This window comes from Bacillus sp. TH30 (assembly GCF_016650875.1).
In the GTDB taxonomy this organism is placed as follows: Bacteria; Bacillota; Bacilli; order Bacillales; family Bacillaceae_G; genus Bacillus_A; species Bacillus_A mycoides.
On sequence record NZ_JAEKEY010000002.1, the window covers coordinates 1,557,131 to 1,612,864 of the forward strand.

Annotated in this window: 65 protein-coding genes and 9 pseudogenes (2 of these 74 only partly in view); 25 read left to right on the top strand and 49 right to left on the bottom strand. The window is 34.6% G+C overall.

Annotation, left to right across the window (positions count from 1 at the left end; translation table 11 throughout):
• Window positions 1–1,734, bottom strand: partial view of a dihydroxyacetone kinase subunit DhaK gene (gene dhaK / locus JFU20_RS10195; RefSeq protein WP_002011034.1) — the 5' portion only. Its footprint begins 18 nt before the window's first position; the window shows 1,734 of its 1,752 coding nt (coding positions 1–1,734); it begins with the start codon at window positions 1,732–1,734; its stop codon lies beyond the left edge, outside the window.
• Between the two features lie 178 nt (window positions 1,735–1,912).
• On the opposite strand from dhaK, the gene dhaS reads away from it, so the two are divergent.
• From dhaS to JFU20_RS10210, 3 genes are all read left to right on the top strand, one after another.
• Window positions 1,913–2,479: a dihydroxyacetone kinase transcriptional activator DhaS gene (gene dhaS, locus JFU20_RS10200; protein ID WP_002166228.1), complete on the top strand. Its 567-nt coding sequence runs from the start codon at window positions 1,913–1,915 to the stop codon at window positions 2,477–2,479.
• A gap of 19 nt (window positions 2,480–2,498) precedes the next feature.
• Window positions 2,499–3,497, top strand: a complete 999-nt coding sequence (dhaQ, locus tag JFU20_RS10205) for a DhaKLM operon coactivator DhaQ (RefSeq protein WP_201038588.1) — start codon at window positions 2,499–2,501, stop codon at window positions 3,495–3,497.
• Window positions 3,498–3,790: 293 nt separating this feature from the next.
• Entirely contained in the window at window positions 3,791–3,898 is a 108-nt protein-coding gene (locus JFU20_RS10210; RefSeq protein ID WP_000505673.1) for a YjcZ family sporulation protein, read from the top strand.
• Between the two features lie 328 nt (window positions 3,899–4,226).
• Here the strand turns inward: JFU20_RS10210 and JFU20_RS10220 are convergent, their stop codons facing one another.
• On the bottom strand, window positions 4,227–4,862 hold the full coding sequence (locus JFU20_RS10220) for a hypothetical protein (RefSeq protein ID WP_002011023.1): 636 nt from the start codon (window positions 4,860–4,862) through the stop codon (window positions 4,227–4,229).
• A gap of 137 nt (window positions 4,863–4,999) precedes the next feature.
• Window positions 5,000–5,617, bottom strand: coding sequence for a VanZ family protein (locus JFU20_RS10225; RefSeq protein WP_002011021.1), 618 nt, complete (start codon window positions 5,615–5,617; stop codon window positions 5,000–5,002).
• A gap of 244 nt (window positions 5,618–5,861) precedes the next feature.
• Here JFU20_RS10225 and JFU20_RS30700 point away from each other — a divergent pair.
• From JFU20_RS30700 to JFU20_RS10235, 3 genes and pseudogenes are all read left to right on the top strand, one after another.
• Window positions 5,862–5,963 (top strand): annotated as a pseudogene (locus JFU20_RS30700) (TetR family transcriptional regulator); the annotation flags it as partial.
• A gap of 194 nt (window positions 5,964–6,157) precedes the next feature.
• Complete coding sequence (locus JFU20_RS10230; RefSeq protein ID WP_002011018.1) at window positions 6,158–6,469, top strand: ArsR/SmtB family transcription factor; 312 nt, start codon at window positions 6,158–6,160, stop codon at window positions 6,467–6,469.
• A 286-nt stretch (window positions 6,470–6,755) separates the two neighbouring features.
• Complete coding sequence (locus JFU20_RS10235; RefSeq protein WP_002011017.1) at window positions 6,756–7,931, top strand: MFS transporter; 1,176 nt, start codon at window positions 6,756–6,758, stop codon at window positions 7,929–7,931.
• 533 nt (window positions 7,932–8,464) lie between these two features.
• Here the strand turns inward: JFU20_RS10235 and JFU20_RS10240 are convergent.
• The gene (locus JFU20_RS10240) at window positions 8,465–8,746 is read right to left on the bottom strand and encodes a barstar family protein (RefSeq protein ID WP_033710138.1); all 282 of its coding nucleotides are present in this window, start codon (window positions 8,744–8,746) and stop codon (window positions 8,465–8,467) included.
• A 155-nt stretch (window positions 8,747–8,901) separates the two neighbouring features.
• Between JFU20_RS10240 and JFU20_RS10245 the strand changes: the two genes are divergently transcribed.
• Together JFU20_RS10245 and JFU20_RS30410 are read left to right on the top strand one after the other, a co-directional pair.
• A complete protein-coding gene (locus JFU20_RS10245; RefSeq protein ID WP_002011012.1) occupies window positions 8,902–9,243 on the top strand; it encodes a YolD-like family protein in 342 nt (113 codons plus the stop codon).
• Window positions 9,244–9,336: 93 nt separating this feature from the next.
• Window positions 9,337–9,459 carry a hypothetical protein gene (locus JFU20_RS30410; RefSeq protein ID WP_003187628.1) on the top strand — a complete coding sequence of 41 codons (123 nt, stop codon included), beginning with the start codon at window positions 9,337–9,339 and terminating at the stop codon, window positions 9,457–9,459.
• A gap of 78 nt (window positions 9,460–9,537) precedes the next feature.
• Here the strand turns inward: JFU20_RS30410 and JFU20_RS10250 are convergent.
• A pseudogene (locus JFU20_RS10250) lies at window positions 9,538–9,782 on the bottom strand (N-acetylmuramoyl-L-alanine amidase C-terminal domain-containing protein); the annotation flags it as partial.
• A gap of 97 nt (window positions 9,783–9,879) precedes the next feature.
• On the opposite strand from JFU20_RS10250, the gene JFU20_RS30170 reads away from it, so the two are divergent.
• From JFU20_RS30170 to JFU20_RS10265, 3 genes are all read left to right on the top strand, one after another.
• A complete protein-coding gene (locus JFU20_RS30170; RefSeq protein WP_078176431.1) occupies window positions 9,880–10,083 on the top strand; it encodes a hypothetical protein in 204 nt (67 codons plus the stop codon).
• A 12-nt stretch (window positions 10,084–10,095) separates the two neighbouring features.
• Window positions 10,096–10,317, top strand: a complete 222-nt coding sequence (locus JFU20_RS10255) for a hypothetical protein (RefSeq protein WP_201038589.1) — start codon at window positions 10,096–10,098, stop codon at window positions 10,315–10,317.
• A 1,367-nt stretch (window positions 10,318–11,684) separates the two neighbouring features.
• On the top strand, window positions 11,685–12,008 hold the full coding sequence (locus tag JFU20_RS10265) for a hypothetical protein (protein ID WP_002064068.1): 324 nt from the start codon (window positions 11,685–11,687) through the stop codon (window positions 12,006–12,008).
• A 119-nt stretch (window positions 12,009–12,127) separates the two neighbouring features.
• On the opposite strand, the gene JFU20_RS10270 is transcribed toward JFU20_RS10265, so the two are convergent.
• Window positions 12,128–12,586: a putative iron-sulfur cluster-binding metallochaperone gene (locus tag JFU20_RS10270; protein WP_002166233.1), complete on the bottom strand. Its 459-nt coding sequence runs from the start codon at window positions 12,584–12,586 to the stop codon at window positions 12,128–12,130.
• Window positions 12,587–12,846: 260 nt separating this feature from the next.
• Window positions 12,847–13,047: a hypothetical protein gene (locus JFU20_RS10275; RefSeq protein WP_002158997.1), complete on the bottom strand. Its 201-nt coding sequence runs from the start codon at window positions 13,045–13,047 to the stop codon at window positions 12,847–12,849.
• A 327-nt stretch (window positions 13,048–13,374) separates the two neighbouring features.
• Here JFU20_RS10275 and JFU20_RS10280 point away from each other — a divergent pair, with 327 nt between their 5' ends.
• A complete protein-coding gene (locus JFU20_RS10280) occupies window positions 13,375–13,476 on the top strand; it encodes a YjcZ family sporulation protein (protein WP_000505688.1) in 102 nt (33 codons plus the stop codon).
• A gap of 549 nt (window positions 13,477–14,025) precedes the next feature.
• Window positions 14,026–14,331, top strand: coding sequence for a hypothetical protein (locus JFU20_RS10285; protein WP_201038590.1), 306 nt, complete (start codon window positions 14,026–14,028; stop codon window positions 14,329–14,331).
• A gap of 127 nt (window positions 14,332–14,458) precedes the next feature.
• Here JFU20_RS10285 and JFU20_RS10290 read toward each other — a convergent pair whose 3' ends face one another.
• On the bottom strand, window positions 14,459–14,695 hold the full coding sequence (locus JFU20_RS10290; protein ID WP_002140614.1) for a hypothetical protein: 237 nt from the start codon (window positions 14,693–14,695) through the stop codon (window positions 14,459–14,461).
• Between the two features lie 200 nt (window positions 14,696–14,895).
• On the opposite strand from JFU20_RS10290, the gene JFU20_RS10295 reads away from it, so the two are divergent.
• The 4 genes from JFU20_RS10295 to JFU20_RS10310 all read left to right on the top strand — a co-directional run bounded on the left by JFU20_RS10295 (window position 14,896) and on the right by JFU20_RS10310 (window position 16,682).
• Window positions 14,896–15,042 (top strand): YjcZ family sporulation protein, encoded by a 147-nt coding sequence (locus JFU20_RS10295; RefSeq protein WP_000540380.1) that lies wholly within the window; start codon window positions 14,896–14,898, stop codon window positions 15,040–15,042.
• Between the two features lie 299 nt (window positions 15,043–15,341).
• Window positions 15,342–15,683 (top strand): PadR family transcriptional regulator, encoded by a 342-nt coding sequence (locus tag JFU20_RS10300; RefSeq protein ID WP_113936656.1) that lies wholly within the window; start codon window positions 15,342–15,344, stop codon window positions 15,681–15,683.
• Window positions 15,676–16,158 carry a hypothetical protein gene (locus JFU20_RS10305; protein ID WP_033706476.1) on the top strand — a complete coding sequence of 161 codons (483 nt, stop codon included), beginning with the start codon at window positions 15,676–15,678 and terminating at the stop codon, window positions 16,156–16,158. The genes JFU20_RS10300 and JFU20_RS10305 overlap by 8 nt, the downstream gene beginning before the upstream one ends.
• Window positions 16,155–16,682 (top strand): permease, encoded by a 528-nt coding sequence (locus JFU20_RS10310; RefSeq protein ID WP_061689512.1) that lies wholly within the window; start codon window positions 16,155–16,157, stop codon window positions 16,680–16,682. The genes JFU20_RS10305 and JFU20_RS10310 overlap by 4 nt, the downstream gene beginning before the upstream one ends.
• 43 nt (window positions 16,683–16,725) lie before the next feature.
• On the opposite strand, the gene JFU20_RS10315 is transcribed toward JFU20_RS10310, so the two are convergent.
• Window positions 16,726–18,201, bottom strand: coding sequence for an MDR family MFS transporter (locus JFU20_RS10315; RefSeq protein ID WP_201038591.1), 1,476 nt, complete (start codon window positions 18,199–18,201; stop codon window positions 16,726–16,728).
• A 142-nt stretch (window positions 18,202–18,343) separates the two neighbouring features.
• Between JFU20_RS10315 and JFU20_RS10320 the strand changes: the two genes are divergently transcribed.
• Window positions 18,344–18,919 carry a TetR/AcrR family transcriptional regulator gene (locus tag JFU20_RS10320; protein ID WP_002169016.1) on the top strand — a complete coding sequence of 192 codons (576 nt, stop codon included), beginning with the start codon at window positions 18,344–18,346 and terminating at the stop codon, window positions 18,917–18,919.
• Between the two features lie 173 nt (window positions 18,920–19,092).
• On the opposite strand, the gene JFU20_RS10325 is transcribed toward JFU20_RS10320, so the two are convergent.
• On the bottom strand, window positions 19,093–19,248 hold the full coding sequence (locus JFU20_RS10325) for a hypothetical protein (protein WP_002169017.1): 156 nt from the start codon (window positions 19,246–19,248) through the stop codon (window positions 19,093–19,095).
• 295 nt (window positions 19,249–19,543) lie between these two features.
• Between JFU20_RS10325 and JFU20_RS10330 the strand changes: the two genes are divergently transcribed.
• Window positions 19,544–20,431 (top strand): DMT family transporter, encoded by an 888-nt coding sequence (locus JFU20_RS10330; RefSeq protein WP_201038592.1) that lies wholly within the window; start codon window positions 19,544–19,546, stop codon window positions 20,429–20,431.
• A 214-nt stretch (window positions 20,432–20,645) separates the two neighbouring features.
• On the opposite strand, the gene JFU20_RS10335 is transcribed toward JFU20_RS10330, so the two are convergent.
• Window positions 20,646–21,413, bottom strand: a complete 768-nt coding sequence (locus JFU20_RS10335) for a TSUP family transporter (RefSeq protein WP_201038593.1) — start codon at window positions 21,411–21,413, stop codon at window positions 20,646–20,648.
• Between the two features lie 110 nt (window positions 21,414–21,523).
• Between JFU20_RS10335 and JFU20_RS10340 the strand changes: the two genes are divergently transcribed.
• Complete coding sequence (locus tag JFU20_RS10340; RefSeq protein ID WP_002166243.1) at window positions 21,524–22,309, top strand: TrmB family transcriptional regulator; 786 nt, start codon at window positions 21,524–21,526, stop codon at window positions 22,307–22,309.
• A 92-nt stretch (window positions 22,310–22,401) separates the two neighbouring features.
• On the opposite strand, the gene dnaB is transcribed toward JFU20_RS10340, so the two are convergent.
• From dnaB to JFU20_RS10395, 11 genes and pseudogenes are all read right to left on the bottom strand, one after another.
• On the bottom strand, window positions 22,402–23,691 hold the full coding sequence (gene dnaB / locus JFU20_RS10345; protein ID WP_201039225.1) for a replicative DNA helicase: 1,290 nt from the start codon (window positions 23,689–23,691) through the stop codon (window positions 22,402–22,404).
• Window positions 23,688–24,545 (bottom strand): DnaD domain-containing protein, encoded by an 858-nt coding sequence (locus JFU20_RS10350; RefSeq protein ID WP_201038594.1) that lies wholly within the window; start codon window positions 24,543–24,545, stop codon window positions 23,688–23,690. Before JFU20_RS10350 ends, dnaB begins: the two co-directional genes overlap by 4 nt.
• Window positions 24,546–24,742: 197 nt before the next feature.
• Window positions 24,743–25,068, bottom strand: a pseudogene (locus tag JFU20_RS10355) (nucleoside triphosphate pyrophosphohydrolase).
• Window positions 25,069–25,121: 53 nt separating this feature from the next.
• A complete protein-coding gene (locus JFU20_RS10360) occupies window positions 25,122–25,865 on the bottom strand; it encodes a MerR family transcriptional regulator (protein WP_201038595.1) in 744 nt (247 codons plus the stop codon).
• Between the two features lie 8 nt (window positions 25,866–25,873).
• The gene (locus JFU20_RS10365; RefSeq protein ID WP_016126636.1) at window positions 25,874–26,125 is read right to left on the bottom strand and encodes a hypothetical protein; all 252 of its coding nucleotides are present in this window, start codon (window positions 26,123–26,125) and stop codon (window positions 25,874–25,876) included.
• Window positions 26,126–26,128: 3 nt separating this feature from the next.
• Window positions 26,129–26,467: a magnetosome magnetite crystal formation protein family gene (locus tag JFU20_RS10370; protein WP_016126635.1), complete on the bottom strand. Its 339-nt coding sequence runs from the start codon at window positions 26,465–26,467 to the stop codon at window positions 26,129–26,131.
• Between the two features lie 352 nt (window positions 26,468–26,819).
• On the bottom strand, window positions 26,820–29,264 hold the full coding sequence (locus tag JFU20_RS10375) for a restriction endonuclease-like protein (protein ID WP_201039226.1): 2,445 nt from the start codon (window positions 29,262–29,264) through the stop codon (window positions 26,820–26,822).
• Window positions 29,239–31,779, bottom strand: coding sequence for an MrcB family domain-containing protein (locus tag JFU20_RS10380; protein WP_201038596.1), 2,541 nt, complete (start codon window positions 31,777–31,779; stop codon window positions 29,239–29,241). Before JFU20_RS10380 ends, JFU20_RS10375 begins: the two co-directional genes overlap by 26 nt.
• 88 nt (window positions 31,780–31,867) lie before the next feature.
• Complete coding sequence (locus JFU20_RS10385; protein ID WP_201038597.1) at window positions 31,868–32,842, bottom strand: tripartite tricarboxylate transporter substrate binding protein; 975 nt, start codon at window positions 32,840–32,842, stop codon at window positions 31,868–31,870.
• Window positions 32,839–33,516, bottom strand: coding sequence for a response regulator (locus tag JFU20_RS10390; protein ID WP_002166265.1), 678 nt, complete (start codon window positions 33,514–33,516; stop codon window positions 32,839–32,841). The genes JFU20_RS10385 and JFU20_RS10390 overlap by 4 nt, the downstream gene beginning before the upstream one ends.
• 19 nt (window positions 33,517–33,535) lie before the next feature.
• On the bottom strand, window positions 33,536–35,125 hold the full coding sequence (locus JFU20_RS10395) for an ATP-binding protein (RefSeq protein ID WP_201038598.1): 1,590 nt from the start codon (window positions 35,123–35,125) through the stop codon (window positions 33,536–33,538).
• A gap of 223 nt (window positions 35,126–35,348) precedes the next feature.
• On the opposite strand from JFU20_RS10395, the gene JFU20_RS10400 reads away from it, so the two are divergent.
• On the top strand, window positions 35,349–36,671 hold the full coding sequence (locus tag JFU20_RS10400) for an MFS transporter (protein WP_002166267.1): 1,323 nt from the start codon (window positions 35,349–35,351) through the stop codon (window positions 36,669–36,671).
• A 193-nt stretch (window positions 36,672–36,864) separates the two neighbouring features.
• Here JFU20_RS10400 and JFU20_RS10405 read toward each other — a convergent pair whose 3' ends face one another.
• The 15 genes and pseudogenes from JFU20_RS10405 to JFU20_RS10470 all read right to left on the bottom strand — a co-directional run.
• Complete coding sequence (locus JFU20_RS10405; protein WP_002010947.1) at window positions 36,865–37,341, bottom strand: DUF6985 domain-containing protein; 477 nt, start codon at window positions 37,339–37,341, stop codon at window positions 36,865–36,867.
• A gap of 324 nt (window positions 37,342–37,665) precedes the next feature.
• Window positions 37,666–37,989 (bottom strand): hypothetical protein, encoded by a 324-nt coding sequence (locus JFU20_RS10410; protein WP_002010945.1) that lies wholly within the window; start codon window positions 37,987–37,989, stop codon window positions 37,666–37,668.
• 35 nt (window positions 37,990–38,024) lie between these two features.
• Window positions 38,025–38,195, bottom strand: a complete 171-nt coding sequence (locus JFU20_RS10415; RefSeq protein WP_002010943.1) for a hypothetical protein — start codon at window positions 38,193–38,195, stop codon at window positions 38,025–38,027.
• A gap of 51 nt (window positions 38,196–38,246) precedes the next feature.
• Complete coding sequence (locus JFU20_RS10420) at window positions 38,247–38,897, bottom strand: Yip1 family protein (RefSeq protein ID WP_002010942.1); 651 nt, start codon at window positions 38,895–38,897, stop codon at window positions 38,247–38,249.
• Window positions 38,898–39,128: 231 nt separating this feature from the next.
• Window positions 39,129–39,351, bottom strand: a pseudogene (locus JFU20_RS30705) (EndoU domain-containing protein).
• 79 nt (window positions 39,352–39,430) lie between these two features.
• Window positions 39,431–39,577, bottom strand: a pseudogene (locus JFU20_RS30575) (integrase); the annotation flags it as partial.
• A 229-nt stretch (window positions 39,578–39,806) separates the two neighbouring features.
• A pseudogene (locus tag JFU20_RS10430) lies at window positions 39,807–39,902 on the bottom strand (sporulation transcription factor Spo0A); the annotation flags it as partial.
• A gap of 230 nt (window positions 39,903–40,132) precedes the next feature.
• The gene (locus tag JFU20_RS10435) at window positions 40,133–40,591 is read right to left on the bottom strand and encodes an SMI1/KNR4 family protein (protein ID WP_002010939.1); all 459 of its coding nucleotides are present in this window, start codon (window positions 40,589–40,591) and stop codon (window positions 40,133–40,135) included.
• Window positions 40,592–40,609: 18 nt separating this feature from the next.
• On the bottom strand, window positions 40,610–41,062 hold the full coding sequence (locus JFU20_RS10440; RefSeq protein ID WP_033715661.1) for a YrhA family protein: 453 nt from the start codon (window positions 41,060–41,062) through the stop codon (window positions 40,610–40,612).
• 140 nt (window positions 41,063–41,202) lie between these two features.
• On the bottom strand, window positions 41,203–41,775 hold the full coding sequence (locus JFU20_RS10445; RefSeq protein WP_002166271.1) for an imm11 family protein: 573 nt from the start codon (window positions 41,773–41,775) through the stop codon (window positions 41,203–41,205).
• Window positions 41,776–41,809: 34 nt separating this feature from the next.
• Window positions 41,810–43,435: an AHH domain-containing protein gene (locus JFU20_RS10450; RefSeq protein ID WP_033715660.1), complete on the bottom strand. Its 1,626-nt coding sequence runs from the start codon at window positions 43,433–43,435 to the stop codon at window positions 41,810–41,812.
• Window positions 43,432–43,794: a DUF3958 family protein gene (locus JFU20_RS10455; RefSeq protein WP_002166273.1), complete on the bottom strand. Its 363-nt coding sequence runs from the start codon at window positions 43,792–43,794 to the stop codon at window positions 43,432–43,434. The genes JFU20_RS10450 and JFU20_RS10455 overlap by 4 nt, the downstream gene beginning before the upstream one ends.
• 41 nt (window positions 43,795–43,835) lie before the next feature.
• Window positions 43,836–44,111 (bottom strand): TIGR04197 family type VII secretion effector, encoded by a 276-nt coding sequence (locus tag JFU20_RS10460; RefSeq protein ID WP_000529655.1) that lies wholly within the window; start codon window positions 44,109–44,111, stop codon window positions 43,836–43,838.
• 186 nt (window positions 44,112–44,297) lie between these two features.
• A complete protein-coding gene (locus JFU20_RS10465; protein WP_002166274.1) occupies window positions 44,298–44,594 on the bottom strand; it encodes a WXG100 family type VII secretion target in 297 nt (98 codons plus the stop codon).
• A gap of 262 nt (window positions 44,595–44,856) precedes the next feature.
• Window positions 44,857–45,126, bottom strand: a pseudogene (locus tag JFU20_RS10470) (hypothetical protein); the annotation flags it as partial.
• Window positions 45,127–45,664: 538 nt separating this feature from the next.
• Between JFU20_RS10470 and blaIII the strand changes: the two are divergent.
• Entirely contained in the window at window positions 45,665–46,612 is a 948-nt protein-coding gene (gene blaIII, locus JFU20_RS10475) for a class A beta-lactamase BlaIII (RefSeq protein WP_201038600.1), read from the top strand.
• A 217-nt stretch (window positions 46,613–46,829) separates the two neighbouring features.
• Here blaIII and JFU20_RS10480 read toward each other — a convergent pair whose 3' ends face one another.
• From JFU20_RS10480 to JFU20_RS10505, 6 genes are all read right to left on the bottom strand, one after another.
• The gene (locus tag JFU20_RS10480; RefSeq protein ID WP_002087303.1) at window positions 46,830–46,988 is read right to left on the bottom strand and encodes a hypothetical protein; all 159 of its coding nucleotides are present in this window, start codon (window positions 46,986–46,988) and stop codon (window positions 46,830–46,832) included.
• A gap of 151 nt (window positions 46,989–47,139) precedes the next feature.
• Window positions 47,140–47,301, bottom strand: a complete 162-nt coding sequence (locus JFU20_RS10485) for a hypothetical protein (protein ID WP_002166276.1) — start codon at window positions 47,299–47,301, stop codon at window positions 47,140–47,142.
• A gap of 288 nt (window positions 47,302–47,589) precedes the next feature.
• Window positions 47,590–48,114 (bottom strand): hypothetical protein, encoded by a 525-nt coding sequence (locus JFU20_RS10490; RefSeq protein ID WP_002016512.1) that lies wholly within the window; start codon window positions 48,112–48,114, stop codon window positions 47,590–47,592.
• Window positions 48,115–48,499: 385 nt separating this feature from the next.
• The gene (locus JFU20_RS10495) at window positions 48,500–48,883 is read right to left on the bottom strand and encodes a DUF1433 domain-containing protein (protein WP_201038601.1); all 384 of its coding nucleotides are present in this window, start codon (window positions 48,881–48,883) and stop codon (window positions 48,500–48,502) included.
• Between the two features lie 81 nt (window positions 48,884–48,964).
• Window positions 48,965–49,348, bottom strand: coding sequence for a DUF1433 domain-containing protein (locus JFU20_RS10500; protein WP_201038602.1), 384 nt, complete (start codon window positions 49,346–49,348; stop codon window positions 48,965–48,967).
• 81 nt (window positions 49,349–49,429) lie between these two features.
• On the bottom strand, window positions 49,430–49,813 hold the full coding sequence (locus JFU20_RS10505) for a DUF1433 domain-containing protein (protein WP_000728341.1): 384 nt from the start codon (window positions 49,811–49,813) through the stop codon (window positions 49,430–49,432).
• A gap of 58 nt (window positions 49,814–49,871) precedes the next feature.
• Here JFU20_RS10505 and JFU20_RS10510 point away from each other — a divergent pair, with 58 nt between their 5' ends.
• The 3 genes and pseudogenes from JFU20_RS10510 to JFU20_RS10520 form a co-directional block, all read left to right on the top strand.
• Complete coding sequence (locus tag JFU20_RS10510; protein WP_002016509.1) at window positions 49,872–51,035, top strand: alpha/beta hydrolase family protein; 1,164 nt, start codon at window positions 49,872–49,874, stop codon at window positions 51,033–51,035.
• 1 nt (window position 51,036) lies between these two features.
• Window positions 51,037–51,420: a hypothetical protein gene (locus tag JFU20_RS10515; protein WP_002166281.1), complete on the top strand. Its 384-nt coding sequence runs from the start codon at window positions 51,037–51,039 to the stop codon at window positions 51,418–51,420.
• 215 nt (window positions 51,421–51,635) lie between these two features.
• Window positions 51,636–52,089: pseudogene (locus JFU20_RS10520) on the top strand (tyrosine-type recombinase/integrase); the annotation flags it as partial.
• A 54-nt stretch (window positions 52,090–52,143) separates the two neighbouring features.
• Here the strand turns inward: JFU20_RS10520 and JFU20_RS30175 are convergent.
• The 6 genes and pseudogenes from JFU20_RS30175 to JFU20_RS10550 form a co-directional block, all read right to left on the bottom strand.
• Window positions 52,144–52,287 (bottom strand): annotated as a pseudogene (locus JFU20_RS30175) (SMI1/KNR4 family protein); the annotation flags it as partial.
• Between the two features lie 265 nt (window positions 52,288–52,552).
• On the bottom strand, window positions 52,553–52,906 hold the full coding sequence (locus tag JFU20_RS10530) for a type II toxin-antitoxin system toxin (protein WP_000877044.1): 354 nt from the start codon (window positions 52,904–52,906) through the stop codon (window positions 52,553–52,555).
• Window positions 52,907–52,939: 33 nt separating this feature from the next.
• Complete coding sequence (locus JFU20_RS10535; protein WP_201038603.1) at window positions 52,940–54,592, bottom strand: EndoU domain-containing protein; 1,653 nt, start codon at window positions 54,590–54,592, stop codon at window positions 52,940–52,942.
• Entirely contained in the window at window positions 54,589–54,951 is a 363-nt protein-coding gene (locus JFU20_RS10540; protein ID WP_002166286.1) for a DUF3958 family protein, read from the bottom strand. The genes JFU20_RS10535 and JFU20_RS10540 overlap by 4 nt, the downstream gene beginning before the upstream one ends.
• A 41-nt stretch (window positions 54,952–54,992) precedes the next feature.
• A complete protein-coding gene (locus tag JFU20_RS10545; RefSeq protein ID WP_002125601.1) occupies window positions 54,993–55,268 on the bottom strand; it encodes a TIGR04197 family type VII secretion effector in 276 nt (91 codons plus the stop codon).
• A gap of 186 nt (window positions 55,269–55,454) precedes the next feature.
• On the bottom strand, window positions 55,455–55,734 hold the 3' portion of the coding sequence (locus JFU20_RS10550) for a WXG100 family type VII secretion target (protein ID WP_000918596.1). It continues 17 nt past the right edge of the window; 280 of the gene's 297 nt are visible here — the last part of the coding sequence; its start codon lies beyond the right edge, outside the window — the gene reads right to left on this strand; its stop codon occupies window positions 55,455–55,457.

Sequence of the window (55,734 nt, forward strand, 5' to 3'; positions counted from 1 at the left end):
AATCTCCGTAAAGATAACCCCAAGCGCATGTGCACCTGCATCAGGATATCCTAAACTTCTTTCACCAACTGTACCAGCGCGGCCCATGCGAGCGACGATTTCTTTCGTATACTCTGCTCCTTTAACCGCTGCTTCTGCTCCTTTTTCAAAGGCAGTTTTTACGTCTACTTCGTTTGAAGCGCTAGCTAACCAAGAGTCTACACATGGAGCAAGTGCATCAACAAGCGTTTTATCACCAACTACCGCTCCTCTTCCGAACGATCTTTCACCGATAGATTGTATACCTTGCAGTGCTGCTTGTAACATTTCAGCGAACTCTTTGGCTGTTAACTCACGTTTTTCGCCTGCTGCTTTACTAGCTGCGCGGAACGCACCGCCCCAAATTGGACCTGAAGCGCCGCCGCAATGTTCCATAATAATCATAGAACAACCGTCAAGGAACGATCCGATCGTTACATTCTCTTGTTCTAAAATAGAATGCCATTCACGTTTTAATTGCTTAAATCCTTTTGCAACACTCATTCCGAAGTCGCCGTCACCTGCATGTGTATCTAACTCACAGAACGGTACTTCATTTTTAATAATGATGTCACTCATTTTATCAACGAGATAAACCATATTATTTAATGTAATGACATTATCTTTCATAACAGCGTGCTCTTCCGCTGTTTCTATTTCAAAGGAAACTTCCTTCTCTTCTACATCTTCAAGCACATTAACATACTCTACACTTTCAACTGGTCCATCTACTTTAAACGCTGGTGTATTACACTCTTTCGATAGTAATGTTTTTAGCTCGTCATCTAATTTCATTACTGTTAAAGACATACCTGCCATATCAATACTCGTCATATAGTTACCGACGAATACTCTATTAATTTTAATGTTTCTAGCAGCTAATTCTCTCGTAACTGCGTTGTTAAATAAGTATAGTTCTTGCAGTGGTGTTCCGCCAAAACCATTTACTAGAAGTGCGATTTCCTCACCATCTTTTACTCCTAAATCTTTTATTAAATCATTTGTCATACGGTTAGCTAATTCATCTGCTGACAGCGTTTTTTCACGTTTAATACCTGGTTCACCGTGAATACCTACGCCGTATTCCATTTCATCTTCCGCAAGTGTAAAAGTAGGTGATCCGCTTGCTGGAACTGTACAAGAAGTTAATGCTAAACCGATTGTACGCACGTTAGCCGCTGCTTTTTCCGCTACAGCTTTCACCGCTCCTAAATCCATTCCTGCTTCCGCTGCTGCGCCGGCAATTTTATGCACTAAAATAACTCCCGCAACGCCGCGGCGTCCTACTGTATACAAACTATCTTCTACCGCAATATCATCGTCCACTTTTACGTAGTCGACTTCAATTCCATCTTCCGTCGCTAAATGCGCACCATTTTTGAAATTCATAATATCGCCGCTGTAATTTTTAATAATTAATAACGTTCCTTTTTTACTAGCTGTCTCTTTAATCGCTTGATATACCTGAATTTGTGAAGGAGACGCGAACACATCTCCGCACACTGCCGCATCTAACATTCCTTTTCCGACTAGTCCTGCATGCGCTGGCTCATGACCACTACCGCCGCCACTAATTAACGTTACTTTATTTTCGTTCATTTCTTTTTTCTTAATGACTTTATATTTTTTCAAAAGCTCCAGCTCTGGATGAGCCATAACCATTCCGTTGCACATTTCCATTACTAATGTTTCTGGTTTGTTTATAATCTTTTTCATTGTGCTTCTCCCTCAATTCCTTTAATATATTGTGATATATTTGAAATCTTCTTCTTACTACTCATGTTAAAATGAAAGCGTTTTATAGTAAACGGACAAAATGGACAATCTGTCTAAAGACACCGCTCTCATTTGTAGGTAGGATTTTCATATTACTAACATTCTAGGGATGATTCAGATGACCTCTTCTATAATTTCTAAAAAGATAATCGCGAATTCATTGAAGTATTTAATGGAAACAGAGTCGTTTCATAAAATATCAGTGAGCGATATTATGTTACACTGTCAAATGCGTAGGCAAACTTTTTATTATCATTTTAAAGATAAATTTGAACTATTAAGCTGGATTTATAAAGAAGAAACGAAAGAAAACATTATAGACTTTCTTGATTATGAAACATGGGAAAACATTTTCGATTTATTATTTGATTACTTTTATGAAAATCAAAAATTTTACCGAAATGCTTTTAAAGTCATTGAACAAAACTCGTTTAATCACTATTTATTTGAGCATACGAAAAACTTATATATGAAGATTATTGATGAACTATCGATGAGCTGTGGATTCAGCCTTTCTGATGAGACAAAAAATACGATTGCCTCTTTTTATAGTCACGGCTTCGTTGGGACGATAAAAGATTGGATTGAAAGTAAATGTGAAGTAGATCCGTCCATTATGTCTTCTCTCATGAAAAATATGATAAACAATCAATTACTACTATTACTGGAGCAATCAGCAAAGTAATTAAAGGGTGGCAAAAGCAATGAAAAAGATTATGAATGATGTAGAAAATATTGTTCAAGATATGCTGCATGGCTTTTATTTTGAACATAACGACAAAGTGAATTACGACGAAACAAATAACATCATTTATGTAAAAGATATCGAAAAACTGAAGCAAGACGTCGCTATTATAAGCGGCGGTGGTAGCGGACATGAACCTGCTGATATAGGTTATGTAGGAAAAGGAATGCTTACAGCGGCCGTAAACGGCAATATTTTCACTCCGCCTACAGTGGAACAAATTACAATGGCAACTCGCCTCATGCCAAAAGATAAAAGTATTTTATTCATCATCAAAAACTTTAAAGATGACGTAGAAAACTTTCTTGCGGCTGAACAAATTGCTAAAGAAGAAGGAAGACAAATTGACCACATCATCGTAAATGACGACGTTTCAATTGAAGATGATGCTTCTTTTAATAAAAGAAGACGCGGCGTAGCTGGCACCGTTTTCGTTCAAAAAATATTAGGTGCGGCCGCTGAGAGCGGTCATTCTTTAGAAGAACTAACAGCACTTGGCCAATCTGTCATCAAAAACTTACATACATTAGGAGTCGCCCTTTCACCTGCGAATGACCCAGTACAAGGAAAAGCTTCCTTCACACTAAACGACGATGAAGTCTTTTACGGCGTCGGCATTCATGGCGAAAAAGGTTACCGCAAAGAAGCGCTATCCTCTTCTGAAATATTAGCAATCGAACTTATGAACAAACTAAAAAGCATTTACCGCTGGAGAAAAGGTGACAACTTCGCCATCCTCATTAACGGACTCGGTGCGACACCATTAATGGAACAATACATTTTCGCAAACGATATTCGCCGTTTATGTGAGCTGGAAGGCTTACATGTGAAGTTCGTAAAGGTTGGTACCCTTCTCACTTCTTTAGATATGAAAGGTGTTTCGCTCAGTTTGCTTAAAATAGAAGATTCGGATTGGGTGAAGTGGTTGGAGACGAATGTTGGAGCGAGTGGTTGGTAACAATAAACTAAACATTATGATGATTGAACGTTTAGTAATCAAAAGTACTGACTTATATGAAGAATGTATAAATCTTAGGTATCTGTAAATAAATCGAAGCATACATACTATTTGCAAGTTATCCACCAGTTTCGAAATGCGGTTATCCAGTCGGAGAAAGGCACCTTAATGTGTCTTTTTTTATTTTCAAAAGGACCTGCTCAATTATTGCGTAAAAAACATAAAGTAAATTGAATCCGTTAAAATACATGAGTGACCCCTTGTTTTCCCCTCTTATTAAAGGAGGAACTATTATGGGATTTGGTGGTAGTTGTGGCGGCTGTGGATTTTCTGGCGGCTTTGCTTTATTAGTAGTATTGTTTATTTTATTAATCATAGTTGGAGCTTCTTGCTTCTGCTAAACAAACTATCGGAAAAGACACTCTTATATGGGTGTCTTTTCTTTGTAATAAAAAACTCTCCATAAAGCAAAGTTTTTAGGTTTATACATTCAAGTCATCCAAATTAGTTATTTATACAGCACCTTATCACTTTCGGTCTTTAGTGTGACATACAAATAATCCTTCCCCTACACAAAGTTGCTCAACTAACTTTAATTCCTTAGATCCAAAACTTATATAATTAAAACACTCATCACCAATTAATACACCTATTCTTAAATCAGAAAATATTAATATACGTTTATCAACTTCTCTACTTGGTAAAAACTTTAACACATCATCATTAAATTCATTTTCTTACATCAATAGTTAGCTCATCTGTAATCTGCTCAAGATGGAAGAATCTTTTTATATAATGGATATCTGACCACTTTTCTTCCCCACCAATAACAAATAATTCTTGCGCATCATACATAAATGAAAAGCTTGGATAGAAACTGTCAGCCTTTAATCCAATCTCACCAGTATTATTGCTGATAATCTTACAGTCCGCTGAATAACTTAATAACGTATAGAGAGAATCTTGTGCTGATTGGAAGAAATACTTCATAAGTGTAGTTATATCATCACTATTAGTAATTAACACGTTAAAAAAGTTCGTATCCCTTTTCTTATTATTAAAAACCAGCTCAAACGGGAATTTATTCTCTTCTACAAACCCTTCAATAAAGTCCCTACACAAATAAGTTTCAAATACCATATACATAGGAAATTTGTTAATTAAGCCTATGAATCCTTTAATGATTTCTTCAAATCCTTTATGCTGATTCCAATTCGTTCCCACACCCATCATAATACGGTGATTTAAATAGATAGGATAAGGTGATAACCCTTCATCTTTTAACATATACAATCGTTTTCCATCTGTATGAAGAGCTGTTTGAGACTCTTTTAGTAAGTATTGAAATAATTGAACATTTAACACATTTACACCTACCTATCATGTAATACATAAACTGCATCTATTAAGTTAGAAAAAGGGATGAATCATTCACATTTTACTGTGTTTAAGCGAGGAGAACTAGAATCATTTTATAAACGAGGTCGTATCTCATTGGAGGATTACAGGTCTCCAGGATAATAAATTAACATCGCACCTACAAATGAACACACTAAACAAAAAATAGCCTCGTATTTTATGACTAGAGAAGAGTTGGTATCAAGCTTTTTTCCCTCTCTTTTACATATCATTTTGAATAAAACTCTATATATTACATACCCAACAATCGCCCCGAGGGTATTCGTAAATAAATCATCAATATCTGTAATTCTATTATTTAGTAATTGATTTAACTCAATTACCAATGAAAAAAAGAATCCCGCACATACGGTGTTTTTCATTTTTCTAAAATGCGGCCAAATAGCCGGTAATAAAAAACCTAACGGCATAAACAGTACAATGTTCAAAAGATACGTAGTACTACCTGCCGTATCAAATAGAGTCAAATTAATTTGACTGACACGAATCCACGTTTCATATCTACTTATATCCCATACAGTCGCGATTTGCGTCACCCCATATACTAGCGAAAGGTAGAATAGAAAAACATATACCCATAGAAAATGCAGAATAGATATATTTCTTTTCGCTTTAAAATAAAACCCAATTTGAAACACAATACAAAAAATAATAGTAAAGAAATAAGTATACAAATAACTCATCAAAACTTCTGTATGCATGCAGAATCCCCTAACTTTACATTTTCATCTATGACTTTATCGTTTTTAGTCTCCTTCTTGATGTAACTCATTTATAGGATAGGAAAAACTTTTGAAATAAAAAGTGGGGTAAACATAAAATTTTTCTTAAATCTTCAGTTGGGTTTTATTATTACTCTTCTTAGGAATCCGCCATTGATAGCTAGGCAACAACATGCTTAAACCTAACAATATTATCATTTTTGCACGTAATCCTCGTAGTACTTTAACCGATGAAGCATATATAAAATCATGTGAATCGTTTGTTCAGTTAAAACATGAAATTAAGAAATATATGACGTACTATAATCACTCTTGCTATCAATAAAATTTAAAGAAGATGACTCCTGTATGCATACAGAAATCATCTTCTTGAGGTTGCCTAACTTTTTTTAGAATGTCCTTTACAAAAGGTACAGATCAAGAGCACCTCATTCCTATTTAAGGGGCTCACCTATACCTTCTCCCCTTAAAATCACCAAAACCCATTTACAAATCTATAAAAGTAGATATAATATCCTTATGGAACCTTTATTAATTTATAAAGCATTGTCAAATGAAACAAGATGTCAAATTTTATCATGGTTGAAAAATCCAGAAAACCATTTCGATGAAAAACCTTATCTAGAGCAAGGCCTTAACTTTCAAGTTGGAGTGTGTGTAGGAGATATCCAGCTTAAAACTGGCTTAGCCCAATCGGTTATTTCTAGTTATTTATTAACTATGAAAAAAGCAGGACTATTAGACTCTGACCGAATTGGAAAATGGACATACTATCGCCGAAATGAAAAAACAATACGAGAGTTTTCTGAATACGTTCAAAACGAATTATAAAATGAAAGCTAATAATCAATCTGCATACTAATTGATTATTAGCTTTCACACATTCTGCTTTTTACGGGTATCCAATTACTTTTTATAAGATTGCACTACCTATAAAAGCAAGAAACATAGAAAGGAGAAAATTTTTTAATATATCATATCTAGTTATTTAGATATCTGTTATTGTATTTAAAATTACATAGTCCTGATAATATTGGCATCCAATCATACTTGTAATAATGCTTCTTTGTTAATGAATTTACTTTCAAAATACCGATACGAATGGAGAGTTTTATAAATGAAAAAAGTAAACCCTTTACTTATTCTGACACTCGCAATAGGTGTGTTCGGAATTATTACTACCGAGATGGGTATTGTCGGCGTATTACCACAAATCACTCAAAAATTTGGAATTTCAACTACACAAGCTGGATTTTTAGTAAGTATATTTGCACTAGTTGTTGCTATTTCTGGTCCGTTTTTAATTCTGCTCGTCTCTAGTATTAATCGCAAAATAATTTTATTAACAGCAATTTTCATATTTGTTATTTCAAATATAATCTACGCTTATACAACACAATTTGAAATCATGCTTATTTTTCGTATTTTACCGGCAGCACTTCACCCACTCTTCTTTTCAATCGCTCTTGTAACAGCTGCTAAACTTGTCCCTCCAGAAAAGAGCGGTCAAGCGGTTACAAAAGTTTTCATGGGAATTACTGTTGGCTTTGCTTTAGGTGTACCACTAACCTCTTACCTTGCAGACCAATTTTCACTCGAAATTGCTTTCTTATTCGGAGCGCTTGTTAACACTCTTGCATTCATTGGAATACTAATCCTACTTCCTTCTATGCCTGTTAAAGAAAAAATGTCTTTCGGCAAACAAATTCGTATACTCGGCAAACCAGGATTATGGTTGAATATTTTAACCATCACATTCCTTTTTGCAGCCATGTTTTCCGTATACAGCTACTTCGCTGAGTACCTTGCCAAAGTAACTTCCATGAATGGATCTCTCATCAGTATCATGCTATTCATATTCGGCATAGTTATGATTTTAGGCAATCATTTATTTGGTAGTCTCCTACAAAAAAGTATAGTAAATACAGTAATATTATTCCCTATCCTATATTCTATTGTTTACATATTGGTTTATTATTTAGGTTCCTACCTTGTTCCAATGATTTTTATCGTATTCATTTGGGGAATCGTACATGCTGGTGGATTAATTGTTGGTCAAACATGGTTAATAAGCGAAGCAAAAGAAGCGCCTGAATTTGGTAATAGCCTATTCGTTTCATTCTCAAATCTCGGAATTACTTTAGGAACAACTATTGGAGGCTGGTTCATTTCAAACTTAGGTATTCACCAGCTTATTTGGAGCGGATTTATTTTCACACTACTCTCATTTCTGTTAATTATAATAAAACTAAAATTTTTCAATTCTAATAGCCAAGCTTCATTATCAAGCTAGTACATTTTCAGTTTCAAATTTGAATTTTATCCATAAAAAAAATCATAAATTCTTCTCTATATAAAATACAGGTTATTTTATGTATAAGATTTTATAAACTAAAAAGTATAATGATCAAAGCCTTTAGCCATAATTACGACTAAAGGCTTTTTTGTATATAAAAATAAATCTAAAAGGAGCTAATTTTATGGAACATAATCAAAATGGAGTACTTGCTTTAATTGTTTTGTTTTTAGGATTAGTGTTTTTTGTTAGTGGAATGGTTTATCATTTATGGGGTTCTTATTAATTTCAACTTTTAGAAAGATAAATAATTTAAAAACTAAAACGTATATTGTAATTATCGATATGGCATATTTCCAAAAACAACTTAACATGGTAAAATAATATTCGGACGGGAGTCCAATATTATTAAAATTAAGATGGTTCAAGTCGGAGAAAGGCACCTTAGGGTGTCTTTTCTTTTTTGTTAATTAATAGCTTGTTCTCTTCTAGGTAACTCTTTAAAATATAAATTTTAATAAAAAAGACGCTCATGCAGGATCCTTTCTATCCTCTTCATTATAATCAAGAAGACACTCTTTCATTATTTTTGTATCTCTCGGTAACCTTTTTTCAAACTTTGACCATCCGTCGAAGATCATTTTGTTTGGCAAAGGACACACAAATCCTGTAATACAATCCCAAAAAGCATCCCAGTTTTCCACGTACAAATCAGGAAACTCAAGCTTCTCTTTAAGAAGTAAATGCAATTCTTTTGCATTATAAATGTTGCTTACATCTATGACAATAATTGATTCATGTTCATTACTCAATTATATATATAAATCATACTTAGTTAAATTGGGTTGATTTTATAAGGAGTCAAAAACCTCTAAATGTTTATTTTATAATTATATAAATAATCCTAACATCTTCAAAAATTGATATAATGATACAGTTATTTATAGCAATCAGGGAGATGTACAGCATGAACTATACACATATGCCAAAAGAAATAGGAATGATTAAGCGGACTCCATTCGCTTCAATACCGAAGAAATTCATCGGTATTGGTAATATTGTTAAAAAACAAACAAAAGTGGAGCGCCCTACATTAACCCAAGACAAACAAGAAATTATTGAAAACAAGTTACTATGTTCATTTCTTTCTGAAGAGAAGGTATTGATTACTTATTATAGAGATGGTCATTTACTTACTAGATATGTGACTGTAACTGACATAAATCCGATAAAGAATTTAATAACTTGCACTGATGCATCTTATAACAGAGTTTTCCTTAAATTTATAGATGTAATTGATTTGAGATAAAAAACATACAGTTTTTCAAATATATCCAGGAATAAAAATGAAAGAATCTTGTATTCTAGGTTAAATACAGATAGAGAAGAAGTGTAAGTTCTTGTGAGAATTAGCAAGATAAAGGCTGTTTGTTTAGGTTTTGGACTGTCTGTTATGGTTATCGAATTTACAAATACAAAAGAGGAACAGAACACAATAGAGAAAACTAAAGAAGCATTTAGATAATAGTTGAAAACGCCCGATTAAGGACGGCTTCAACTATTATCTAACTTTGATATATTCATACCACCATTTACCACCTGATCAAGTATCCACCCACCAAGTAATCTTATCTAACTCTGTATTAGGTAGGACATCGGTTTGGATATAACATAGTCCAGAAAGTGAATCAACATTAACGCTACCTTTTATTCCTCGTTCTGCCATAGCTTGAATAGCTTCATCTAAGGAGTTAGTATCGAATCCACCTGACTTAACGTATTGATATCCACATTAGAACCGCCGTTTCCTTCACAATTCCCAACAGTTTGTCCCGTTAGAGCGTATAGTCATACCCCCTCCTTATGGTAATTCCTTTTGTAAATCTTTTTATTTAAATGTATAATTGTATGAAAAGTTCTAAAACTTTTAATCGAGGTGAAAAGCATGAGAAGTTTTGGCTCATTAATGATCTCTACTATCTGCTCAATAATCCTTATAATTTGGAATGCCTATTCCTTCTATGATGGATTCACGATGGGACATACCTATTACTGGGTTAATGGCATCGCAGCTGTTATCTTCTTTCTATTCTTTATCGTAAACATGCGAGAGATCTGCAAGAAAAACTATAGAACCTCAGAACAATAGGAGTTGATACATATGTGGAAAAAAATTAAGAATTATAGATTGAGCTTAAAAGATTTAAAGTTCATGTTATGGCTGTTGGGTATTACATGCTTTATATACAGCTACAATTTCATTGTAGGACTTGCTTTTGTCCACAAATTCCAAGTTTATGATTTAGGTGGTGCTATAGCGACATTCGCCGCATTTATGGATACTAGAAATAGGATTAAAAATAAAAATTATAAAGCAGCTTAATATAAAAAGGATCCTTTGCGGTTTCCTTTTTTCTATGTAAAATAAAAAAGCATCGAATTCGCTACTTTAATTGTTTGTTGTTTGCTTCTATTTCTTCTTCATTAAATGATTTTTGTACATTTCTTTTTAAATCCAATCCTTTATAAACAAGTTACTTGAACTCTTTCATAGATAATGGATCATTCAATACTTCCCATAATCCTATCAATTCTGTATATTTAGGTGTCTCCGTAACATACTCGTGTGATTTAACTGTTTCGAAGTGTCTATGGAATTCCCAATGACATTCTTCGCATAAATAGTAGAACCCGGAACACCTGTCATTTACACTCAAACTATTTTCTGTTCTATGGTTTCCTAGCCCCATTGTTATTCCTCGCTTTCTACTTGTAAATTTCTATTTCAATTGAATATGCAATATTTCATATTTCATTATTGTAATATTTCTTTATTAACTATCATTTTCTAGTTCATCATTAATATCCATTGATAAATCAACGTTTGTAATTTAATTCCTTATATTAAACCCCGACAAGATACTTTTAAACACTTTATTCAAATAATTATATTGGAATTTCTTGTTCTACACATCTATACGTATTTTGTGTATTATATAGCAGAAGAGTAAGGTAAGAGTTACTCTTTGCCATTTTAGAAAAGGTTCTGTTGGAGACAACAGGACCTTTTTTGTTCGAATTTCAATAAAACAATTCTTAAATTCCATCTCATTGGAAATAACTATATAATGAAACTGATTAAATATTAGGAGTTCTATTAATGTCTGATATAATCCGTCTCTTAATTATCATGATGATTGCAACCTTTTTATTTTCTTCCATAATAATGGAGTTTAAAAAACCTCAAAAAAGCATGTTTTGGTTCTCAATTGAAGTCTTGTCTCTCCTCGGAGTTTTACTGCTAATAAAAGAATTTTTTATCAATCATTTAACATAGCCCCCCTGAATAAAATTCAATATTCCGTTAATAATGTAGACAACCAATTAAGTTACTTTCTCCTTGTTCCCCCTTGGAGAACCGAGCAGTTAGCTTTTGCTGACTGTTCTTTTGTTTGAAATTAAAATAGCGTTTTTGTTCCAAATGATGCCCTTATTCATTTGGACACATTTACCATTATTTTTACCGAAAAATTCATGATATCGTTAATTAGTCGAGTACGTCATTACTTGACGATTACCCTTAGGAGCCCCGCAGACAATCGGGGTTTCTTTTATTTAAATCCATTTTCTCTTTTAGGGTGATATAGTCCTTAAGATCTTGTTAAACCTGTGCAATTACGGTTGGAACTTCATTCTGTTTGACACATATCCCCAGGCTATCTGGACATGATAAAAGATGAGGTGACTGACATGAAGGATAAAATATTAGAATTAGTACCAGGATCGGTAAAAAAATTACTCCAGAAAAAAGTTAAAGATGGAAACCGATGCATCATTGATTTGGTTGTGGATGATGCAACTGCTTATGGATTTGAACCGGAGCAAGTAATCCCCTGTATCATGGCGGGTTATTATGTTTATGAATCTACCACCTATCCCAGTGAAATGGAAGAAGAATTGAAGCTAAACTTGGTTTTTCATGCGGCCAATCGCTCGGCAATGAAGCTTCTGTCTTATGGGAAGTATAAAGCGAAACAATCTGAAAGTGGATGGATGAGATATACAAATCCATAAGGTTTACTTAACATACCCTAACTAGCTTGGTGAGTATGAGGCAACGTCACATGCCCATCGACTTGAGATCTTGAAATACCCCAAAGTATTTTGGTGAACAAAAGCAACATTTAAGTTCCTTATGACATTTTTCTAATATAAGTTGTAACATTGCCTAAACAACAACTACCTTGTGGATTGTTTACTTCACAACCACATCGGTTTTCTCTTATGTTTTCGCGAATATGCTCTACTGGATTAGGAGTAAGTCCATTTTCTACATATTGTTTGATTTTTTCTTTTGTCCAATCAAAACAATAACAAATTGGTGTAGTTGCTGATTCATCTTTTTGATTTACAGCTACCTTTATGTCAGATACAAAGTATTTTTTATTATTCGTGTCAAAATAGACTACATCACAATCTTCGTTTGAACAAAAATAGTGATTTTCTTTAGCATTTAATGTTTCTAATGCCGATGGTTTAAGCAATGATTTTAGTGTAATCAACTTTACATTCTTAGCTTTATTTTTACATGATGGACAATGACCATTATTTTCAATTTTTATTCCTTTAAGGTTACTACAACAATCTTCCATTATTCTCCCACCTTTACAATTTATTATTTTTATAAATATTCTTCTACTTTCTTTTCTGAATCTATTAAAGTTTCGATAATAAGATATTGCATCTGTCTCACCTCATATAAAGTATAAACCCTGTGCCATAGCACAGGGTCAAGGAAAGTATTATTTACTATATTATCGATTTACTTTCTTAAAATAAACTGTCATTATTCAATAAGCCTTTTTCAACAATATACTCCGATTGCGAAATTCTAAAACTACATTTAGGGCGATTAACCTTTATCACCTCGTAACTCTTTACTACAACGTTTTACAAAAAATGCTGTTATTAAAATAATAATTCCTATACTCAAAACAAGTAATTGATCGAGTGCAATCACATCACGAAAAATCCAACGAGAAACAAAACCGAAGCTAGACATGCACACACATATAAAACCAAAATAATTTAACCATCTATGTACATTTTTCATTCATCCCCCTCCTTAAACCACATTTTATCATTCCCTCCTGTTTTTAGCTGTGAGTGCTGGCTAGTCGTGTGGTGATACCCCTATATAGGGCTTTTTCTTTTTTCTCAATGACCAATATTACTTAACATGGTAAAATAATATTTGGACGGGAGTCCAATATTATTAAAATTAAGATGGTTCAAGTCGGAGAAAGGCACCTTAGGGTGTCTTTTCTTTATTTTCAAAAGGACCTGCTCAATTATTGCGTAAAAAACATAAAGTAAATTGAATCCGTTAAAATACATGAGTGACCCCTTGTTTTCCCCTCTTATTAAAGGAGGAACTATTATGGGATTTGGTGGTAGTTGTAGTAGTTGTGGCGGCGGCTTTGCTTTACTAGTTGTATTGTTTATTTTATTGATCATTGTTGGAGCTTCTTGCTTCTGCTAAAAAACTATCGGAAAAGACACTCTTATATGGGTGTCTTTTCTTTGTAATAAAAAGCTCTTCATCACTTTCGGTCTTTAGTGTGACATACAAATAATCCAGTTCCCCAAGCGCCCATATTCCACAGCCCCTTCTTTGTGCTTTTCTTTTCATTTATATTTCAATTTCAAATATAGTAGAAACTCATTACAAGGCTAGTTATATACACAATTATTATAGATAATATATACCTTTCACCACATGTATCATTCTGAATAATTAAAAACAACTATTAAAAATTCCATATAGACCCATTACTGGTTAAAATGTTATAATTAAACCATCCTACATAGTTACTCATGTTCAGGATGAGTAACTAACGTCTTATTAAGTAATGCGCATAACTTAAATAAAAAAGACACTGCAAAGTGTCTTTTTTATTTGCATCAAGTTTCCTTTTTATCCCAAAATAAATGTAATACAATGTAACATTTAATACATATAAAGAAAAATATAGATTTATTAAATCATTATGGCACCCTTGAAAGTACTTTTATTTTGGAGGAACAAACTATGAACAAAAAGTTATTAACATCATTATTATGTAGCACATTCTTATTTGGATTATCAGCTTGCAGTTCACATGATACATCTAGCATTCACACGAAAAACGAACAGGAGACTTCTAAAGAAACAAAAAATGATGAACTTAGCAACAAGGATTCTCAAAAAGAACTTCCCACCCATGGAGATTCTTCTGATGTATACATATCAATACGCTCTGCCGATTCATTAGATGTACCGAAAAATACGCAAGGATTAACTTTGAAAATTAATGGAGATATGCTGGATGAAGGGATCGAGTTAAAGGTGGAATAGTCAAAGAAAATACAAACCGCCTATCACAACTTATACTAACATAACAAAAAGTACAGCCTCTGTATTAACTACAGTAGACTGTACTTTTTCATTTGTGATTTTGTATAACTCACTATAACAGGATTCCTTAGTTCTTTTGAGAAGATGCTCTCCAATCACGAAAAGATGTTGGAAACCCAGAATGTCCACGTTGCTTTGTAACAACTGGTTTCTCTTGAAGAGTAGTTGATTTCTCTTCAGGAATAGTTGGTTTTTCTTCAAGAATACTCAAAGCTGTTTGCATTTTCTCCAGCTGTTCTTTTAAAGCTTGCTGCTCAATCTTTAAATCCGTAAGTAAACGTAATATCATCTCAGAATTAGCCATAACGATCTCCTTTCCCCCAATGCACAGAATAAAATACCATATGTAATAAGCGGAATACTCGTGACAAAAATAAGTTCGTCAACTCTTTTAAAATACCGAGTACTTTTATTTTTTCAAAAGGACCTGCTCAAGTTTATCCGTAAAAACATAAAGTGATATAAATCCATTAATATATGGACTTTATGGAAGGAGGAGTTAATATGGGCTATGGTGGTAGTTGTGGAGGCTATGGTGGTAGTTGTGGTGGAGGCTGTGGTTTTGGCGGTGGATTCGCCTTACTTGTTGTGCTCTTTATCTTATTAATCATCGTTGGAGCTAGCTGTTGGGGCGGCGGATTCGGCTGCTAATAAGAGGCACTCTTGAGAGTGTCTTTTTTTTATTTCTCAATATAGGGCTAACATATATATGTTACTATCAAAAGGCGAGATTCCCTAAGCATAATATAGTAGTTTACCAACTATGAAAGCCACTGTCACAAGAAAACAGTAGGCTTTTATTTTGTTATTTAACAAGATTAAAACATGAATTGCCATTTCCCCTCAGTAACATTTTTAAATTGACATAGCACTTCATGCACCATATACTGTTAACAACAGTATACTGTCATTAACAGTATATATTCCAATTCATTCTAGGAGGTATATTCATGAAACATACAGGAAGACATACAGGTGCATTTCTTTTGTTATTTTTAGCAGAAGGTGATAACTATGGCGGACAGCTACTTCAGAAATGCGTGGAAGAACTTCCAGTCAATCCAATCGATAGTGCCATCCTTTACCGCACGCTGAAGAAATTAGAAAACGAAGGCGCTATTGAATCTTATGTAAGTACATCCGTTCCAGATAAGCCGAGAAAGATGTACAAAATTACTATAGCCGGAAAAGAACAATTAGCGGATTTTCAAATGGATATTGAGGAAAAAATGAAAAACTTATCATTTTTCTTAGACAAATATAAAGACTTAAAGGAATCTAATCATGATTAATGGCGCTATCCTTTACACTTTGGCCATTATTCTTACGGGGATTTCTTTTATGAAGGATCGGAATAAAACGAAAGCTGCCCTATTAAAATCATGGAAAATATTTCGAAACCTCCTCCCTGCCATGCTCTCCATTATGCTTTTCGTTGGACTATCACTTTCTATCTTAACGCCGTCCTTCATCTCTTCCATCATTGGAGAACAGTCTGGATTTTTAGGTATTATTTATTCAGCACTACTCGGATCTGTGGCACTTATCCCAAGCTTTGTCGTGTTTCCTCTTGGTAATACGTTAGTACAGCACGGCGCAGGTCTTCCTCAAGTTGCGGCACTCATGTCTACACTAATGTCAGTAGGAATTACAACCTTGCCGATGGAACAAAAGATATTCGGACGAAGCTTTGCTTACGCACGTAATGCATCTGCATTACTCATGTCACTCCTATTCTCATATATCATTTGGGTGGTGATGGTATGAATGAACTAAAAAGATATCGCTTCTTTTTCATTTTGCTGATTGGACTTATCATACTAACTTTTATAAACCAATCTTTAGGATGGAGCGCATTACAATTAACAGGGAATAGCATTTTAGATATGTTGTTTCTACTCCCCCCTGTCCTAATATTTGTAGGGTTACTTGATCAGTGGGTGAAGAAAGAAACGCTAATGAAATACATGGGAGAAAAGTCCGGCATATATGGAATATTATTCTCCCTATTATTAGGCGGCATTGCAGCTGGTCCCCTCTATGTTGCCTTTCCAATTGCAGCACTACTATTAAAAAAAGGTGCCAGCATTAGGTACATCGTATTTTTCTTAGGTGTTTGGACAACTGCGAAATTACCGATTATGGTCTATGAATTTTCTTCATTCGGAGCTACCTTTACGCTCATTCACATTTGCTTCGGTCTGTTGTTCTTCTATGTAATGGGCATCGTTTTTGAGAAATTTTATGATCAGCGGCAATTGTTGCAGTATGATATTACGAAAGAAATGTAAAAAGACATCTTTATCTTGTAAAGATGTCTTTTTAATATGAACCTTAATTTTCGTTCTGTAAAACCCCCGCTGCTTCTACTCCTTTTTTCTCTTCTTTTAAGAACAACGATACGATAAAAGCAATAATGATAAAGATTAACCCTAGTGTAAATGCACCTTGGAAGCCGGATGTTAAACCGTTTAACTTCTCTACTGGATCCATTGGATTTGCGGAGCTTTCCATATACTTAGTTGTTCCTGAAGACATTTTCGAAATAAAGATAGCCGTACCAATTGCGCCAGCTACTTGCTGTAACGTATTAAACAGTGCTGTTCCGTGCGGATATAAATCTGGTGTTAATTGATTTAAACCGTATGTTTGTGCTGTCATTACGAACATGAGTCCAACCATTAATACACTATGCATGACAATAATTTGTACCATTGATGTGTCAGGAGTAATGCCTTTAAATAAGAACATTGCAATCCCTACTAACACAATGCCGGGAACGATAACAACTTTCGGGCTAAATTTATCAAATAGTTTACCTGCGATTGGTCCCATTATGGCGCTAATAATACTTCCTGGAAGCATTATTAGTCCTGATTTAAAGGCTGTAACGAGTAAAACCGTTTGCAGGAACATCGGTAATAAAGTCATCGTTGAAAATAACGACATCATAACAATGACGATTAATCCAACTGATATTGTAAACATCGGAACTTTAAATGCACGTAATTCTAAAATTGGATTCTCGATTTTTAATTGTCGCACTACAAAAATACATAGTGATATAAGCCCAACAATTAAGGCGCCATACACTTTCGGATCTGGCCACCCTAAATCACCTGATGCACTAAAGCTATACACAAGCCCGCCAAATCCTAATGTCGATAAAAGGATAGATGGATAATCTACTTTCGGTCTTGTTAACTCTGTAACATTTTTAATGTATTTCATTCCAATTACAATTGAAATGATCACGATAGGAATAACAATGTAGAATAACCAGCGCCAATTTAATGAATCAACGATTACTCCAGATAATGTAGGACCAATTGCTGGAGCTGACATCATCACAAGTGCGATTAATCCCATCGTGGCACCGCGCTTTTCAGGTGGACAAATAATTAAAATCGTATTCATTAATAACGGTGAAATTAACCCCGTCGCTACTGCTTGGACGATACGGCCGACTAATAAAACGGAAAATGTCGGTGCAAATCCCGCAATTAATGTACCGACTAAAAACGTTACCATAGCGATCAAAAACATTTGTCTCGTTGTGAGCCATTGCTGAAGTAACGCTGTAATCGGGACTAAAACCCCAACCACCAACATGTAAGCTGTAGAAAGCCATTGGATTGTTGAAGCTGTTACGTCAAATTCTTTCATTAATACAGTTAACGCATTACCAAGTAATGTTTCGTTTAATAATGCAACCATTGCCCCTAAAAGTAATGCAATTAAAATCGGGGTATGTTTCATATTAGAAGTATCAACTTTGCCACTTGCAGGGCTCTTAGTTGTTATATTCATGTATTGATTCTCCTCCTGTTTTTTACTTAAAAATCTTTAAATACACCGGAACACATGTAATATAATATACATATGTAGATTAAAAAGGGAGAATCAATTTTCATCCATTGTATATTTAGTCTACAAAAAAGGAGAATTGTAGATGAATGATAATGAAAAACAACTTGATTTACGTATTAGACGTACACATAAATTACTATGGAATTCCTTATTTGAATTAATGACGCAACCAAAACAAAAATATAGTGCCATCACGATTAACCAAATTTGTGATCGTGCGATGGTACACCGAACAACCTTTTATAAACATTTTGAAGATAAAGATGCTTTATTAGCATTTGGATTTAAACGCTATGGCGAAATGATTGCTGAAATACCACTTTTAGATCGATTAAGTAAACCATTTCAAGTGATGGAACAATTCCTGCATCATGAAGAAATCTGTAAAATATTTGAGGCGCAAATGTCCGATGAACAATTCAATAGCCGCATGTATTATTTAAGCCACGAAACAAGAAAACAAGAAACCGAAGCGCTAAATCGCCTTTGTAAAAATCATACGATGCCAAATGATTTAATAACGGAATTTTATTCAGGAGTAATCACCTCATTAAGTGCGTGGTGGTTTCAAAACGAAAGAAAAGTTCCTGCAGCAGAAATGGATAGGCACTTCCATCAACTCATTAATCGGGATATTTTTCAGTTTGAAAAGGAGTAGTATTACAACTTTTAGATCATGTAATCAAATTGACCCAAAAATAGACATATGATATATTTTCAGTAGAATACTATATAAGTGTGACATCGAATGAAATTGCATATAATAAAAAGAAGAGATGCGCTAACATCTCTTCCCTAACTGCTACCGCTTAGGGTGGTGGTTATTATAAGCTATTTCTTTTTGCGGAACCCACCCTTTTGCTTGTGACGGCGCGGAGTGGGTTTTTTGTTGTCCTTATCCAGAAGTTGCTTCCGCAAAAAATACGCTGAAACTTCGCGCACAGTCGCTTTCAGAAACTCTTTTACAAGATCAATCAAAAACTCCATATTATCACCTCCTTTCCTTCCGAATAGAAAGAAGGGATAACCATCCACCCTCACAATATGCAGTTGACTTTATTTTATCAAATGATTGTAAAGATATTATGTAAACAAAACAAATGAAATTTTACATAGAAAAAAGCCCTTCTAAACTGGGCTTTTTATATACATACTATTACTTCCCAATTGTTCTGAAAAAAACGTCGATAAATTTATGTTTTTAATATTCAGAATTAATATTAAAATAAACAATGGGAGAAGGGGTATAGAATTATAAATTATACATAACGAGGGTATAGAAATGAAAATTCAATTAAAAGCTGATTTAATGCTACTACTAGTTACATTTTTTTGGGGTGCATCCATCCTACTTACAAAGCTCGGACTTGATGGCATAGAAGAATATAATTTAATCGCATTACGATTTATTATTGCCTTTCTTTTATCAGGTTTAATATTTTACAAACACTTATTCAAAATTGATTTTAAAACTGTAAAGTATGCCTTTATACTAGCTTCTGTTTTATTTATCGTTTACATTTTTGCGACTTTCGGTACAAAGTATACTAGTGTGTCTAATGCCGGTTTCTTACTATGTCTCACAGTCATTTTCATTCCGATATTATCAGCTATATTTTTAAAACACATTCCTGAAAAGAAAGTTATAGTAGGAATCATTTTAACGATAATAGGAATCGGATTACTAACATTAACTAGTGAATTCAAGATCGGTAACGGCGATATATTTTGCATACTGTCTGCCTTATTTTATGCGATTCACGTCATCATTACTGGAAGCGTAACAAAACATGTGAATTCAATTGCGCTTGGGGTAGTACAACTCGGTTTTGTCGGCCTATTTAGTCTTATTTTTTCATTAGTGATGGAAACCCCAAAACTTCCTGGCACTATCGACTCATGGCTAATCATCTTAGCCTTAAGCATATTTTGCACCGCAGTTGCATTCATTGTTCAAGTTATCGCCCAACAATACACGACGCCTACACATACGGGACTTATCTTTTCATTAGAACCTGTCTTTTCAGCAGGCTTTGCCTTTGTTTTCACAGGCGAAACGCTCACAGGGAAAGGCTATTTAGGGGCGACGCTTATATTATTGAGTGTGTTGATTGCTGAGGTGGATTTTAAGGGGTTGTTGCGGGTTAATTATAAGAAGAATATAGAGTAAACATTTCACTATGATCAATAAACATACCCCAGAAAAAATATGAGTTTATATTATTTTCATTCTCTTCACTTAGATTTTCTTTTAAATGAGACTTTTTTAGATGCTATCTTCGAATAAGGTAGCATCTAAAAATTGTTAAAAGGAATTTCTCCTTAGTATCTTCTTATACTTGATGTAATCTGCATATTTAACCTTTTCTACGTTCTTTGATTACTTACTGAATATAGTCATACAGATTTTTCGCTAACAAGAAACAAGTTACTGTAATGAAAAGAGCACGAACATACCCGCTTCCTTTTTTTATAGCAAATTTGGAGCCAACAATCCCTCCAGCAATTTGAGCAATCCCCATTATAAAACCATACACATAGTTTACTTGCCCTACATACATAAATATCAACAATGCACCAACATTACTTCCTAAATTAAGAAGCTTCGCATTACCTGCTGCTTTTAAAAAATCATACCCAATAAATAAAAGAGAAAACATTAAAAACGAACCTGTGCCAGGACCTAGAAATCCATCATAAAAACCAATAGCAAAAACAAAAAAAGTAAAGATAATGACGTGTCGACCAGACAATTTTTTATGAGTGGAAATACTACCCCAATCCTTTTTGAATATCGTATAAATAGCAACCGCACCAAGCATGATCAGCATCAATGGCTTCAGTACTTCTGGGTTCATTAAATGAACGATCCATGCCCCTATTATGGAACCTATGAAAGTGAGTGGAAATAATTTAAACGCCGATTTCAAATCAAGATTACCAGAACGATAAAACACAATATTACTAGTTGCACACCCCATTGTCGACGCTAGTTTATTCGTGGCTACTGCACTTGCTGGATTCAGTCCTGTAAATAATAAAGCGGGTAAGGCAATGAGTCCTCCACCACCTACAACTGAATCAATAAATGCAGCTAAAAATCCAAAAGCAATCAAAATAATTAATACTGATGGGTCTAAATAAAAATCCATACTATTAACCTCCCCTTTAGTCACTATCAAAATAGTAACTAATAATTTGCTAAATGTAAACAGTTATTGTAACGTTGAAATATAAAAGCAAACATCGGAGGACGAAAAAAGTGGACTACATAGTGCAACAGCTTAAAAAAATTGGTTTTAATGAATATGAAGCTAAATCTTATGTATCTCTTGTTAAACAGGGGCCTGTCACAGCCTACCAAGTGAGTAAGGATTCGGGTATCCCAAGAGCGCGAATTTATGAGATTTTGGGTAACCTTGTAGAAAAAGGAATTGTCATGAAGGAAGAAATAAATGACACCACTCGCTATTCACCTCTACCTGTTGAAATCTTTTTACAAAAGGCGCAATCAGAATGGCAGTCTACTTATGAAGGAATCAGTGATTCATTAAAAAAACTAGAAACTTTCGAGGAAAAAACGGATAATCGAGTGATTACTTTAAAAGACAATAAAACAATAATTAGCTACTGTCAGGCATTAATAAAAAAAGCCCAAAAACGTATTGTCATTTCAATGTGGGATGAGATGTATGAAGCGTTAAAAGAGGAACTATCTGAGGTAGCTGATAAAGTTACAGTACAAGGTATTACCCTGCATGTTGAAAATCCCATTAAAAATCTAGAAGCCCATCGTATAACACCTTATACAGAAACTCTGTCTACAGAACATTGGTTTATTTTATCTATAGATTCTAAAGAGATGATTTATGGACCATCACTTGAGGAGCGTAATATTGCTTTTTATACAGATGATCCCGTTCATATATACCTATTAGAGGATTATGTATGGCATGATGTGTTAGTGAATCGACTTGTACAACGTAGCCAAGATGATTTGGAGCAATGGATTACTACAGAGAGAAAATCCTTCTTTATGGAAAAATAAGAAACATATTCAAAGAATCGAAAAATAAAGCATAAGTTAATTAAATAGAAAACTTATGCTTTATTTTATTTACAAAGTGATACTCCAGTCTTTTAACTATTCCCCTCCACAAACCGCCCAAACTCCTTCAAAAATCTCAATTTAAAACTACCCACAGGCCCATTCCGATGCTTCGCCACATGGATCTCCGTCATCTCTTTCTGCATCGTTTCCTTATCATAATAATCCTCACGATACATAAGCATAATGACATCCGCATCTTGCTCAATTTGTCCTGTCTCTCTTAAATCTGATAAAAGCGGGCGCTTATCTTGACGTGACTCTACGGAACGAGACAATTGCGATAATGCTACTATACAAACATTTAAATCACGAGCTAACAACTTAAGCTTACGTGAAATTTCACTAATCTCTTGAAATCGATTGCCCTTATGCTTCGGATCGCCCGTAATGAGCTGCAAATAATCTACAATAACTAAAAGCTTTTTATCACCGTGCTTCCGCTTTAACTTACGAGTCTGCATCCAAATATCCTGCATTGTAACACCGGCCTTATCATAAATTTCAAGTGGCAACTCACCAATCTCCGCAAACGCCTTACTCACCTTTTCCCAGTCTTCTATCGTAAAACGATGCTTCGGATTTTTCAGCCTACCTCCTGACACTTCGCCCGCGCAAGACGCCATCCTTTTTAACAGTTGCTTACTACTCATCTCTAACGAAAACAATCCAACTGCCGCTCCAGACTTCGCCGCATGCAGTGCGATATTTAACGCAAATGCCGTCTTCCCCATAGAAGGACGCGCTCCAAGGACGACAAAATCCCCTTCCTGCAATCCGCACGTCATCTTATTTAACGATGTATAACCAGTCTCAATACCAGTATTCTCTTTCGTATCTTGATGAAGCTCCTCATACAAACCAACTAAAGCATCCTTCAAATCAAACTCACATACATAGTCCTTTTCCTCTAACTCACAAAGCGCCGTAATCGTCTCACCAATAATTTTTTCATTCTTCTCCGCAATAAGACGCTCTCCCATCTTGCGCCCAAGAACACCAGCCTGATACATTTTCCATGCACCTCGAACAAGCCCCTCATAATAAGAAAAGTTGGCAGTTGTAGGCACACCCTCTATTAGTGCTATAAAATACTCCATTCCCCCGATATTCTCCAAAAAATTTGGATTCATCCGAGAAACGAGCGTCACAAGATCAATTGGTTGCCCTTCATCTTCAATTTTTCGCATTAACCGAAATATACACTTATGCACCGGCATAGAAAAATAATGCTCCGTCAAACGGCACTCCTTAATAAGCTCTCCATCAATTAAAAGAGAACCTAACACCGTCTTTTCCGCCTCCACATTTTGAATACTCATGGACGCCACCCACGTTCCGCTAAAAACCGCTGCAGCTCTTCCTCTGACAGCGCATTCTTCTCCCACTCCTCGCACCTCGTCAAAAACTCCTCCGTCTCCCCAGTACTAACAGACGAATCTTTCTTCCTAAACTGAGCCGTATCCGCCTCAACCTCAGACACTTTCGTAAATCCCTTCCCGTGCCACCCCCTCAAAATCCCCTTCACATAAGCAACCGTTCGCTTATTATTCTCAAACGCAATTTGAAGAGCCTTCAGCACGAGCTCCTCTGACAAATCAACCATCCACGCACTCAGTTCCTCTACCGCATGAGGAGACAAACTACCAAAATGTTGCTCATAAAAAGAAAACACGCGACTTCCCGTCTCTTCCTCTATAACCTCTTCTTCCGCCTCTTCACAAACCGGATCAACATCATGAACGGCCAAATCACTCGGCATACCGAAATGAGCTAAAAGCATCGGAACATTCAGTTCCTCCTCTACGCACTTCTGAAGAAACATATGTACAAACTCCTTATTCTTCACACCCTTAAGCTCACGAAGCACACACTTCTCCACATTCGTATTCGTCACAGGATTATAACGAAGCCAATTCAAAACGAATAACTCCCTCGTATCCGCATCATAAAGAATCTTTCCATAATCAACAAAGCGCTGCACCAACTTATCAACAGTCTCCCTGTTATAACCCGTCTCCATCTCAGCTAACCGCTTCGGAAACGGAAAAATACCGCACTGCGTCGTCTTCGAACAAGTTAACAAATAAACATAAAAATACCGCTCCTCCGGCGTCAAATCCAAAACAAAATCATCCTGCCAAAAATTCACCTGCACATTACGGTACACCGCCATCCCAATTCCTCCCGTCCCGATTCAAAAGTTAAAATTACTCCTTTGTACTATATATAGGAAGGAGGGGTGGGTTTTTGGCGTGTTATTTCAAAATTTTTTTTGACTACTACTACGGTGTTTGTTGGTGTTTTTGTTTTGTTGTGTTTTTTCTTAGTGATTTATTACTTGGTAGGGGCTTGGAAGGGGTATGTAAGGGGCTAGTTGTGGGTTAGTTTGATTAGGAAAGTTCTGTTTTGGAAGGTGCCTCGATCTGCTGCTTTCTTTTTACGGATTTTGTTGATTTCTTTTAATATTGTACCTTCGTGTTTGGCTAGGGCGTTTATTTGTTCTGGGAGGTTGGGTAGTTCTTCTAGTTTGTGTTCTTTTGTGTTTGCTTCTAGATATTCGGTTAGTTCTTCTTCTGTTTTTTTGCAGATTTTTTTATGTATTCGTCTTGGGGGAGGATTCTTATTGTGGGTGTTTTTCCGTTGGTTTTTATTATTTGTGGGATTTTGTTTCGGATTAGTTTGTTGTAGATTGGCATGGGGGTTTCCCTCCGTTTGGTTTTTCTTCTATTATAATGGAAAAGCAGTTTAACTAGATGTTAAACTGCTTTATTGCTTCTTTTATATAGTTTTCTTCTTCGATTGTGAAGAGGGTTGGGAATTCGGATAGTGGAAGGTTCGATTGATTGATTATATCCTCTATATCACTTTGAGGTGTATCAAGATAATTCGTTATCTCTTCTATTACATTGAAAAATTCCTTCAAGGTAATTTGAACATCTTGATGACTCGGATCCTTCTCTTCTACCTTATACTTTTTCAACTTCCCTATCACATCCATAAAACGCTGATCAAACTCTTCTTTTAATTCCTTATTGTTATAAAAAGCTTGAACACTCTCTTTTGAAAAATGTTCCTCTAACCATTCTTTATTTTCTTTCTCCCATATAAAAGTTTGAAGAAATGAAGAAAATAACGCGACATCCACTCGTTCTTCCTTTCGAAACTTCTTCGTCATCTCATTCATATGCGAAAGTACCTTCTCAATTCGTTCTTGCTCCGCCAAAAGCAATTCCCTTTGAAAATGCATTTGTCTTAAAAATTCTTCTGTCTCTATATCACGCTGCAATATAATATTTTGAATTTCCCCAAGCGAAAACCCAAGATGCTTAAACGATTGAATTTGCTGCAGCACATACAAATCATCTGTCGTATATAACCGATGCCCACCCTCAGTATAATCGCTCGGCTTTAATAAATTAATTTTGTCATAATAACGAAGCGTCCGCACCGTAACATCCCCAACACTTGCAAACTCACTAATCATCCACGCCATATCATCACCTACTCCGCTAACTTCTCTTTCACATACTGAAGCATATAAGAAAAGCTCATCTCATTCCGCCTACAATATTGAAACAAACCTACAACAAGCAATACAAAAGGAACATTCCTTCTATAACGATGTTCATACTCACTAATACCGTCATAAAAGTACTCATACTTTCTTTTTCGTAAAATAATATAAATCGCAATAAACAACACTGCGGCCATAATAAAAATTCGCTTTCTCCTTATCTCCACTTCTTGTTTCATCACCTATTCTCCTTCCACTGCGTACTTATCTTCTTTAAATAACGGAATTCGAATGAAATAACGATATGGCTCGTCGCGTATTACTTTCCACGCAACCATGATCACTTGAACTACCTCAAGAGCAAACACAATCCAAAACAAAACATCACTAATACGCGAACTAATATTAAATAGAAGAAAAATTAACAAATGAAAGTTGAACGCCTTTCGGCAATGATATTTGTACACTTCATTTTTACGTGCCAGTGTAATGTACATGAGTAGTGGTGAAAAAATTCCTATTGCGGCTGATAGTAGTAACATGATGATGGTATTTCTTTTTTCTTTTGTGGTGGTTTTCATGATTGGTTTGGTCCCCCCTTTTTGATTTGTCTTCTTTAGGTTAGGGGGTGACGTTGGGGGAGGTGCAAGAGGATTATATAGATTAAATTTAGTAACACCAATATAAATAAAATATGACCTTTATCTTGACAGGGTGGAGGTCATCATTTTAATTTTACATCCACTTTATTTACAAATAAAAAGAAGAGCATATACCTCATATGCTCTTCTTCCCATAGCTAACAATACACTTTATCCAACTAATATTTATCTATAATATTTAAATGTTTCTCCACTTCACCTAAAATCATTAGTTCCATGCAAAAATAAATTTGGCCTTTATCCATGACTTAATCCCCTTTGTATCTAAGTGCTATCCCCTAACATTTAGTACTTCTAAAACTTCCCTAAACAACACAGACCCCCTCCCAACAACCAACTCCAAAGGAATCTCTTTAACTCGCCCATCTCTCCCCACCATAACAACCCCATTCTCATAATCAACCCAAATCTGAACATCCTGCACATAATAACTCTTAATAGAAGATGCCTCATCTAAATTACGATGATCCAGCTCAACCTTAACTTGCTTAGTAAAACGACGCAGCGTTTTCCAAAGAGTTCGTTCTTCTTTTGATTTCATGAATAGTTCTGGGAGTTCTTGTACTTCTTTTAATAACGACATAGTTGTTATTGTGTATGTTTGAATGCCATATCCTACTGGGCGGATGAGGTGGTCTAGTTTTTCCCATGGCTCTAGTTCGAAATTTACATACTCATCATTTTGCTGCATTTGAATGTGTTTAATTTTTGCTACGTATTGAATTCCACCATTTTCTCCGTGCCATTTTTTCGGCGCATATAATGCTATGTACTTTGCTTCTTGCCATCCTGGTTTTAACTGCGTGACCGGTAGCTGATATAAACCTTCTTTCCTATATGTTTCATAGTCTTTTTCAGTTTTCACGCTGCCCACTAATACTTTTTCTTCTAATGAGGAGTGCCATTCTTCTTTTGTTCCTCTTGGAAGGATGCCTTCTTTTATAATTTCTTCCGGACTTTTTTCAATGAGATGATCTAAAAATTGTTCGACTAGTCTTGTTGCGTTTGGTAAGAACGGGAAGCCACCGATATTTACTTTTTCTATACTTTTATAAAATGGATGATTCTCATATACTTCCTCTTGGTTCCACGGGAATAGTACGTACGCTCCGTAAGCTGTTCGCTCAAAAGGCCCCTCTTGTTCTACTACTAGTGCATCTCTGTAACGGTGCATTGTATTAATGTCTTCTTCCATTGGACCAGGGGTACCATACTTCCTTTTGTAATGAGCTTTTTCAGCAAAATCAATTCGATATTTCGCATCAAATATGTATTGATATTGATAGCTCTTTCCCTTTTTCTCAATAGCAAGCATTGTATCTGGCTTTTGTGTAACTGTTGGCAATCCACCGTTTCTTTTCTGGAAGTAAAGTTCTATTACCTCCTCTGTTTCTGGGTGTTTGAACGTTCTTTTTGCAGTTTTACTTTCATCTAGCGTTACATATAAACCATCTTGTTTAACTTGGATAACATCTTGATGGAGCGGTATATATTTTTTCGATAGAATTTGTCCAAGTTTTAAATATGTCCAGTATTCGTATAATCTAGCAACATCTTTTACCGACATTTTGAAAATTTGTCCTCGTAATGTTAAACCCCGCGATAGCATTAAGAAGATTTGATACGCATCTCTATATCCTGCTGCCATCTGGATAACGAGTGAAAAGACTGAGCGATCCAATTTTCCGATCCCTCTCCAAAATGGATCATTCAATTCATTTTTCATTTGATATTTCATATTCTTTACACGCTCTAGCAAATCTTCATCAGTTACACCACGTGTATATCTAGACTTTGGCTCTAGCGCCTTAAGGAGATCAGCTATTTTATGTATGACTCTTTGAATCATCCATTTAACAAATCGATTTTCCAGCGTATCATAAGATACTTCCTTATAAGCTGTAATACCTTTAGTCGGTATACTGCTTTCTCCTTGCAGCAAGTGTGGTCGCTTTCGCAAATAGTTCATTCCGACAGAATCCAATTTACGAATTTTTTCTCCTCGTACTAGTTGATGCCTAGTCATAAGCGTATGATGCGGTTGTCTTTTAATATGAGAGATCGACTTCATAAATCGCTCAAAGGAATCATTTAAAATACGATAAAATTCACTCTTCGATGGATTTGTAGCGTAAATTGCAGATGCTCCTAAGTAAGTTCTTTTCAATAGATGAAACGCTAAATTATAAATTTCATCATTTACTTCATCTAATAAGGCTCTGTAATCATCCTTATAATCCAGTTTTGCCGGGAAAACTTCAAATGTAACAGTTAATAAAGTATTTTGATCATCTTTAATTTCAAATGTTGTATTTCCTACCTCATTTGGAAACGAAAGATTTCCCATTAACACATGAAGTGACCCCATTTGAATGGAACTAACTTGCTTGCGAAAACCCGGATGTTCATGATAAAAGGTCAGCTGTTGATTCTTTTTCGGAACAACAACAAGCTGATAACTTCTATTTTCAAAAAAGATTGGTGGATGTTCGTTCCATTCATCTAGCCTCTGCAATCTCGCATCAAATACAGAAACGGATTCCGTCTTCCCATCTACATGAAAATACATCATTTCATCTGCGTTCATAGCGTGATATTCTTTTAAACTCTCATATTTTTCATGATAAGGATTTCCTTTAATCGTCAATGATAGCTCCTCTGTTTCAATCTTAACTAGCTCTATCTCATTATTAGATCCAGAAAGAGGTGAAACCATCATACTCGAACCTCCTTAACATATGAGACAACTTGTTAGCCGAACGAGGATACTTAGCATAGGAAGCATCATTATTGCCACTATCGTATTCTTCATTTGCACATAATACATACAACTGCTTTAATACCTCTTCCGTTCGTCCATCGCTCCCTGCAAGACGCGGTAAAATCTTTTGATATATTTGATAATCAAGTGCTTCATCAAATGATAATAACTTTCCTTTTTCGTTGTATGCCATATAGAAACAAATTTCATCTCGTATACGATATCCAACTTGAGCTCCAACTGATTCAAGCGTTTTATTTACTTCTATTAAAATAGTTGAGATATTCCTCACAAGATCTTCGTTTTCTTTAAAGCATTCTTTTAAATGAAGATACTCGGTTGCTAAAGAGCTATTAGAAACAATTTCAGGTTCCTTCTCTTCTATATCCATTAAGAAATTAAAATAATCTAAGTTAACGGTATTAAATTCAATTGTATTCGCACGATCTAATACTTTCTTACTTAAAGGATGTGTCGTTTCGTCCATGTTTACCGTTCCGATAATATATACATTTGACGGAATCGTAATATGCTTATTCGTAATTGACTCTGGAAGAACCGGTGACGTAATAATTTTTCCGTCTTTCCATTTACGACTCTCAATTACACTTAAGAAATCACTAAAGTAGTATTCCACTCGAGCTAAATTCATCTCGTCCAACACTACAAAGTACGGCCTATTTGGATTTGCATCTGCATTTTCAAGAACTTTAATTAGCGGTCTTTCTTGGAATTCTCCTTGAAGGTTCACATAACCAAGTAAATCAGAGCTATCACTCCAATCAGGTCGAACCGGAATAAGCGTCAATTGTCCATTCTCTTCCGTAGCCCCTAAACTCTCTGCAAACCACTGAACAATTTTCGTTTTCCCTGTACCCGAAATACCTGATAAAATCACAAATGGCTTCGTCTTTAATGAAAGGAAGAAATTAATAAGGTCCTTTTTCTCATAATAGAAACCTTTACTTTGAATATAAGAAGACACATGATCGATAATTGATTGCTGATCTAAATACACTTCTTTCCTCTCATAAATCATTTCATATTTCGTTCCTTCCTCTTTATAAGCTATGAATCCCTCATAATAGCGAAGCATTTCTTCTAAGTCTTCAACTAATTCTGTTTCACTAGGCATTTCATTAACATCGTATGCAATATAAGCCGCGGTTGAATTCGAATATCCCTTTGCTTTTGGGCTTGTACCTAGGAAAATCTCATCATCTTTTTTTACCTTTTGGGACATATGTATTTGTTCACGGATCTCTTCTTTAATTTTTTGCATCTCTTCTTTAGTCGTTTCCGTCACACCTTGCGCCAGCGTTAAATATAATCGCTCCATATCTTCACTAAATAAATAAACGATATAATAACCTCTCTGCGTGGATGTCGTAATTTCTCTATTCATAATCGCAAGCCACGGCACAGCAGCCCAATTTCCTTGACCAACAGATCCTGTGACAACATACTGATTATGATTAATAAATGGTAACCTCGTTATTTCCATTGTCATTTCATGTCTAACAACCGATCCCATTTTATGGCCCGCAAATCTTTCTGTTCTTGCCTTTAAATACTCATTCATAACCATTAAAAACTTTTCACGTAAATTACTGTTCATACTACCGCCCTTTTCTCCATCATCTTTTACATATCGTTCATCAGGAATCCATTCATCATTAACTAGTCCTACTTGTTCAAGCCAATCTAGTAAATTATTCGTACGCCGCTTCGCTACTGATTCAACCATCAAATTATCCCCTAATGAATTCCGGACAATCGCCATTCCTAAATCTACTAAAGCTTCTTTCTTTTCATCCTTTGAATAGTTCTCTAACACTCCAAGAACAAATAAAGCATGACGGAAATATTCCTGTTTTAAAACTAACTGGGCAATGAAAGCATTCTTATCTTCCGATTGAACATATTCGTTTAATAGCAGCTGATTCATTTCATGAGATCCATTCAAAAAGCCCAATAATCTTAAATCTTGGCGTGCGTTAGATTTCAATCTATATAAATTTTCATCCGTTTGTTCACGTAACTTAATCGGATTATATGTATCATTCATTACCTCTTCTAAAAAGAGCATAACTTTATCATATTTTTCACTTGGTAGATTATCGGTTTGGAATTCTTTAAATGTAATAGCTCTCGATTCCATTACATTCACAAATGGAATCTGCGAGAAGAAAGCTACCAAGAAAGTATTACTTTCACTTGCTTGTCCGAAATCCTCACTCTTTACCGTACGCATATTGATAAATTTTCCCCAAGCATTCTTAAGAAGTTCAAAGCTCACTTTAAAATAAGATGGCGCTCCCTCTTCCTTTTCACATTGCTCACGTGAAAATTTATTTTCAACGTCTAATCCTTTATCATCCTTGTTTATAACTAAATAAGTTTTATCACCTTTTATATCTTCAACCTGCTTCATTGTTTTAGCCAATTCAATTATGAGTTGATCTAACATTTTCATCCCCACCGTTACAATTAATTACAATTACTACTATTTTACCAAACTATGTATAAAAGAAAAATCATACGCCATACCGTATGATTTAATAATTTCTATTATTCCCCACTAGCTCCCCATACTCCTGACTACTCTCCTCAAGAAATATCATACTCTCCCCACTCTCCTTATAAAAACTCTCCCAACCCCTCTCCCTCAAAATCCCCTTCCAACTATCACTCTCCACCATCCGCTTAATAATACTATCCCAATAAGCAACCTCTTCCTCAGTCATATCTTTCGGCCCCATAATTCCTTTCCAGTGCTGGAATATGACGTTGATTCCTTGTTCTTTCCACGTTGGGATTTCTGGTAGTCGGTCTAGGCGTTTTGGTGCGGATACGGCTAGTATTTTTATGTTGCCGGCTTTGTATTGTTTTTCGGCTTCGGATAGGGTCATGGTTGCGGCGCTGATTTGTTTGTTCGTTAGGGCGTTTATGATTTTGTCTTTGTTTTCGTAGACGAAGAATTGTAGTTCGGCCGGGTTTATGCCGAATGCTTTACTTACTTGTACGAATGATAGGTGATCGTCGTTTCCTAGGCCTGGGGCAACGCCGATTTTGAAGTTTTTCTTGTCTTGCTTTAGTTGTTCCATTAGTTCGTTTGCGTTTTCTATGTTTGAGTCTTTTGAGACGACAACGACTTCCCAGTCCGATGCTAATGTTGCGAGCGGTGTGAAGTCTTTATATGTTAGTTTACTGTGGCCTAGTAGGTTGTTCGTTATGAGTAAGCTTGAGTTAATCGCAAGTACGTGACCGCCTTTTTGTTTCGTATATTTCCATCCGACATCACCGCTGCCACCAACTTTGTTTGTGACTGTGATTGGTTTTGTGAAGATTTTTTCTTCTGTCAGCGTTTTTTGCATCGCTCTTGCTGTTAAGTCCCATCCTGCGCCTTGAACGTTTGGCGCCACGATTTCTACTTTGTCGATGTTTACTGTATTCGTTTGAGATTTTTCCGAGGAACAACCAGCTATTACTCCTGTCATGATCCATATACATAGTAATAATCGTTTTTTCATAGTCCTCGTCCTATTCGATATTTTCGTTCTGGTCGTCCGATAATGCCGTATGTGTACTCTACTGTGCATTCGTTTGTCGCTACTAAATATTCTAAATATCTTCTAGCGGTTGTTCTGGAGGCCCCCATTTGTTCTCCCATTTCTTCTATTGTAATACCCTCTTCGAATCCTTTTATAATGCCTTTCACTTTTTGCAATGTTAACGGATCGACACCTGTCGGTAAGTTTTTTATGTCTTGTGTTTGCGAAGTCCCGAAGAAATTATCGATGAGTGCTTGATTTACTTCATTGTTACTATGTAATAGTTGCTTCTTTCTTTTATAGTCTTCAATTGTGCGAACAAATTTTTCTAACGTGACCGGTTTTATAAGGTAGTTGCTTACGCCATTTCGAATTGCTTTTTCTAGCATATGGTTTTCATTCGCCGCTGTAACCATAATGACATCAACGTTTGGAAATTCAGCGTGGATTTTCGGCAATAAGTCTGTACCAATTCCATCTGGTAAATAATTATCTAATAGAAGTAAATCGATTTCTTCCTTTTGTAGTAGTTCCATCGTTTCTTTTGCGTTCAATGCTTTTCCGATCACTTTTACGTCCTTTATTTTTGATAAAAACTCTTCCTGAATTTGCGCTACGCGGAAATCATCTTCTGCAATTGCGACCTTCAACATATGCCCATCCCCCTGTTTGTTATGTACTTTCTCTCAATGTTTTCGGAAGGTAAATTGTAAAAATAGCTCCTCCATTTTTCTCGTTTTGAATTTCAATTGTTCCTTCTAGTAGGTCTACCATTTCTTTCACATTCGCTAGCCCATAACCCCGATTATTTCCTTTCGTTGAAAACCCTTTTTGAAAAATGGTACTTATTTTTTCTGCCGGTATCCCTATCCCGCTATCTATCACTTCAAATACAATATCGTGCCCAATATCCGTAACGAAGAAGGAAACACTCTTTTCCTCTTGCCCACTCACCGCATCAAACGCATTGTCGATTATATTTCCAAGAATCGTAATAAGGTGCGAAACTTTTATATGGCCCGGTAACGGTTGAAGCGCACTATCTCCTTCAATATGAAAATCAATTTTCTTCTCAGATGCTGTTCCGAGTTTTCCTAATAAAATAGCTTGTACTTTCGCATCATGAATTTGATGGAATAAAATATGGTTTTGGCTTTGATGAACATTAGATTCTTGTTGGATAAATTCAATCGCTTCTTTGTAATGTCCTAACTGAAGTAATCCTGATAAAACGAAAAGCTTATTTGTAAATTCATGCGTTTGAGCGCGTAAGTCCTCGGAATACTTTCTTACCTCAGATATCGTATTCACTAAGTTTTGTAATTCTGTTTTATCTCTAAAACTACATACAACGCCTACCGTACTGTTATTTTCGAGTATCGGTGTCCTATTTAAAATAAACACTTTATTTTGAAAAGCTATTTCTTGATCGTTTTCTAGCACTCTTTCCATATTAAATTCCGGTAAAACTTTTGAAATGTGCTGCTGCATATAATCATCATTTACATGTAACATCTCTTCTGCCGACGTGTTCATCATCGTAATAAAACCATTTTGATCAATAGCGATAATCCCTTCTTTTATGGATAGTAGTATCGCACTTCGTTCCCGGTATAACGCTGCGATTTCATTCGGTTCCAAACCAAGTGTATCCTTCCTAATACTACGTGCTAAAAGAATGCCACCAATAATTCCAGCTAGTAATACAGCTAAGGAAAAGAGTATAATTTCTTTCGTTCTGCTCAATATGTTAGATTCAATACCTTTTATTAGAAACTCTACTGTCACAACACCTACAACTTGATCGTAGTCTCCGTTATGAACAATAATAGGTGCCTTCGCCATTAAAGCCGGGCCACTTGCACCATTTCCTTCGAGTGTATAATAGCCACCAAAAGTGAGTGCTTCATAGTTATATGGATTCTTACTTTTTGTACCAATCAACTCCGAATTAGAATGTGAATACATAACCCCAAAGCGATCTTCTATAATGACATAATCTGCGCCAGCTTGCTCACGAACTTGTTCCGCAATGGATTGAATAGTACTTTTATGCTCGTTATTTTGAAAAGCATCTTTTATAGCTGGCATAAAAGAAAGGGATTTAGCTGTTTGCAGTGCTAATTGTTCCACTTGGCGCTTTGTATCAACGGACTGAATATAAACAAATATTCCCGCTAATAGGAGAACGACAAATAAAATTAACGTAATAATTAAGCTTACTATTTTCGTTTGTAATGACACTTTGCGTGATTTCTTCATACTCCATATCCTTTGATAAAATATTCAAAACTATCAATCTCCTTTTTCTATTATTATGACAAAACTGCAAATGAATCAACTATAAAAACCTCCATGTACATAAAGTACAAAAAGAATAAAATTGTCATAATATTGAGATTTTAACTAAAGAACAGTACAATTCAACTACATTGAACACGCTTTCATATATACTTTTTATTTATAAGCAAGAGGAGGAATTACTATGGCTCAAGCAAAATCTAACCGAGTCGCCGGCAATATCTTTAAAGGTTCCGTCGGCAATTTAATTGAATGGTACGACTGGTACGTTTACTCTGCTTTTGCTGTTTATTTTTCAGCAGAGTTCTTTCCTAAAGGCGATCCAACGAGCCAATTACTGAACACAGCCGCTATTTTCGCAGTTGGATTTTTAATGCGCCCTATCGGAAGTTTATTAATGGGACGTTATGCAGATCGACACGGCCGCCGGGCAGCATTAACGCTTTCTATTACAGTTATGGCCGGTGGTTCTTTAATTATCGCCTGTACACCTAGTTACGAAAGCATCGGTATTATGGCACCAATTATTTTAGTTCTTGCCCGTTTACTTCAAGGATTATCACTCGGCGGAGAGTATGGAACTTCCGCAACATATTTATCTGAAATGGCTAGTAGTGGACGCCGTGGTTTTTATTCAAGTTTTCAATATGTAACGCTCGTTGCTGGACAGATGGTTGCGTTAGGTGTTCAAATTGTTCTTCAGCAATTACTAAGCGAACCAGATATGAAAGCTTGGGGATGGCGTATTCCATTCATTATTGGTGCGATGGGAGCAGTAGCTGTATTATGGCTTCGCCGCACGATGGATGAGTCGGAGCAGTTCTCAAATATGGAATCGAAAAACCGCGAAAGCGCAGGAACCGTTCGCGCTCTTATGAAACACCCGAAAGCAGTATTAACAGTAGTCGGCCTAACACTAGGAGGCACTGTTGCATTCTATACGTACACAACATATTTACAAAAATTCATGGTAAACACAGTCGGTCTCCCGAAAGAAGTTGTAAGCTGGATTAACTTTGCCGCACTACTTATATTCGTTGTACTTCAACCAATTGCGGGGCTATTATCCGATAAAATCGGACGCCGCCCACTATTAATGGCTTTCGGTATTCTCGGAACGTTACTAACAGCACCGATCTTCTTCTTCATGGAAAAAACGACAGAACCAATCGTAGCATTTTTACTCATGATGGTCGGCCTCATTATCGTTACTGGTTACACTTCCATTAACGCAATTGTAAAAGCCGAACTCTTCCCAACCGAAATTCGCGCACTTGGCGTAGGTTTACCGTATGCACTAACCGTTGCGATATTCGGCGGAACAGCTGAGTTCATCGCATTATGGCTAAAAAGTATCGGAATGGAATCACTATTCTACTTCTACGTAGCTGGATGTATCGCGATAAGCTTTATTACGTATTGGCGTATGGATGAGTCATCGAAGACTTCGCAGATTGAGGCGGAGCTTGGTGGCGGGGATAAATTAGTTAATAATAAATCTAGTTAAAATTATGTATTCTATGTTCTTCGTTTACCTGAACTCGATTTACTTTATCTAAAAAAGCATAATTCATTAATATACAATTTAAAAACCTCTACTTATATGTAGAGGTTTTTGTATGACGAAAAAACTCGTAGTTCCATTGTTATTTTACAAACCCAGCTTCTGTTCGATATAGTGACAGCACATAATTTGAAGTTTAAATAACGATGTCTTGATAACCAACTTCTACAACTTGCTCATTTTCAAATTTCACCCCGACACCGTCCTCTTCCCAGGTACAATTGAATATTAATCCAACTCTTCTAATTCCATCTTCAAAATCTGGTAATATACTTAACCCAACAGGTTCCACCAATTTTACTAGTTCTTGAATAGTTGTTATAATCGGCGCTATTTTATCAGCAGATTCATCACCTACCATATCTCTATATTCCATATATTCTTCTTTATAATACTCGAATATTGCTTGTTCAGCTTCTTTTGTAAGTTTGTTTATATCAGTAATGAACTTCCTATATGCTTCTTCTTGAACTGTAGGAATTAAATCATCTTCTTCTCCATCAATAGTTAAAGAAACTATTTTTTCCTGCCCAAAAATAGTTATCTTTTGTTGTCCGCTCCAATATAAATCGTGAACAATTTCACCAAATAATTCATGGTTTATTTTTTTCATAATTTTATTCTCCTAAATTTTTTCTTGATAACCAATTACGCCATATTTCCCCGAATAAAAAACATAAACTCATGTTAAACTTTTCTTATTCTTTAGAAACACAGTTATTACATTTCCATTCTTATCAATAACTACTCTCAAATTGTTAATACGCCTTCAATTAGCTGTAGCACCAATAGATTCTTTGATAGTTTGTTCGTAACAAATCGTATGATTATAAATTTTAAAAATAAATGTTATAGTCAATCAAAATAAAAGGCGTGAGCTATTGGGCTCACGCTTAAGAAGAATTTTAATTTAAATGTTTTTATAAAAGTTAATTTTTTAGTTATTATTTTTATACATTTTTTGTTCTTGTCCCCAAACTTCAATTAAATTTCTAAGTTCAGTTGTTTCAATCTTACATATATTAGGATCATGGATAGAATATAAATCTACAAGTATAGTTTCATCCTTTTTTACTTGAATTGCACATAATGTACCTTGAAATTCATTATATTCTTTTAAATTATTTAATACTTCATCAATTTTTTGTAACCACCATTTAACTGGAATCCCTTGGATATCGTTTTCTAAAAATGTTGCTACAATTTCTAGTTCTTTTGGTAATTCTATTTTTAAAGAATCTAGGTCTTCATTTTTTGTCACTTTATATATATTTCATTTGTAACTACTCAGCTACCCTAAGGTTTTAATGGTTTAATATTTTGATTTTCAAGTTTGCCTTCACAAATTCCTGTTAACACTGATAATAAGAAAAACAGGCCGTAAAACGGGCGATCAATTTGATCATAAAGGTCATACGCTTCGCCAAGTGGAACATCCGAATCATGTGGTTGTTCAGCCTGTAACAATTACTAACAGCGCGTAGAAAACGTTTGGATAAATAAGAAGCAAATAAATTATTAAAGGGTTGTAACCCCTACTATAAGAAATACTATTATTACCAAAGGAAGAATGATAATCATAAAGGACACTATTATTGTTAATAATGCTTTCCATGCTGAAAATTGGTGTGCTTCTCCTAAACATTTTAAGGAAATAATGATTGTCCAAATTCCAATAACTATATCAATTATGGCAAAAATAAGAAACAAAATCGTTAAAGTTATGCTACTATCCATTTCCGGTGTCTCACTCGTAAAGTTTTCTATCCCAAACAAGAAAAATGAAGGCACCCAAACTAATATAAGAGAGTAAACGTAAGGGATATAAGAATAGGCAACTGAGTAACGTGTTTTTTCAAAGGTACCTTGTCCACCAAGTTTTTTTGCCACCCAATTGAATAACGCTGGTAGCAAAAAATAATAAATTAAGAAAGCAACGAAGGTACCGAATATAACTATTGAGATTATTGAAAATGGACTACTTATTGAATCCGCCATATTTTTAGAAGATGCTCGATCTAAAGTCTGTACGAATGAGCCTAATAAAATGAGTAAAAACACATTCTTAGGTTTGGATATAAAAATTTCTTTCATTGTATCACGTGGTTTTGTCCAAATGGAGAACCAAGGATTAAGTGCACGTTTAAATTGATTTTCTGGAGTTTCCATATAAAAAACATTCCCCTTTCTTAAAACATATTAAATATAATTTCCTAATCATCCCAGTTATGTACATAGAAATATTAAAGCATAAATAGTCGGTTATTTAAATATAAATATTCAATCATTTAATTTCATCTGAAACTTAGGGGGAGTGCTTCTTAGCAATTACCTCTATATTGTCTTGCATTTTTAACTATGGGCTGAGTAGTTACTTTCATTTTTGAGTACCTCCATTCTTTAATACATTGGATAAACAGTTATAATCTTATCATTAATAAGTGCAAACCTAATTTCCATTCCTTCAGATGTTTTACCAGAATATAATCTTCCACTTATACATCTTTTATTGCTATAAGCCTCGTGAATGGCTTGTTCCATGCCTTGAATGGTAGCGATACATACAAGCATTCATGCTTTGAGTTTGGCTTTGTACTTCTCCCAAATACATGTTTAAACTCATGTATTGACCTCCTGTGCTAGATTTTGTTGTTGATAATACAGGTCATTTTCTAAATCACTCAGACTTCTTTTTCTTCACTTTAAACTTTCAAGTGATTTAATGGTGAATATTTTTGATACTTTTTACCTATTTCTGAATCTGTAAAATCTAAATAACCTTTTTGAGTTACCTCTACACTAGAATGACCGAAAATACGTGATAACGAGGCCCATTCTCCACCCTTTAGAGTCTGATCATAGCTTTTCAGCGTTTTAGTCGATAAGTTTTTACTTGAACAGTACAGCATAAAATTACCTAGCTGTAATTCAAATTCAGTCAAAACAAAAAACACCGCCTCTCATTAGTTTGATTTACAAACCAATAAAAGACGGTGTTTATTAAAATGCATTAACATTATTTGTTGGTAACTTTACATTATTACCGCTAAACAATCAAAAACACTGTTATATCAGCGTTTACGAAGCCTTATATTCAAGTCTCAGCTTATCCTCAACCATTGCGATGAACTCAGAATTCGTAGGTTTTGCTTTTGACATGGATACTGTATAACCATCACTATATCAAGGCATTGTATATTTCATAACAATTATTAAAAGCTTCTATTTATTGGTTAGAAGTATAAGGTTTATCGCTTACCTAAATCTGATTGTATCTTCTATTCAAAGTACTTTCAAAAAAAGGTAATGGACATTAAAAAAGCTTATGCAGGTTATACATAAGCTTTTTTACTCATGATTAGATATTTTTCAAATGCTACACCTTAAAGCAAGTCTTAAAAAGATTAAATATAATAGCCAGTATTTTCATCCATTTTAATTAAAAATTCTTCTAAAGAATCTGCTATTTTCTCATCCTCAGAGTAAATAGGACATTGACTTAATTCATTTTCCTCTTTAAATTTAATGGTTAAAAAGTTAAGTTCTGTTACTTCAAAAAACACTAATGATTCTTCATCATCTACACCATCTAGGTTTGGATTATATTCATAAATATCTTGCCTTAAACGGAAATCTGCAACTGAAATCGGGTCCATAAATCTGTTGAAAAACGTTCTTTTATCAGATTTCAAAAACCCACAACCTATTTCTTGATAAAAGCGTTTCAGTTCTTTTGGAAGTTCCATTTGTAATAAACTTTCTGCCTCATCTATCTCATCTTGATATATAGGATAGAAAATAGGTTTCTGTTTAGAACGGACACTTCTGTCTGCTACAACATATTCTTTCAAAAAATTAAACATAATTTTTACTACCTCCTATTAAAGAAGGGTTATTTTTAACGCTTCCTCAAGCATTGTATTAAAATCATTATATGTGTTCATTACCGTACCTGATGGTTTATCAAGTTCTAAATAAGTACCGTCTGATAAGCTTTTACAAAACCACGCAATATTTGAATCGCCAAAGAAAAGATACTCTTTTTGAAATTCATTTTCATACCAAATCTCATTCGTGTCTATAAAGCCGCAAATATGTTCATCTTTTTTTGTTTCTAGTAAAGAAGAATCAACTCCGTAAAGTACCAGTCCATCAAAGTCTAAACCATTTACAGTTTTAAGAAACTCTTCGTATTCACTCGGTAAATCAACATTAAATTTCTCTTTTACATGTTCTCTTAATCTTTGAACTTCAGTATCCGTTGCGGGTGTATTCAGCTTATAATTAACACTTTTCAATATATCTTCAATTTCTAAAATCAGATTTTTCCACATATAAATTTCACCATTGCTTCAGCTTGAATCAGTTCAAAAATTTCTTTTTCATTTCCCTCATAATTGTTTAACATTCTTAGAATTTTCAAATCCTTTACATCCATGTCACTAACTCCTATCAATTATTTTAGGACTTTCTTTTACATGTTTGCTTCTGAATCCCATACCTCTATAAATTCAAAACCTTTTAAATCACTTTCTAACACTGTATTTCTAAATTCATCTGATACAAAAACGGAAGGAATATGTAATATTTCATTTAAGTAAACTTTAAATATTGTTTGGTTCTTAACCATATTAGGTAAGAATGCGTATTTTTTGAAATCTATTACTAAGCCAGAACGTAGTTTCTTTAGTATAGCTTTCTCATAGTCAATAGCATCTAGTGCATTTAAAACGTTAATTATATAATACACTTCTCCCGTCACATCATGAATTAGGGGAAGAAATTCTACATTATCACCAAGTATAGACTCTAAAAATTTTTTAGCTTTCCCACTAACCATTGGTGTACCAACTTCTCCCCAAAAATGAGGCAAATCACTTTGATTTCCTTCTTCTACACATTTAATACGTATTTCTCCCCATGAATCAGATGCTTTTACTGCCGAGTCAATTTTTCCTTCAAAATACTTTTTAGAATCTTCTTCTAAGTTCAATAGTTGAAAGGATTCATAGTCATCAAATGAACTCTTTAATTCCCAAATTTTCATTTTTACTCTCCTTTGTTATTTTTCTATTATAAGATTACTCTTTCTTCGGTTTATTTAATTTTAATTCACCATTCAATAAACGTTCTCTTATATCATGTAAGGCGTCAACAGCATCTTCTTGAGTACCGCCCCGTTTCTTAACAAGACTTAATACTCTCTCTACTTCAAGTATGTACTCTGAACTATGCTTTCCTATGTGTAAGACTTCAGTAGTCACGTATTTATTAACTTTATAAGGTAAAAATACTCCATTAGCCGCCGAATCATGGTCTATCCCAAATTCCTTTAATAATTTTTGTGCCTTTTCTGCCCTACTATCGTTCCAAGGTGTTAGATGATGTGCTGCATTAGAATATGGGGGTGGTTCAATCCCTGCATCCTTAAGTTCTTCACGTAATATTTTAGATGCTGTATACGAATCAGGATACTCATTTTTCACTTCAACTCTATCAAGAACTTTATCCGCATAATCTTGTATTACTTCTTGTACACCTTTAACTCTATTTCTTCCACCAGTTTCAGAAAGCATAAATGTATCACGGGCTTCTTGTAAAGCTTCAAAAGTTTTTATCTGATTGCTACCAAAGCCACTAGTACCTGCGAATGCAAATCGTTCTTTCAATGGTAAATGCTTCGAAACAGACGAAATACCTTCTGAGAATTTTGTTAGATTTGCAGTAGTTGCTACCTTCGATACTTTACTTAATCCTTTATCACCAATGAGACCTAGCCCAATTTGTGTTAAAGCATAACTTCCCCACTTTGCACGACTTTCAGCATCTCCATTTATTACATCATTAATAAATGAATCTGACAATGCATTATACATGGTACTAAGGGTATCAATAGGGTGCAAAGCAGCGTTCCCCATGTTTTCCCACGTTTCCCAATCTCCTAAAGCTTTTATTCCGTCTATTGTATCGCTAACTGCTTGTCCCGTACCATCTACAATACCGTCCCAAATTTTTTCCCCAGTAGATTTTTCAGGTAGCTTACCACACATTTCACCTTCTTCAATTGAATTGGCAGCTTGTCGTGCCCTCTCTTCTGTAATCGCTTGAATAGAGGTTGTCCATTCCATATTCAACCCTTGTGTACTAAATGTACCACTTGCAGGACTAAAACCTATCCCACTTTGAACTTCCGCCAAACCCGTCGCAATACTAGCGGCTAGTTGGAGTGCCGTATCATAATTACTACTAGAAGTATAATTAAATTCATATAGATGTTCTAATTTTTCTTGCAGTTTTTTCCTCATGACAGTAAAAAGATTTACCATAGCTTCCATACCTGGGATTGGCATAGCTTGACTGATGGCTTCCATACTTGCTTTCATTCGGTCAATTTCTCGAATTTGTTCTAATATTTCTTGTTCAATTACATCAGTGGAAGCGACTTGTGATTGAAATTGACTTGGAAAAGCATCGTTCTGACGAATTAACTCTTCACACAGATAAATGATTCCTTGCGCTAAAGGGCGAAAGGTTTGCACAAAAAATGATTTTGCACTGCTATATGTTTGCCCCTGTAACACAGTATCAGTTGCAAAAGCATCAATCGACTGAATTGCTTGTTCCATACCTTGAATGGTGGCCGTACATACAGCGTTCATACTTTGAGTTTGGTTTTGTACTTCTCCCAAATACATATTTAAACTCATGCATTGATCTCCCTTGCTAATTGTTGTTGTTGATAGGAAAGGGCGTTTTCTAAATCATTAAGGTCTCGTCTTTCTTTAAGTAACGTTTCTTTTTTGTTTTCCAATTCAAATGTGACTTTTCGTTCAATATGTTGTGCATCTTGATACGTATTCATAAAAAACTGAGACATTTCTCTATCACCATGCCAAGTTCCTAAAATTCGATCAAACAAACGACGATTTCGACTTCTACATTCATAAAAATCTGCTTCCGCTCGCTCCTGAATGTGAATCGCGGATTGATTTCGGCCTTGTTCTTCAAATACACTTCTTAACTTTTGATTTACTTGATTGATTTGTTTTTCAATATCTTGACTCATCATATTCCTCCTACCATTTTACCTTTATGTAGGTTGTCACATTAGCGAAAAGTATTGTGAAGTTCGTTATCCATTCTCTCAAACTCTTGGGCTACTGAATGAATATTATCTACCGCTTGTTGAAAGGCAGTGGAAAATTGTTTCGTAAAATCTAACATTTGTTGATTCGCTTCTTGTGCTTTGGAATTAACAGATAGTGTTGTACGCGTCGCCTTTGTTATAGAACGATTTGTTGCACTTTGGATTATATTCGAAGCTGTTCTCATCTGCGTAGCAATTTGTTGTGCCGTTTGAAAATTACTTTGAAATTGTCCCATCACTCAAATCCTTTCTCTAATTTTCAGAACATGACAAAGAAATCCCAATAAATATATGAAAATTCCCTATCAATATCACTCTTTTTAAACGTGTGTCCAGCTAAGTTGGGCATGCAATCAAATGAGCCATACAATATAAGCTGTATGGCTCATTTGAAATGCTTGTTATATAGAGTAAAACAATTTTTATTTCAAACCGAAATTACGTGATAATTCTTCATCATGAGAAGCAACAGCCTCTGCAGTTTTATTCAGCTGCACATTAATTTCTTGTAATAGCTGTGCGAAGTTTTGTACTTTTGGCTTTAATTCATTGAACTGTTGGTCAAAACCTTCAAAAGCACGTCCTTCCCATTCTCCTCTTAATTCATTTTGTAAGTTTTGTAGTTGACTTAAAATGTCCTCAATTTGATTTGCACCTTGTCCATATCGAGCCGCTTTCGATTTAAGCTCCTCTGGTGACATACGAATTTGTCCAGCCATTTTCATTTCCCCTTTAATACATAATAAGCAAAATATATATTGGTTAATTTTACTAAATATATTATAATGTATTATTCTGAACTTTTAAACGTTTTATCTTTCTATTGAATATTAGAATATTATCAATTTCAATCATTAAATATTCTACTTTTCTCGCTTTAATTGTTTCTAAAATATAGAAAAGAATACCTAGATCAAATATCTTTTCAGCGTTAGAGATATTATTTCCGAATGTAATAGTGCATTTAATCCAAATCTTTCATTCCATAGCAGCAAATGTTCCGTCGATGTGAGAAAGAGCATACACAGCGCCCTCAACACTATCTATTGGATGTAAAATTGTGTTTAATATTCCTTTAGGTTCATCTAACACCGCTTCATTTTGCCCTTTTTTGTAGTTATGATATTGCCCGATAATAGGAGTATTTTCTATCTGGCGAATAAATTTTTCGTACAACTGACCCATCGCTTCTACGTTATTTTCAACAGTATCTTTAAGTTTATCAAACAACGTTTCTTCTATGTTCTTCGTTTACCCGAACTCGATTTGCTTTATCTAAAAAAGCATAATTCATTAATATACAATTTAAAAACCTCTACTTACATGTAGAGGTTTTTGTATGACGAAAAAACACATAGTTCCATTGTTATTTTACAAACCCCAAATTCTTCCTCATCTTAAAGTGGAACAAATTTATTACTTAGAGTGTCTAATAAGTGTATTTCTAATATTAGTTGTCCAGATTGGATACAACATATCCCGTTTGACATCTATTTTTATGTATTACAAAAAAAGAAAGGACTTATTATTCCCAAAAGTAAAAAACATGTATTGTAAGACTACGGTTAAGTATTACAAGTTTAATACTTTCACAGGTGAACCATTACAAGTAGCAACAAAAAAGAAACACCCCAAACCGTGATTTATCAATCATATAAACGTTTTGGATGTCCTTTAACCTGTGAAATTTTAGCTGCAGTAGTATTGTTACCCTATGCTATCTTTAATTGCATTGGTATTTAGAATACCTAGACAAAATCCATATATTCTTGAAAGAGGTTGAAAATTTATGTTCGTTTTAAACAAGTTCTTTAACATTTTACATTACAAAAAGATTGTGCCTGTAGTATTACTTTCATGTGTATCACTTATAGGCTGTTCCAATAGTAACACTCAATCTGAACCACCTAAACAAACGAATCAAGCTAATCAAATTAAACAAGAAAATACAGGTAATCAATCTTTCGTTAAACTTGAAAAAGAATATGATGCTAAGCTTGGTATTTATGCACTGGACACAGGTACGAATCAAACTGTTGCTTATCATTCAGATGATCGTTTTGCATTTGCATCTACATCTAAATCATTAGCTGTGGGCGCTCTTTTACGCAAGAACTCATTAGAAGCTCTTGATCAAAGGATTACGTATACTCATGAAGATCTTTCTAATTATAATCCAATTACTGAAAAGCATGTTGATACAGGAATGACGTTAAAAGAACTTGCAGATGCTTCTGTTCGATATAGTGACAGCACAGCACATAATTTGATTCTTAAACAGTTAGGGGGCCCCTCTGAATTTGAAAAAATCTTGAGAGAAATGGGAGATACTGTTACTACTTCAGAACGATTTGAACCTGAATTAAATGAAGTGCATCCAGGAGAAACACATGATACCAGTACACCAGAAGCGATAGCTAAGACACTTCAATCATTTACATTAGGAACTGCACTTCCAATAGAAAAACGTGAACTATTAGTAGATTGGATGAAGAGAAATACAACTGGAGATAAATTGATTCGTGCGGGCGTACCAAAAGGATGGGAAGTAGCTGATAAAACAGGCGCGGGATCTTACGGAACAAGAAATGATATCGCAATTATTTGGCCACCAAATAAAAAGCCGATTGTTCTTGCTATACTTTCTAATCATGATAAAGAAGATGCTAAATACGATGATAAACTTATTGCAGACGCAACCAAGGTCGTGTTAAATACCTTAAAAGCTACGGAATAAATGATAATAGGTTAAAAGTTTTCTATTTTAGGCGGGTGTTTTCATCAACTAAAAATTTAATAGTGTCCCAAAAATGAAATTTGGTGCTAACTTGTAATAAAAAGCTCATTTTTATTGTTTGGGGATAAATGATTCTTTAAGCTTGATGGCAATTTGGTGCTATCCCTAAAACATCTGGACTGTAATAGCCAACTAAAAAATGCAAACAAAAAGACCTTTAATCAGTCGTTTTGTTTGCATTTCCTTTTTCTAAAACTACAGAAAAGATAAGTACTATAGTTAACACCATAATAAACCTTACTTCACTTCCATCACTTACAAAAAATGAATACAAAGTATAAATTAAAATTAATATTCCATAAATAACTTTGTGCAATGAACTCCCCCCCTTTTTGCCGTATATATTTTAGTGTAAAAATTTAATTCAAGCCCTATATCAAAATGAAAATAAAAAGCACCTGTGATATACACAAAGTGCTTTTCTCTTGTCAATTTATCTATTTTCACTATATTTATCTATTTTCTTTTTATAACTCAAATTTCTTCGAATCGTACTTTTCTAGAGTTTGCTGCAATTCATTTTGTTCATATGGAATATGTTTATCTGTCTGTACATCTTCAACATTTTCTTCACCTGTTAATAATCTCCTATACTTAAAAGAGTGCCCTGTTAATACTGTTGTAATCATTTTGTATTGCCCTCCTTTTGTTTGATTACTTGTATCATAAAACAAGTATCTGAAGTTGATATGTAGTCCATCTAGAGTGTATGTAAATTTAAAAAAATCTCTAATAAAATGTTTATGTTGTAACGTTACCACCAAAACTAGTGCTTCCAACACCATGATTTGAAGAGACAGTAACCTATATTCTAGCCTCAATTCCTCCTACAGTTCTATATTGAGTAAAACTAGTTAATCCCTACAATATAAAAAGAGCACCCCTTTTGGATGCTCTTCGTTATAACTATATATTATTTAATTTCCTTCTTTTGTTGGTACCATTTTTCCTTCTTGAGAGTCTGTACCTTCTGTTCTTTCAACAGTTTTTGCATGTTCTGGTTTTTCAGGGGCTCCCATTTCAAATCCAGATTGAGAATCTGTACCTTCTTTTGCTGGTACCATTTTTCCTTCTTGAGAACCTGTACCTTCTGTTCTTTCAACAGTTTTTGCATGTTCTGGTTTTTCAGGGGCTCCCATTTCAAATCCTGGTTGAGAATCTGTACCTTCTTTTGTTGGTACCATTTTTCCTTCTTGAGAACCTGTACCTTCTGTTCTTTCAACAGTTTTTACATCTCCTTTAGGAGTTGCTGGCACTGCATCTTTAGGTAAATCAAAGTTTTGTGAGAAAGACGTTGTTCCATCTGCACTCTGTGTAATTACTTGATTGGAACTATTTTCATTTGACTTTAAATTGTCCATTTTCGCATCATCTGCACCTACTGCACCTCCCGCTACCAATCCTGTACTTAAAAGTGCTCCTGCTAATAATGTTTTAATCATTTTTCATTACCTCCTGTTTATTTGTAATATTCATCAAAAAAGTATCTAGAGTTAATGTTTTAGTCATTATCTTTATCTACTTGCTTTTTGATTACATTTAGCATAAGACAAGAATCTATAGTTGATATGGACTGTATCTGGAGATTATGTAAAGAAAAATGGATGATCAATTGTATATCCTAATGGATGCTTAGACAAGATTGAAACTTTATATGAGCTTGAACAATTGAGTTCCCCTTTGTTTTTGGGTGTGAGGTTTTTAACTGGAGTGAAGTGAGGGACTAACCTTTTCTAATATGAAAGCAAACTTTTTATTATTAGTTCACATTCATATTTTCAACTCTTTTATTTTTCTATAATAAAAATAAAAGAGTAATCGCAAAGACTACTCTTGTTTCTTTTTCTTCTCTTCTTTTTGAATTTCAGATACTGATTTTTCAGGTTTTTTTACAAGTCCCCCTAATTTTCCAGAACGTGAAAGTTTATCTTCAAAATTCTTCGTAGTACTAATACTAGCTGAGAAATTCAATTCTTTATCATTATTTATATATCCATCCACAGAAGGAACTCCCATCGGATTTACTTCATGTTTTGTGAAAGTAATCGATTGCACATCTTTAATATTATAACGAATATACTTTTCTACTCGTGCTTCCTGTACTTTCCAAAATTGTTCTTCTTTTTCTTTTTGTTTTAAGTATTCCATAGTAAAATACCCTCCTGCTATGAGCATCACAGCAGATACAACCAAAATCATTACTTTCTTCATTGGAAATCCCCTTATATTCAAAGCTAGTTAACATATGCTCTTTCTAAAATAGGGTACAGAAGCCAAGAGTAGTTGCAAGAACTACTCTTGATTTTTTGCTTTCTCTTCATTTTCAATTTCAGATACAGATTTTTCAGGATCTTTTATAAGTTTCCCCAGTTCTCCAGAACGTCCGAAATCATCTTCAAAATTTCCCGTAGTACTTATACCAGCATCAAACCATAATGCCTTATCATCATTTATATACCCTCTTATATGAGGAACTCCCATTGGACTTACCTTATGTTCTATAAATGTACTAGATTTTACATCTTTAATATTATAGTGAATATACTTTTCTACTCGTTCTTTTTGCCCGTTCCAAAACTTTTCTTCTTTTTCTTTTTGTTTTAAGTATTCCATAGTAAAATATCCTCCTGCTATGAGCATCACAGCAGATACAACCAAAATCATTACTTTCTTCATTGGAAATCCCCTTATATTCAAAGCTAGTTAACATATGCTCTTTCTAAAATAGGGTACAGAAACCAAGAGTAGTTGCAAGAACTACTCTTGGTTTTTTGCTTTCTCTTCTTTTTCAATTTCGGATACGGATTTTTCAGGGTCTTTTATAAGTTTTCCTAATTTCCCAGAACGCGTAAATTTGTCTTCAAAGTTTTCAGTTGTACTTATACGAGCTATAAAATCTAATTCTTTATTATTATTTATATGTCCTTCTAAATAAGGAACGCCCATTGGACTTACATCTTTTTTTGTAAACGTAATAGATTTTACATCTTCAATATTATAACGAATATACTTTTCTACTCGTGCCTCTTGTGTTTTCCAAAACTTTTCTTCTTTTTCTTTTTGTTTTAAGTATTCCATAGTAAAATACCCTCCTGCTATAATACAAATAATAGATGAAATAATTACCAATTTCTTTTTCATTTAAAATCCCCTTGTATTTAAATATAGTTAAAATATACCATGAAGCGAGTTGAGATATATGAATGAATTAAAAAAAAATCCAATTGCGACAGATGAAGATTATTTCGAACTATCAGATCAAGTTTATAATCCCAAAGTTTTAGAAATTGAAAAAGAAATACAAGGTTCAAATAATAAAAAATGGGTGGTTATAGAAACATTTGATGCAGATGACACAAAAGTGAAAAATGGATTACAAGCAATCGCTGTAGTACCTGCAGATAAGTATAAACCAGATAAACTAAAATATGACGATGTAATCGTTGCATTCCGTGGTACTGAATTTGATAGATTCGATGGAGATAAAACTACAGATGTAGTTCAAATTACACTTGGGCAGAAAAAGAACCTTGGTGTAGCAGGCGAAAAGGTACCGACATCATTTGATAGTGCATTAGGATTTGCAGAAAAAATTAAGAAAAAATATAACCCTACATCTATTCACACTACCGGACATAGTAAAGGTGCTGCAGAAGCCCAATATGTAGCAGCAGAAATGGATTGTTATGCAACAACATATGCTGCACCAAATATTTATAGATTACTAAGTGATAAAGCAAAAAAACGAGTAGATGAAGGCGTAATGGAAAATAAAGTAGTAGATTATACTCATAAAAAAGATGCTGTAGGAAATTTCGATCAATTTGGAGCACCTATGATTGGTAAACAATTTACAACGAAAAGTAATGGAACAGATAGTATTCTCGCAGCGGTATTTATGGGACAACATCCAATGTCAACTTTTCTAGAAATGTTCCACAATAATGGTAGTGTTCGACTAGAATTAGAACCAGATGATATCATTCGTCATGCAAAAGAGATACAAAAAATAAGTGATATATTATCTGATATTATTAGAAATATAGAAAGATTTCAACAACAAGAAGAGGAGGAAGTTGCGAAATTAAAGAGTCAATTGAAGCATGAGACAGGCCCTGGAGGAAAATATCATCTATTAGAAGAACATGAAGTAGATGAGGCAATTAGAGAGGTTGCGAAAACATCCCAAAACGGAAAAGATTATTTTCATGATGTACAACTAGCAGAAGAACTAATTCATCTTTTACGGAAAAAACAAAAAGAATTGATTCATTTTGGAGATGATATTGCTTATGCAGCCAATTCGTTACGAGATAAAGATAATCAATTGGGGACAAATTTTGAAGGGCTGGCGGTGAGATAATATGATGGATTTTATAGTGGAAATTCAAAAAATAGAGAAAGAAATAGAGAAAGCTGCTGTAGGTGCAGTTGGAACTATTATGGATGAGTTGCAAGCTGTTAAAAAGCAATTAGAAAAAGAAATGCAACAATCATTTTTAAAAACTGATGTAGCATTCAAAACAAATAGCATAGTAACAAGTCAAAAACATGCCATTCAAAAAAATAATGAAGCCTTTCATGATGTATGCAAAAGTTTATCTGAACGAGGAATTGAATTAAACAAAAGTTTTGAAAGTAAAACAGGTAGTGCAATAAAAGAAACATTACATAAACATCTCGATCAAATTCGAAATGAAATGATTTCTAAACAATATGATTTAATTAATAGTTGTGGAAAGAAATAAAAAAATAAAGAATTGCTATTATTATTTTAATCTATATGCATACAAAAAAGTCCTCTTATATAGGACTTTTTTGTTATTTCGAAAGTAAACTTTTCAATATTAGTTTGCATTCATTACCGCTAAATCATTGACTCCTCACTAAATAACCTGAAAGCCTCAGTTCACGAAACAAAAATATACATTCAAAACACTGTGAATAAAAGAGTCTAAAATCCATGAACAAAAAACCAAATCTCATTGATGTCCACCCCATCAGAAGTAAAGAACAGCTTGAAGATATGAAATGGGCTCTCAAACGTCATTATTCTGAACGAGACTATATGCTCTTCCTTATTGGGATCCATACAGGATTATGTGTCAGCGATCTACTCCAAATTCAAACAAAAACCATCGTAAAGTTAAAACGGAAAAAGATAAAAGAATTCAAAATCAAAGAGGGGGAAACGAAGAAAGAACGCATGATTAATCTTACTTCTATTTTTGATGAAGTCTATTCGTATACCAAACTCTAGAAAATACCTGGTTATTCCCATCCCGAAAAAGAGATCCATCCATTAGTAAGATCCAGGCTTATCGGCAATTACAAAAAGCCGGAGATTTTGCCGATATAGAATCCATCTGGACTCACACCTGCGGAAAACCTTCGGCTATTGGTTTTATAAACAAACATAAGAAACGTCCAATTAAAAGTTCGTTTTTTTCATGTAAAAAAACATTAGTAATTGGAATAGAACCATTATATTTTTTCAAAAAATCTATAAAATCAGTTGGTAATTTTATCTCACAATATTCCTCAAATGATTCAATTAATTCATCATTTGGTGATTGAAGTTTACTACCATTTTTAATCTTCATTTTGAATTTCATTCCAATATTCAGGAAAAAAACGAAGATTTCGCTTGTTTTGGAAGACCCCTACTTTTAACTTCTGCAACATATACTCCTACAGAATTTGGTTTCCTAATAATGTGAACTATCTCTCCACCCATCATCATATCTAAATACCTTTAGATTCTTTTGCAATGACTATTGCTGATAATTATCTAGGAAAAAAGACTTTAAAACCTGAGATAATGGGAGAAATATGAAATAATAGATAGAGCTGACTTCTATAAGAAGTCAGCTCTATCTATTATTTCAATTCTTTATTTTTTCCTTTTTTAAATTCTTTTTGTTTATCTAGCCAAATATGAATTAAATCTACTAATTCAATCGTTTCTATCTCACAAAAATCTCCCTTACCATCTTCAGCCAAATTGTCTAGGACAGTAGTTGTATCTTTCCGAATTTCTAAACCGCAAATGTTTCCATTTACTACTACGTAATTTTCTTTCCCATTTAAAACACTATGTATTTCTTCTAAAATCCAATCTCCAAACGCAGAAACTTCAACACCTAAAAAAGTCTCAATAAGTTTAATTTCTTGAGGAAGCCTCATAACTAGTTTTCCATTGGTAAGTACTTCAAAGCTATATGGATATTTCATTACTATTGTACTCCTTTATACTAAAGATAAAATTTATTCCGATGGGAAAGCAGAGATAATTTTCCCATTCCCATCTATATACATGCTAATCCTTATACCCTCTGAACCTATTCCAGAATATGTGTTACCAAATTCATACGTTCTATTATTATATGCTTCATTTATATTATCTACAATCTTTTGTGGGCTCCAATCTTTAGGGAAAAATGTGGAAAATCCTCTATTTCCAGTTTTAGGGGTTCCATTTACTTCTACCCTAGCTTTATAGATGCCTTGATCATTTAATATCTCTTCTGTTCCGCTAATTATTTTTCCAGGTGTATTCTCCAATACTTCAGTATGATAACCCATTGCGTCACCACGCCAATTTATTTCACCCTCTAGGATATGTTTGAGTGTATTTGGTCTAAATTTTTCTGTATGTTGTAAATTAGATATAATTTCCCTATTAGAAAGTGAAGATGTATGATTTTCATCAACAAAATTACTCCCACCGGAATCACTTTCACCCCTAGCAAACTGATAGGTCGACAGCTTTTCTTCAGCTTTTTTAAAATCAGGCGTATCAGATCTAAATCGCAAACTATTTCCACCAGCAAAAGCAAAGCGATCTCCCAATTGTAAATTACTTGTAATATGTGAAATAGCTTGCGGAATCTTATTTTTTGCTAGTTTGGTCACTTTACCCGCTTGACCTAATTTACTTGCTTTACTTAATCCTTTATCACCAATAAGTCCTACTCCAACTTGTGTTAAAGCATAACTTCCCCATTTAGCACGACTTTCAGCATCTCCATTTATTACATCATTAATAAATGAATCTGACAATACATTATACATCGTACTGAGGGTATCAATAGGATGCAACGCAGCATTCCCCATGTTTTCCCACGTTTCCCATTTACCAAGTGCCTTAAACCCTTCTATAGTATCTTCAACCGCTTCCCCTGCACCTTCTACAATACCGTCCCGAATTTTTTCGAAAGTAGATTTTTCAGGTAGCTTACCACACATTGCCCCTTCTTCAATTGAACTACTTTTTAGAAGATTTTCAGACTGACGTGCCCTCTCTTCTCCAATCGATTGGATAGAAGTTGTCCAATCCATATTCAACCCTTGTGTACTAAATGTGCCACTTGCGGGACTAAATCCTTTTCCACTTTGAACTTCCGCCAAACCCGTCGCAATGCTAGACGCTAGTTGGAGTGCAGTATCATAATTACTACTAGAAGTAAAATTAAATTCATATAGATGTTCTAATTTTTCTTGCAGTTTTTTCCTCATGACAGTAAAAAGATTCGCCATAGCGTCCATACCCGGGATTGGCATAGCTTGACTAATGGCTTCCATACTTGCTTTCATTCGGTCAATGTCCCGAATCTGTTCTAATATTTCTTGTTCAATAACATCAGCCTGAGCTACCTGTGATTGAAATTGACTTGGAAAAGCATCATTCTGACGGATTAATTCTTCACATAAATAAATGATTCCTTGCGCTAAAGGACGAAAGGTTTGAACAAAAAATGCTTTTGCACTACTATATGTTTGCCCTTGTAACACAGTATCAACTGCAAAAGCGTCAATCGACTGAATCGCTTGTTCCATGCCTTGAATAGTAGCGATACATACAGCATTCATGCTTTGAGTTTGGCTTTGTACTTCTCCGAAATACATATTTAAACTCATGCATTGACCTCCCTTGCTAATTTTTGTTGTTGATAGGAAAGGTCGTTTTCTAAATCACTAAGGTCTCGTCTTTCTTTAAGCAACGTTTCTTTTTTGTTTTCCAATTCAAATGTGACTTTTCTTTCAACATGTTGTGCATCTTGATATGTATTCATAAGAAACTGAGACATTTCTCTATCACCATGCCAAGTTCCTAAAATTCGATCAAACAAACGATGGCTTCGACCTCTCCATTCATAAAAATCCGCTTCCGCTTGCTCCTGAATGTGAATCGCGGATTGATTTCGGTCTTGTTCTTCAAATACACTTCTTAACTTCTGATTTACTTGATTAATTTGTTTTTCAATATCTTGACTCATCATATTCCTCCTACCATTTTACCTTTACGTAGGTTGTCACATTAGCGAAAAGTGTTGTGAAGTTCGTTATCCATTCTCTCAAACTCTTGGGCTACTGAATGAATATTATCGACCGCTTGTTGAAAGGCAGTGGAAAATTGTTTCGTAAAATCTAACATTTGTTGATTCGCTTCTTGTGCTTTGGAGTTAACAGATAGTGTTGTACGCGTCGCCTTTGTTATAGGACGATTTGTTGCACTTTGGATTATATCCGAAGCTGTTCTCATCTGCGTAGCAATTTGTTGTGCCTTTTGAAAATTACTTTGAAATTGTCCCATCACTCAAATCCTTTCTCTAATTTTCAGAGCATGCCAAAGAAATCCCAATAAATATATGAAATTTCTCTATCAATATCACTCTTTTTAAACGTGTGTCCAGCTAAGCTGGGCACGCAATCAAATGAGCCATACATTATAAGCTGTATGGCTCATTTGAAATGCTTGTTATATAGAGTAAAACAATTTTTATTTCAAACCGAAATTACGTGATAATTCTTCATCATGAGAAGCAACAGCCTCTGCAGTTTTATTCAGCTGCATATTAATTTCTTGCAATAGCTGTGCAAAGTTTTGTACTTTTGGCTTTAATTCATTGAACTGTTGATCAAAACCTTCGAAAGCACGACCTTCCCATTCTCCTCTTAATTCATTTTGTAAGTTTTGTAATTGACGTAAAATATCCTCAATTTGATTTGCACCTTGTCCATATCGAGTCGCTTTTGATTTAAGCTCCTCTGGTGACATA

Excerpts from the sequence above, each read along its gene's own strand:
- dhaS (WP_002166228.1), top strand. The coding sequence starts at position 1,913 with ATGACCTCTTCTATAATTTCTAAAAAGATAATCGCGAATTCATTGAAG.
- dhaQ (WP_201038588.1), top strand. The coding sequence starts at position 2,499 with ATGAAAAAGATTATGAATGATGTAGAAAATATTGTTCAAGATATGCTG.
- JFU20_RS10210 (WP_000505673.1), top strand. The coding sequence starts at position 3,791 with ATGGGATTTGGTGGTAGTTGTGGCGGCTGTGGATTTTCTGGCGGCTTT.
- JFU20_RS10225 (WP_002011021.1), bottom strand. The coding sequence starts at position 5,617 with ATGCATACAGAAGTTTTGATGAGTTATTTGTATACTTATTTCTTTACT.
- JFU20_RS10230 (WP_002011018.1), top strand. The coding sequence starts at position 6,158 with ATGGAACCTTTATTAATTTATAAAGCATTGTCAAATGAAACAAGATGT.
- JFU20_RS10235 (WP_002011017.1), top strand. The coding sequence starts at position 6,756 with ATGAAAAAAGTAAACCCTTTACTTATTCTGACACTCGCAATAGGTGTG.
- JFU20_RS10245 (WP_002011012.1), top strand. The coding sequence starts at position 8,902 with ATGAACTATACACATATGCCAAAAGAAATAGGAATGATTAAGCGGACT.
- JFU20_RS30170 (WP_078176431.1), top strand. The coding sequence starts at position 9,880 with ATGAGAAGTTTTGGCTCATTAATGATCTCTACTATCTGCTCAATAATC.
- JFU20_RS10255 (WP_201038589.1), top strand. The coding sequence starts at position 10,096 with ATGTGGAAAAAAATTAAGAATTATAGATTGAGCTTAAAAGATTTAAAG.
- JFU20_RS10265 (WP_002064068.1), top strand. The coding sequence starts at position 11,685 with ATGAAGGATAAAATATTAGAATTAGTACCAGGATCGGTAAAAAAATTA.
- JFU20_RS10270 (WP_002166233.1), bottom strand. The coding sequence starts at position 12,586 with ATGGAAGATTGTTGTAGTAACCTTAAAGGAATAAAAATTGAAAATAAT.
- JFU20_RS10275 (WP_002158997.1), bottom strand. The coding sequence starts at position 13,047 with ATGAAAAATGTACATAGATGGTTAAATTATTTTGGTTTTATATGTGTG.
- JFU20_RS10280 (WP_000505688.1), top strand. The coding sequence starts at position 13,375 with ATGGGATTTGGTGGTAGTTGTAGTAGTTGTGGCGGCGGCTTTGCTTTA.
- JFU20_RS10285 (WP_201038590.1), top strand. The coding sequence starts at position 14,026 with ATGAACAAAAAGTTATTAACATCATTATTATGTAGCACATTCTTATTT.
- JFU20_RS10290 (WP_002140614.1), bottom strand. The coding sequence starts at position 14,695 with ATGGCTAATTCTGAGATGATATTACGTTTACTTACGGATTTAAAGATT.
- JFU20_RS10295 (WP_000540380.1), top strand. The coding sequence starts at position 14,896 with ATGGGCTATGGTGGTAGTTGTGGAGGCTATGGTGGTAGTTGTGGTGGA.
- JFU20_RS10300 (WP_113936656.1), top strand. The coding sequence starts at position 15,342 with ATGAAACATACAGGAAGACATACAGGTGCATTTCTTTTGTTATTTTTA.
- JFU20_RS10305 (WP_033706476.1), top strand. The coding sequence starts at position 15,676 with ATGATTAATGGCGCTATCCTTTACACTTTGGCCATTATTCTTACGGGG.
- JFU20_RS10310 (WP_061689512.1), top strand. The coding sequence starts at position 16,155 with ATGAATGAACTAAAAAGATATCGCTTCTTTTTCATTTTGCTGATTGGA.
- JFU20_RS10315 (WP_201038591.1), bottom strand. The coding sequence starts at position 18,201 with ATGAATATAACAACTAAGAGCCCTGCAAGTGGCAAAGTTGATACTTCT.
- JFU20_RS10320 (WP_002169016.1), top strand. The coding sequence starts at position 18,344 with ATGAATGATAATGAAAAACAACTTGATTTACGTATTAGACGTACACAT.
- JFU20_RS10325 (WP_002169017.1), bottom strand. The coding sequence starts at position 19,248 with ATGGAGTTTTTGATTGATCTTGTAAAAGAGTTTCTGAAAGCGACTGTG.
- JFU20_RS10330 (WP_201038592.1), top strand. The coding sequence starts at position 19,544 with ATGAAAATTCAATTAAAAGCTGATTTAATGCTACTACTAGTTACATTT.
- JFU20_RS10335 (WP_201038593.1), bottom strand. The coding sequence starts at position 21,413 with ATGGATTTTTATTTAGACCCATCAGTATTAATTATTTTGATTGCTTTT.
- dnaB (WP_201039225.1), bottom strand. The coding sequence starts at position 23,691 with ATGAGTATTCAAAATGTGGAGGCGGAAAAGACGGTGTTAGGTTCTCTT.
- JFU20_RS10350 (WP_201038594.1), bottom strand. The coding sequence starts at position 24,545 with ATGGCGGTGTACCGTAATGTGCAGGTGAATTTTTGGCAGGATGATTTT.
- JFU20_RS10360 (WP_201038595.1), bottom strand. The coding sequence starts at position 25,865 with ATGGCGTGGATGATTAGTGAGTTTGCAAGTGTTGGGGATGTTACGGTG.
- JFU20_RS10365 (WP_016126636.1), bottom strand. The coding sequence starts at position 26,125 with ATGAAACAAGAAGTGGAGATAAGGAGAAAGCGAATTTTTATTATGGCC.
- JFU20_RS10370 (WP_016126635.1), bottom strand. The coding sequence starts at position 26,467 with ATGAAAACCACCACAAAAGAAAAAAGAAATACCATCATCATGTTACTA.
- JFU20_RS10375 (WP_201039226.1), bottom strand. The coding sequence starts at position 29,264 with ATGGTTTCACCTCTTTCTGGATCTAATAATGAGATAGAGCTAGTTAAG.
- JFU20_RS10380 (WP_201038596.1), bottom strand. The coding sequence starts at position 31,779 with ATGTTAGATCAACTCATAATTGAATTGGCTAAAACAATGAAGCAGGTT.
- JFU20_RS10385 (WP_201038597.1), bottom strand. The coding sequence starts at position 32,842 with ATGAAAAAACGATTATTACTATGTATATGGATCATGACAGGAGTAATA.
- JFU20_RS10390 (WP_002166265.1), bottom strand. The coding sequence starts at position 33,516 with ATGTTGAAGGTCGCAATTGCAGAAGATGATTTCCGCGTAGCGCAAATT.
- JFU20_RS10395 (WP_201038598.1), bottom strand. The coding sequence starts at position 35,125 with ATGAAGAAATCACGCAAAGTGTCATTACAAACGAAAATAGTAAGCTTA.
- JFU20_RS10400 (WP_002166267.1), top strand. The coding sequence starts at position 35,349 with ATGGCTCAAGCAAAATCTAACCGAGTCGCCGGCAATATCTTTAAAGGT.
- JFU20_RS10405 (WP_002010947.1), bottom strand. The coding sequence starts at position 37,341 with ATGAAAAAAATAAACCATGAATTATTTGGTGAAATTGTTCACGATTTA.
- JFU20_RS10420 (WP_002010942.1), bottom strand. The coding sequence starts at position 38,897 with ATGGAAACTCCAGAAAATCAATTTAAACGTGCACTTAATCCTTGGTTC.
- JFU20_RS10435 (WP_002010939.1), bottom strand. The coding sequence starts at position 40,591 with ATGTTTAATTTTTTGAAAGAATATGTTGTAGCAGACAGAAGTGTCCGT.
- JFU20_RS10440 (WP_033715661.1), bottom strand. The coding sequence starts at position 41,062 with ATGTGGAAAAATCTGATTTTAGAAATTGAAGATATATTGAAAAGTGTT.
- JFU20_RS10445 (WP_002166271.1), bottom strand. The coding sequence starts at position 41,775 with ATGAAAATTTGGGAATTAAAGAGTTCATTTGATGACTATGAATCCTTT.
- JFU20_RS10450 (WP_033715660.1), bottom strand. The coding sequence starts at position 43,435 with ATGAGTTTAAATATGTATTTGGGAGAAGTACAAAACCAAACTCAAAGT.
- JFU20_RS10455 (WP_002166273.1), bottom strand. The coding sequence starts at position 43,794 with ATGAGTCAAGATATTGAAAAACAAATCAATCAAGTAAATCAAAAGTTA.
- JFU20_RS10460 (WP_000529655.1), bottom strand. The coding sequence starts at position 44,111 with ATGGGACAATTTCAAAGTAATTTTCAAACGGCACAACAAATTGCTACG.
- JFU20_RS10465 (WP_002166274.1), bottom strand. The coding sequence starts at position 44,594 with ATGGCTGGACAAATTCGTATGTCACCAGAGGAGCTTAAATCGAAAGCG.
- blaIII (WP_201038600.1), top strand. The coding sequence starts at position 45,665 with ATGTTCGTTTTAAACAAGTTCTTTAACATTTTACATTACAAAAAGATT.
- JFU20_RS10485 (WP_002166276.1), bottom strand. The coding sequence starts at position 47,301 with ATGATTACAACAGTATTAACAGGGCACTCTTTTAAGTATAGGAGATTA.
- JFU20_RS10490 (WP_002016512.1), bottom strand. The coding sequence starts at position 48,114 with ATGATTAAAACATTATTAGCAGGAGCACTTTTAAGTACAGGATTGGTA.
- JFU20_RS10495 (WP_201038601.1), bottom strand. The coding sequence starts at position 48,883 with ATGAAGAAAGTAATGATTTTGGTTGTATCTGCTGTGATGCTCATAGCA.
- JFU20_RS10500 (WP_201038602.1), bottom strand. The coding sequence starts at position 49,348 with ATGAAGAAAGTAATGATTTTGGTTGTATCTGCTGTGATGCTCATAGCA.
- JFU20_RS10505 (WP_000728341.1), bottom strand. The coding sequence starts at position 49,813 with ATGAAAAAGAAATTGGTAATTATTTCATCTATTATTTGTATTATAGCA.
- JFU20_RS10510 (WP_002016509.1), top strand. The coding sequence starts at position 49,872 with ATGAATGAATTAAAAAAAAATCCAATTGCGACAGATGAAGATTATTTC.
- JFU20_RS10515 (WP_002166281.1), top strand. The coding sequence starts at position 51,037 with ATGATGGATTTTATAGTGGAAATTCAAAAAATAGAGAAAGAAATAGAG.
- JFU20_RS10530 (WP_000877044.1), bottom strand. The coding sequence starts at position 52,906 with ATGAAATATCCATATAGCTTTGAAGTACTTACCAATGGAAAACTAGTT.
- JFU20_RS10535 (WP_201038603.1), bottom strand. The coding sequence starts at position 54,592 with ATGAGTTTAAATATGTATTTCGGAGAAGTACAAAGCCAAACTCAAAGC.
- JFU20_RS10540 (WP_002166286.1), bottom strand. The coding sequence starts at position 54,951 with ATGAGTCAAGATATTGAAAAACAAATTAATCAAGTAAATCAGAAGTTA.
- JFU20_RS10545 (WP_002125601.1), bottom strand. The coding sequence starts at position 55,268 with ATGGGACAATTTCAAAGTAATTTTCAAAAGGCACAACAAATTGCTACG.